This window comes from uncultured Sanguibacteroides sp. (assembly GCF_900543425.1).
In the GTDB taxonomy this organism is placed as follows: Bacteria; Bacteroidota; Bacteroidia; order Bacteroidales; family Marinifilaceae; genus Gabonibacter.
Window position 1 is genome coordinate 1 of record NZ_UQRQ01000016.1, and the last position, 57,671, is coordinate 57,671.

The 57,671-nt window shown below is 41.3% G+C and carries 54 protein-coding genes; 29 read left to right on the plus strand and 25 right to left on the minus strand.

Going from position 1 to position 57,671, the window contains the following annotated elements:
* Positions 1–271: 271 nt before the first annotated feature.
* The 3 genes from QZR76_RS09590 (at position 272) to uvrB (ending at position 4,451) form a co-directional block, all read left to right on the plus strand.
* Positions 272–1,849: a peptide chain release factor 3 gene (locus QZR76_RS09590; protein ID WP_294142599.1), complete on the plus strand. Its 1,578-nt coding sequence runs from the start codon at positions 272–274 to the stop codon at positions 1,847–1,849.
* A 193-nt stretch (positions 1,850–2,042) separates the two neighbouring features.
* Positions 2,043–2,420 carry a thioesterase family protein gene (locus QZR76_RS09595; protein WP_294142600.1) on the plus strand — a complete coding sequence of 126 codons (378 nt, stop codon included), beginning with the start codon at positions 2,043–2,045 and terminating at the stop codon, positions 2,418–2,420.
* Between the two features lie 18 nt (positions 2,421–2,438).
* A complete protein-coding gene (gene uvrB, locus QZR76_RS09600; RefSeq protein WP_294142601.1) occupies positions 2,439–4,451 on the plus strand; it encodes an excinuclease ABC subunit UvrB in 2,013 nt (670 codons plus the stop codon).
* 492 nt (positions 4,452–4,943) lie between these two features.
* Here the strand turns inward: uvrB and QZR76_RS09605 are convergent, their stop codons facing one another.
* From QZR76_RS09605 to abc-f, 4 genes are all read right to left on the minus strand, one after another.
* Positions 4,944–5,384 carry a GNAT family N-acetyltransferase gene (locus QZR76_RS09605; RefSeq protein ID WP_294142602.1) on the minus strand — a complete coding sequence of 147 codons (441 nt, stop codon included), beginning with the start codon at positions 5,382–5,384 and terminating at the stop codon, positions 4,944–4,946.
* 12 nt (positions 5,385–5,396) lie between these two features.
* On the minus strand, positions 5,397–8,138 hold the full coding sequence (locus QZR76_RS09610; RefSeq protein ID WP_294142603.1) for a DEAD/DEAH box helicase family protein: 2,742 nt from the start codon (positions 8,136–8,138) through the stop codon (positions 5,397–5,399).
* A 3-nt stretch (positions 8,139–8,141) separates the two neighbouring features.
* A complete protein-coding gene (locus QZR76_RS09615) occupies positions 8,142–9,947 on the minus strand; it encodes a DNA methyltransferase (protein ID WP_294142604.1) in 1,806 nt (601 codons plus the stop codon).
* Positions 9,948–10,152: 205 nt separating this feature from the next.
* Positions 10,153–11,739, minus strand: coding sequence for a ribosomal protection-like ABC-F family protein (abc-f, locus tag QZR76_RS09620; RefSeq protein ID WP_294142605.1), 1,587 nt, complete (start codon positions 11,737–11,739; stop codon positions 10,153–10,155).
* A gap of 468 nt (positions 11,740–12,207) precedes the next feature.
* Here abc-f and QZR76_RS09625 point away from each other — a divergent pair, with 468 nt between their 5' ends.
* Positions 12,208–14,889 carry a hypothetical protein gene (locus QZR76_RS09625; RefSeq protein ID WP_294142606.1) on the plus strand — a complete coding sequence of 894 codons (2,682 nt, stop codon included), beginning with the start codon at positions 12,208–12,210 and terminating at the stop codon, positions 14,887–14,889.
* Here QZR76_RS09625 and QZR76_RS09630 read toward each other — a convergent pair whose 3' ends face one another.
* The 6 genes from QZR76_RS09630 to QZR76_RS09655 form a co-directional block, all read right to left on the minus strand.
* The gene (locus tag QZR76_RS09630; RefSeq protein WP_294142607.1) at positions 14,890–15,198 is read right to left on the minus strand and encodes a nitrous oxide-stimulated promoter family protein; all 309 of its coding nucleotides are present in this window, start codon (positions 15,196–15,198) and stop codon (positions 14,890–14,892) included. It abuts the gene before it with no gap.
* Between the two features lie 8 nt (positions 15,199–15,206).
* Entirely contained in the window at positions 15,207–15,794 is a 588-nt protein-coding gene (locus QZR76_RS09635; protein ID WP_294142608.1) for a hypothetical protein, read from the minus strand.
* A gap of 18 nt (positions 15,795–15,812) precedes the next feature.
* Entirely contained in the window at positions 15,813–16,862 is a 1,050-nt protein-coding gene (locus tag QZR76_RS09640; RefSeq protein WP_294142661.1) for a winged helix DNA-binding domain-containing protein, read from the minus strand.
* The gene (locus QZR76_RS09645) at positions 16,859–17,278 is read right to left on the minus strand and encodes a hotdog fold thioesterase (RefSeq protein ID WP_294142609.1); all 420 of its coding nucleotides are present in this window, start codon (positions 17,276–17,278) and stop codon (positions 16,859–16,861) included. Before QZR76_RS09645 ends, QZR76_RS09640 begins: the two co-directional genes overlap by 4 nt.
* A gap of 11 nt (positions 17,279–17,289) precedes the next feature.
* Positions 17,290–17,601: a DUF4491 family protein gene (locus tag QZR76_RS09650; protein WP_294142662.1), complete on the minus strand. Its 312-nt coding sequence runs from the start codon at positions 17,599–17,601 to the stop codon at positions 17,290–17,292.
* A gap of 107 nt (positions 17,602–17,708) precedes the next feature.
* Complete coding sequence (locus QZR76_RS09655) at positions 17,709–18,644, minus strand: hypothetical protein (RefSeq protein WP_294142610.1); 936 nt, start codon at positions 18,642–18,644, stop codon at positions 17,709–17,711.
* A 192-nt stretch (positions 18,645–18,836) separates the two neighbouring features.
* Between QZR76_RS09655 and QZR76_RS09660 the strand changes: the two genes are divergently transcribed.
* Positions 18,837–19,517: a response regulator transcription factor gene (locus QZR76_RS09660; RefSeq protein ID WP_294142611.1), complete on the plus strand. Its 681-nt coding sequence runs from the start codon at positions 18,837–18,839 to the stop codon at positions 19,515–19,517.
* On the plus strand, positions 19,517–20,788 hold the full coding sequence (locus QZR76_RS09665) for a HAMP domain-containing sensor histidine kinase (RefSeq protein ID WP_294142612.1): 1,272 nt from the start codon (positions 19,517–19,519) through the stop codon (positions 20,786–20,788). Before QZR76_RS09660 ends, QZR76_RS09665 begins: the two co-directional genes overlap by 1 nt.
* On the opposite strand, the gene QZR76_RS09670 is transcribed toward QZR76_RS09665, so the two are convergent.
* The gene (locus QZR76_RS09670; protein WP_294142613.1) at positions 20,753–21,217 is read right to left on the minus strand and encodes a PepSY-like domain-containing protein; all 465 of its coding nucleotides are present in this window, start codon (positions 21,215–21,217) and stop codon (positions 20,753–20,755) included. The genes QZR76_RS09665 and QZR76_RS09670 overlap by 36 nt on opposite strands.
* Positions 21,218–21,373: 156 nt before the next feature.
* Here QZR76_RS09670 and bcp point away from each other — a divergent pair, with 156 nt between their 5' ends.
* The 4 genes from bcp (at position 21,374) to QZR76_RS09690 (ending at position 25,708) form a co-directional block, all read left to right on the plus strand.
* Complete coding sequence (gene bcp, locus QZR76_RS09675) at positions 21,374–21,844, plus strand: thioredoxin-dependent thiol peroxidase (RefSeq protein WP_294142614.1); 471 nt, start codon at positions 21,374–21,376, stop codon at positions 21,842–21,844.
* Between the two features lie 40 nt (positions 21,845–21,884).
* Positions 21,885–22,904 carry a recombinase RecA gene (recA, locus tag QZR76_RS09680; protein WP_294142615.1) on the plus strand — a complete coding sequence of 340 codons (1,020 nt, stop codon included), beginning with the start codon at positions 21,885–21,887 and terminating at the stop codon, positions 22,902–22,904.
* 64 nt (positions 22,905–22,968) lie between these two features.
* Positions 22,969–25,044 carry a S9 family peptidase gene (locus QZR76_RS09685; protein WP_294142616.1) on the plus strand — a complete coding sequence of 692 codons (2,076 nt, stop codon included), beginning with the start codon at positions 22,969–22,971 and terminating at the stop codon, positions 25,042–25,044.
* Positions 25,045–25,159: 115 nt separating this feature from the next.
* The gene (locus tag QZR76_RS09690; RefSeq protein WP_294142617.1) at positions 25,160–25,708 is read left to right on the plus strand and encodes a DUF308 domain-containing protein; all 549 of its coding nucleotides are present in this window, start codon (positions 25,160–25,162) and stop codon (positions 25,706–25,708) included.
* A 73-nt stretch (positions 25,709–25,781) separates the two neighbouring features.
* Here QZR76_RS09690 and ispE read toward each other — a convergent pair whose 3' ends face one another.
* Entirely contained in the window at positions 25,782–26,609 is an 828-nt protein-coding gene (ispE, locus tag QZR76_RS09695) for a 4-(cytidine 5'-diphospho)-2-C-methyl-D-erythritol kinase (protein ID WP_294142618.1), read from the minus strand.
* A 170-nt stretch (positions 26,610–26,779) separates the two neighbouring features.
* On the opposite strand from ispE, the gene QZR76_RS09700 reads away from it, so the two are divergent.
* Positions 26,780–27,208 carry a thioredoxin domain-containing protein gene (locus QZR76_RS09700; RefSeq protein WP_294142619.1) on the plus strand — a complete coding sequence of 143 codons (429 nt, stop codon included), beginning with the start codon at positions 26,780–26,782 and terminating at the stop codon, positions 27,206–27,208.
* Positions 27,209–27,289: 81 nt separating this feature from the next.
* The gene (locus QZR76_RS09705) at positions 27,290–27,985 is read left to right on the plus strand and encodes a phosphatase PAP2 family protein (RefSeq protein WP_294142620.1); all 696 of its coding nucleotides are present in this window, start codon (positions 27,290–27,292) and stop codon (positions 27,983–27,985) included.
* Here the strand turns inward: QZR76_RS09705 and cas6 are convergent, their stop codons facing one another.
* Positions 27,986–28,765, minus strand: a complete 780-nt coding sequence (gene cas6, locus QZR76_RS09710; protein WP_294142621.1) for a CRISPR-associated endoribonuclease Cas6 — start codon at positions 28,763–28,765, stop codon at positions 27,986–27,988.
* 149 nt (positions 28,766–28,914) lie between these two features.
* On the opposite strand from cas6, the gene QZR76_RS09715 reads away from it, so the two are divergent.
* Positions 28,915–30,183 carry a purine/pyrimidine permease gene (locus QZR76_RS09715; protein ID WP_294142622.1) on the plus strand — a complete coding sequence of 423 codons (1,269 nt, stop codon included), beginning with the start codon at positions 28,915–28,917 and terminating at the stop codon, positions 30,181–30,183.
* Position 30,184: 1 nt separating this feature from the next.
* Here the strand turns inward: QZR76_RS09715 and QZR76_RS09720 are convergent, their stop codons facing one another.
* Positions 30,185–30,757: a flavin reductase family protein gene (locus QZR76_RS09720; protein WP_294142623.1), complete on the minus strand. Its 573-nt coding sequence runs from the start codon at positions 30,755–30,757 to the stop codon at positions 30,185–30,187.
* Between the two features lie 150 nt (positions 30,758–30,907).
* Complete coding sequence (locus QZR76_RS09725; RefSeq protein WP_294142624.1) at positions 30,908–31,975, minus strand: nitronate monooxygenase family protein; 1,068 nt, start codon at positions 31,973–31,975, stop codon at positions 30,908–30,910.
* A gap of 348 nt (positions 31,976–32,323) precedes the next feature.
* Here QZR76_RS09725 and QZR76_RS09730 point away from each other — a divergent pair, with 348 nt between their 5' ends.
* Positions 32,324–33,322: a PCMD domain-containing protein gene (locus QZR76_RS09730; RefSeq protein WP_294142625.1), complete on the plus strand. Its 999-nt coding sequence runs from the start codon at positions 32,324–32,326 to the stop codon at positions 33,320–33,322.
* On the opposite strand, the gene lgt is transcribed toward QZR76_RS09730, so the two are convergent.
* Positions 33,319–34,152: a prolipoprotein diacylglyceryl transferase gene (gene lgt, locus QZR76_RS09735; protein ID WP_294142626.1), complete on the minus strand. Its 834-nt coding sequence runs from the start codon at positions 34,150–34,152 to the stop codon at positions 33,319–33,321. The two genes, QZR76_RS09730 and lgt, sit on opposite strands and share 4 nt — an antisense overlap.
* Before the next feature lie 174 nt (positions 34,153–34,326).
* Here lgt and QZR76_RS09740 point away from each other — a divergent pair, with 174 nt between their 5' ends.
* Positions 34,327–35,823: an IMP dehydrogenase gene (locus QZR76_RS09740; RefSeq protein WP_294142627.1), complete on the plus strand. Its 1,497-nt coding sequence runs from the start codon at positions 34,327–34,329 to the stop codon at positions 35,821–35,823.
* 99 nt (positions 35,824–35,922) lie between these two features.
* Here the strand turns inward: QZR76_RS09740 and QZR76_RS09745 are convergent, their stop codons facing one another.
* Positions 35,923–36,396, minus strand: coding sequence for a hypothetical protein (locus QZR76_RS09745; RefSeq protein WP_294142628.1), 474 nt, complete (start codon positions 36,394–36,396; stop codon positions 35,923–35,925).
* Between the two features lie 228 nt (positions 36,397–36,624).
* On the opposite strand from QZR76_RS09745, the gene QZR76_RS09750 reads away from it, so the two are divergent.
* The 5 genes from QZR76_RS09750 to QZR76_RS09770 all read left to right on the plus strand — a co-directional run bounded on the left by QZR76_RS09750 (position 36,625) and on the right by QZR76_RS09770 (position 39,438).
* Entirely contained in the window at positions 36,625–37,113 is a 489-nt protein-coding gene (locus tag QZR76_RS09750) for a YbhB/YbcL family Raf kinase inhibitor-like protein (protein ID WP_294142629.1), read from the plus strand.
* A 76-nt stretch (positions 37,114–37,189) separates the two neighbouring features.
* Positions 37,190–37,561 carry a hypothetical protein gene (locus QZR76_RS09755; RefSeq protein WP_294142630.1) on the plus strand — a complete coding sequence of 124 codons (372 nt, stop codon included), beginning with the start codon at positions 37,190–37,192 and terminating at the stop codon, positions 37,559–37,561.
* 82 nt (positions 37,562–37,643) lie between these two features.
* On the plus strand, positions 37,644–37,958 hold the full coding sequence (locus tag QZR76_RS09760) for a hypothetical protein (protein ID WP_294142631.1): 315 nt from the start codon (positions 37,644–37,646) through the stop codon (positions 37,956–37,958).
* Positions 37,959–38,147: 189 nt separating this feature from the next.
* On the plus strand, positions 38,148–38,855 hold the full coding sequence (locus tag QZR76_RS09765; RefSeq protein ID WP_294142632.1) for a hemerythrin domain-containing protein: 708 nt from the start codon (positions 38,148–38,150) through the stop codon (positions 38,853–38,855).
* Entirely contained in the window at positions 38,836–39,438 is a 603-nt protein-coding gene (locus QZR76_RS09770) for a response regulator transcription factor (RefSeq protein WP_294142633.1), read from the plus strand. The genes QZR76_RS09765 and QZR76_RS09770 overlap by 20 nt, the downstream gene beginning before the upstream one ends.
* A gap of 185 nt (positions 39,439–39,623) precedes the next feature.
* Here the strand turns inward: QZR76_RS09770 and QZR76_RS09775 are convergent, their stop codons facing one another.
* Positions 39,624–40,979: an MATE family efflux transporter gene (locus QZR76_RS09775; protein ID WP_294142634.1), complete on the minus strand. Its 1,356-nt coding sequence runs from the start codon at positions 40,977–40,979 to the stop codon at positions 39,624–39,626.
* Positions 40,980–41,132: 153 nt separating this feature from the next.
* Between QZR76_RS09775 and QZR76_RS09780 the strand changes: the two genes are divergently transcribed.
* Positions 41,133–44,327, plus strand: coding sequence for a response regulator (locus QZR76_RS09780; protein ID WP_294142635.1), 3,195 nt, complete (start codon positions 41,133–41,135; stop codon positions 44,325–44,327).
* Here QZR76_RS09780 and QZR76_RS09785 read toward each other — a convergent pair.
* The 3 genes from QZR76_RS09785 to QZR76_RS09795 are packed head-to-tail and all read right to left on the minus strand — an operon-like array spanning position 44,324 to position 45,299.
* A complete protein-coding gene (locus QZR76_RS09785) occupies positions 44,324–44,656 on the minus strand; it encodes a hypothetical protein (RefSeq protein WP_294142636.1) in 333 nt (110 codons plus the stop codon). The genes QZR76_RS09780 and QZR76_RS09785 overlap by 4 nt on opposite strands.
* Positions 44,613–45,008 carry a phage holin family protein gene (locus QZR76_RS09790; protein ID WP_294142637.1) on the minus strand — a complete coding sequence of 132 codons (396 nt, stop codon included), beginning with the start codon at positions 45,006–45,008 and terminating at the stop codon, positions 44,613–44,615. Before QZR76_RS09790 ends, QZR76_RS09785 begins: the two co-directional genes overlap by 44 nt.
* 6 nt (positions 45,009–45,014) lie before the next feature.
* A complete protein-coding gene (locus tag QZR76_RS09795; protein WP_294142638.1) occupies positions 45,015–45,299 on the minus strand; it encodes a YtxH domain-containing protein in 285 nt (94 codons plus the stop codon).
* A 181-nt stretch (positions 45,300–45,480) separates the two neighbouring features.
* Between QZR76_RS09795 and QZR76_RS09800 the strand changes: the two genes are divergently transcribed.
* The 8 genes from QZR76_RS09800 to QZR76_RS09835 all read left to right on the plus strand — a co-directional run bounded on the left by QZR76_RS09800 (position 45,481) and on the right by QZR76_RS09835 (position 52,961).
* Positions 45,481–46,167 (plus strand): superoxide dismutase, encoded by a 687-nt coding sequence (locus QZR76_RS09800; RefSeq protein ID WP_294142639.1) that lies wholly within the window; start codon positions 45,481–45,483, stop codon positions 46,165–46,167.
* A gap of 53 nt (positions 46,168–46,220) precedes the next feature.
* Positions 46,221–46,763 (plus strand): HD domain-containing protein, encoded by a 543-nt coding sequence (locus QZR76_RS09805; RefSeq protein ID WP_294142640.1) that lies wholly within the window; start codon positions 46,221–46,223, stop codon positions 46,761–46,763.
* A gap of 93 nt (positions 46,764–46,856) precedes the next feature.
* Complete coding sequence (locus QZR76_RS09810; protein ID WP_294142641.1) at positions 46,857–48,257, plus strand: alanine/glycine:cation symporter family protein; 1,401 nt, start codon at positions 46,857–46,859, stop codon at positions 48,255–48,257.
* 148 nt (positions 48,258–48,405) lie between these two features.
* Positions 48,406–49,677, plus strand: coding sequence for a DEAD/DEAH box helicase (locus QZR76_RS09815; protein ID WP_294142642.1), 1,272 nt, complete (start codon positions 48,406–48,408; stop codon positions 49,675–49,677).
* Positions 49,678–49,688: 11 nt separating this feature from the next.
* The gene (locus tag QZR76_RS09820) at positions 49,689–51,191 is read left to right on the plus strand and encodes a potassium/proton antiporter (RefSeq protein WP_294142643.1); all 1,503 of its coding nucleotides are present in this window, start codon (positions 49,689–49,691) and stop codon (positions 51,189–51,191) included.
* Positions 51,192–51,382: 191 nt separating this feature from the next.
* The gene (gene rbr / locus QZR76_RS09825; RefSeq protein ID WP_294142644.1) at positions 51,383–51,955 is read left to right on the plus strand and encodes a rubrerythrin; all 573 of its coding nucleotides are present in this window, start codon (positions 51,383–51,385) and stop codon (positions 51,953–51,955) included.
* Positions 51,956–52,076: 121 nt separating this feature from the next.
* Positions 52,077–52,454, plus strand: a complete 378-nt coding sequence (locus tag QZR76_RS09830; RefSeq protein WP_294142645.1) for a RidA family protein — start codon at positions 52,077–52,079, stop codon at positions 52,452–52,454.
* Positions 52,455–52,469: 15 nt separating this feature from the next.
* Entirely contained in the window at positions 52,470–52,961 is a 492-nt protein-coding gene (locus tag QZR76_RS09835; protein WP_294142646.1) for a DUF6146 family protein, read from the plus strand.
* Here the strand turns inward: QZR76_RS09835 and QZR76_RS09840 are convergent.
* From QZR76_RS09840 to QZR76_RS09855, 4 genes are read right to left on the minus strand one after another with little or no spacing between them, the layout of a single operon-like run.
* Entirely contained in the window at positions 52,935–53,666 is a 732-nt protein-coding gene (locus tag QZR76_RS09840) for a nucleotidyltransferase family protein (RefSeq protein WP_294142647.1), read from the minus strand. The two genes, QZR76_RS09835 and QZR76_RS09840, sit on opposite strands and share 27 nt — an antisense overlap.
* A 37-nt stretch (positions 53,667–53,703) precedes the next feature.
* Positions 53,704–54,354: a response regulator transcription factor gene (locus tag QZR76_RS09845; RefSeq protein ID WP_294142648.1), complete on the minus strand. Its 651-nt coding sequence runs from the start codon at positions 54,352–54,354 to the stop codon at positions 53,704–53,706.
* 4 nt (positions 54,355–54,358) lie between these two features.
* Positions 54,359–55,306, minus strand: coding sequence for an ATP-binding protein (locus QZR76_RS09850; protein WP_294142649.1), 948 nt, complete (start codon positions 55,304–55,306; stop codon positions 54,359–54,361).
* Positions 55,307–55,338: 32 nt separating this feature from the next.
* Entirely contained in the window at positions 55,339–57,660 is a 2,322-nt protein-coding gene (locus QZR76_RS09855; protein ID WP_294142650.1) for a BamA/TamA family outer membrane protein, read from the minus strand.
* Positions 57,661–57,671 lie beyond the last annotated feature (11 nt).

Genomic DNA, 57,671 nt, shown 5'->3' on the forward strand with positions numbered 1-57,671 from the left:
AATTAAATAATTGAATATTAGATGTGGCTGTAAGGATGTATATAATTACCTTTTTTATTTTATTATTATAACACTTAAATATAAAAACAACACCTTGTATTCTCCCTTTGTTCAAAACAAAAAAAGAAATTAGTCATTACAACGTATCGGGAAACAGATTCATTCTTTTTCTCTTATACGGAATTTTTCTACCTTAAGCTTTAATTTAAACGCTCAAATCATTATCTTTGCAGCCGCAAAAAAATAGTCGTAAATATTCACACGGAGATACATGGGTTTTACAGAAGAGATATTAAGAAGACGGACTTTCGGTATTGTCAGCCACCCGGATGCGGGTAAAACGACCCTAACGGAGAAACTACTCCTGTTCGGGGGAGCCATTCACATTGCCGGAGCGGTAAAATCGAACAAGATAAAGAAAACGGCCACCTCGGACTTTATGGAGATCGAAAGACAAAGAGGTATTTCAGTGGCTACCTCCGTGATGGGTTTCGAATACAAAGACATCAAAATTAACATCTTGGACACCCCCGGTCACCAAGACTTTGCCGAAGATACCTTCCGCGTACTGACGGCCTGCGATAGCGTAATCATCGTGGTCGACGCCGCCAAAGGAGTAGAAACCCAAACCCGCAAACTAATGCAGGTATGCCGGATGCGGAAAACACCCGTTATTGTCTTTATCAACAAACTGGATCGTCCGGCAAACGATCCTTTCGACATCTTGGACGATATCGAAAAGGAGTTGCAAATCAAAGTAAACCCGTTAAGCTGGCCCATCGGTAGCGGCGACACCTTCAAAGGTATCTACAACCTGCACAAACAAAACCTATGTCTCTATTCCGCCAGTGTGCAGACCATACAGGACGGAATCGAACTAAACGATATCAATACTCCGGAACTGGACGAATACATCGGGGAACGGAGTGCCCAACACCTGCGGGACGATCTGGAACTGGTACGGGAAGTATATCCCGGTTTAAACCGTCAGGAGTATCTGAATGCCACGGTAGCTCCCGTATTCTTCGGTTCGGCATTGAATAATTTCGGTATCCGGGAGATGTTGGATTGTTTTATCGAGATAGCTCCTTCACCGCTTCCCCGGGAGACGGAAGAACGGATCGTTCGTCCCGAAGAAGAGAAATTTACCGGATTTATTTTCAAGATACATGCTAACATGGACCCGAATCACCGGGATCGTATTGCTTTCGTAAAAGTCGTTTCCGGTACCTTCAAACGGAACACCAATTACCTGCACGTGGGATTGGGAAAAAACCTGAAATTCTCGACCCCGACAGCCTTTATGGCTTCCAAAAAATCGATTATCGACGAGGCTTACCCGGGCGATATAGTCGGTCTGCATGATACGGGAAATTTTAAAATCGGCGATACCCTGACCGAAGGAGAAAAGCTGCACTTTAAAGGAATTCCCAGTTTCTCGCCTGAACTCTTTAAATACATCGAAAATGCCGATCCGATGAAATCCAAGCAGCTATCCAAGGGAATCGACCAATTGATGGATGAAGGTGTTGCCCAGTTGTTCGTCAATCAATTCAATAACCGGAAGATCATCGGAACAGTAGGGGCTCTACAGTTCGAAGTAATCGAATATCGTCTGTTGCACGAGTACGGTGCTGCCTGTCGCTGGGAAAATATCAATCTCTACAAAGCTTGCTGGATCGAAGCCTTAGACAACAAAGAATTGGAGGATTTCAAACTTCATAAGGCCCAATACTTAGCCAAGGATAAGTGGGGACGGGATGTATTTCTGGCCGAATCGCAATACATGTTGCAAATGGCACAGAACAACTATAAAAACTTGCTGTTCCATTTCACGTCCGAATTCTAATCCGGATCAATAGTTTTTTATAAACTCGCCCAAAGAGAGCTTTACGGTACTGTAAAAAAGAAAAACGACCGGAATAAAACGAAATCTTCTGTTGTCCGCATGATAAAAGCTGGCATCATATATCAAAAATCGTCAAAAACATGGTACGGGCCGGATTATTCAGTAACTTTGTATGTCAAAAACAAATAAAGTTATGGAAATAAAGATAGGATTTTCTTTTACTCAGGAGATTATAGTGAGACACGAAGACACCGCAGCCGTATACGGATCGGGTAAATTAGAGGTATTCGCGACCCCTGCCATGGTCGGTTTAATGGAAAATACCGCCATCAAATGCCTCGAAGGTATGTTGGAAGCCGACAACGATACGGTCGGTATCGAAATTAACGTGAAACACGTAAAAGCCACACCTGTCGGCAAGAAAGTAGGATGTAAAGCAACCGTTACCGAAGTAGACGGACGTCGCATTCGTTTTGAAATCGAGGCATGGGATGAAACAGCAACCATCGGTACGGCCGTTCACGATCGTTTTATCATCGATCCCGTGAAATTCATGAACAAACTCGGTTAATACAATCGCATAAACCCCATGTTCAAACTAACGTCACAATATACACCGACCGGAGACCAACCGGAGGCAATCGAACAACTCGTAAAAGGTATCGAAGAGGGCGATCCCTGTCAAGTTCTACTCGGAGTAACCGGATCGGGAAAAACATTTACCGTCGCCAATGTAATCCAAAAAGTACAACGTCCGACCCTGATTCTAAGCCATAACAAGACGTTAGCCGCTCAATTATACGGGGAATTCAAGGCATTTTTTCCGGAAAATGCCGTAGAATATTTCGTATCCTATTACGATTACTACCAACCGGAAGCCTATCTACCCGTAACCAATACCTATATCGAAAAAGACCTTCAAATCAACGACGAAATCGATAAGCTTCGTCTACGGGCCACCGCTTCCCTACTCTCCGGACGCCGGGACGTCATTGTCGTATCTTCCGTCTCCTGTCTATACGGTATGGCGGATCCTACCGCTTTCGGAGCCAACACGATCAGATTGCGAAGAGGTATGAAGATTTCAAGAAACCAATTACTTCGCAGATTAGTGGATGCCTTATATGCCAATAACGAATTGGATTTCAAAAGAGGCTCATTTCGGGCCAAAGGGGAAACGGTGGATGTATTTCCTTCGATTGAAACCTTTGACGGAATAGCCTATCGGCTGGAATTCTGGGGAGATGAAATCGACCGGATCTCCTCTTTCAGTCCCCAAACCGGAAAAACGATAGACACTTTAGAGACCTTAAATATCTATCCCGCTAATCTTTTTGTAACGGATAAGGCTACTGTTACCAAAGCCATACACGATATAGAAAAAGATCTGACCATACAGGTCGAATTTCTCAAATCCATCGGAAAACATTTTGAAGCCAAACGATTGGAAGAACGGGTAAAGTATGATGTAGAGATGATACGCGAACTGGGATATTGTGCCGGAATAGAAAATTATTCCCGCTATTTTGATGGAAGACCCGCGGGCATGCGTCCGTTCTGTCTGCTGGATTATTTTCCTCAAGATTTTTTACTCGTGGTCGATGAATCCCACGTCACTCTTCCCCAGGTGAGAGCCATGTACGGGGGCGATCACTCCCGCAAACAAACCCTGATAGAATACGGCTTCCGGCTTCCGGCTGCTTTCGACAACCGTCCGCTCACGTTCGAAGAATTCGAGACCAACACGGGACAAACCATATACGTCAGCGCCACACCTGCCGATTACGAATTAGAAAAATGCAATGGAGTCGTCGTGGAGCAGATCATTCGCCCTACAGGTATTTTGGATCCCGAAATAGAGGTTGTACCCAGCAAAAACCAGATAGACCATCTTATAAACGAAATACAGAAGCGAATAGAACTGGATGAGAAAGTATTGGTTACTACCCTCACCAAACGTATGGCAGAGGAGTTAAGTAAATATTTCGATCGTATCAGTATCAAATGCCAATACATCCATTCGGATGTAGACACGCTGGAACGGGTGCAAATCATCGAAAACCTTCGTAAAGGAGTCATTGATGTCATTGTCGGTGTAAACCTGTTACGGGAAGGGTTGGATATGCCCGAAGTCTCTTTAGTTGCTATTTTGGATGCCGATAAAGAGGGATTCCTGCGTTCTACCCGATCTTTGATCCAGACTTCAGGCCGGGCTGCCCGTAACCTAAACGGAAAGGTTATCATGTACGCGGATACCATTACCCGCTCCATGCAGGAAACCATCGATGAAACCAGATACCGACGGGAAAAACAGATGGAATACAATCATCAGCACGGAATCACACCGACACAGATTCATAAAACTACCGAATCGGTTTTAAAAGAAACTTCTCACGCTTATATTGAAGAAGAGCATGTAAATATGGCTGCCGATCCGGTCGTTGCCTACATGAGCAAACCGGAAATAGAAAGAATGTTACAAAAAACCAAAGCCGCCATGCAAAAAGCGGCTAAAGAAACAGATTTTCTGGAAGCCGCCCGTCTACGGGACGAGATGTTTAAATTAGAAGAACATCTGAAAAAGTTGACAATTGACAATTAAAAATGAAGGGACTGAATGATTTGAGGTTTGGAACCCTGATGGAATCCCGTATTTATCATTTACACAAAATATTTTATAGTGCCGAAGAAATTTTAGATCAAAATGTAAACTTTTTTAGGACAAGACAATCCTCCAATTACAGAATCACCTAATCCCTAAAATCCTTTAATCCCCGAATCCCTTGATTCTTTAAATCATAAATCTAAAATCCGAAATCATAAATCTTCCAATCACAGAATCCCTTAATCCCTTCATTTGCAATTGAGAGGACTAAACCCTTCGGGGCGGGACGTTTCCGTCGGTTGGCCATTCCTCAAACCGGACACGACGCTCGCCGTTCACTATTGATGCCCCTTCGTTTTTAGCCCTTCCCTCTTAATCCCCAATCACTCAATCACTGAATCCTTTAATCCCAAAATCCCTTGATTCTTTAAATCGTAAATCTAAAATCCGAAATCGTAAATCTTCCAATCTCTTAATCCTTTATTCCTCTTACATTCTCTTTTGCATGTGTAAAACGGGAAAAGGTTTATTCCAGGCATCCTTTTCATCCCGACCAATCACCTCGAATCCCATTTGTTCGTAAAAATACCTGGCATTTTCATTCTGTTCGTTCACATCGACCTTAGAAACTCCTCTTTGCTGCACGGCATAAAGCAATAACCGCCGTCCCAATCCCATCCTTTGTACCTTGGGGTGCACAAACAACATTTCAAGCATATCCTCCCGTATTCCCATAAAAGCCAGTATCTGTCCCTCGTCTCCCCGGATAACAAAGAGCGATACGGCATCAAGATACTGATTCCGTATCAACGGTTTAAAAAACTGAATATCCTCCTCCTCAAGAAAACCATGAGTAGCCCGAACCGAAGCTTCCCAGAGATCGGTCAACTCATCGTAATCGCAAACTGCAGGTCGTATAATTTCGCTCATATCCAATTTTATTTAAGACAAAAGATACCGGATAAAACAAGATTCCACCTCTTTCTTCGTTTTAACCGAATTATAAAGAGGTAAACCTATCAACCGATACCTCCTGTTCCCTTGTTGCATAAAAGTTTGATCTATATAATTGTGATCCTCTGCCGTTATGGCTTTTAAAAGATCGTCCTTCCATTGATCCGTTTCCAAATGATCGCTCCCTTTAGGTTCGATAAATACCTGAAAGTAGTCATCTCCTTTCCTCAACAACAGCAGGAAATCAGGCATAAACCCTCGTCCTTCACGATCGTATATTTTATATACCTCTTCGTTACGTAACAGGTATACCTCATCGTATCGACCTTTTAAATTACCGATGTATCCTTTCACCAAATCCAAAAGATCCCGTTCCTCATCTGTTCCCACAAACGCATCCAACACATACCAATCATTCGCTACCATGCTCTTTTCGTATTCCTTATCATAGTTTGCCTCAACCAATTTCTCTTTGGGTTTCTCAAATACATCTGCTAAAGCAACCGACTTAAAAAAGGTAGCGGCATAAGGTTGCGAATACTTTCTTATCTCCTGTTCCAACTGCTCGAAAAACCGAATTGCAATCTTCAGGTAATCGTTATGGGTCAATACCCGATTCGTCGTTATAGAGAGAGGGAATCCGGCCAACAACTCACTATCATATAATTCATCGATGGAATTGACCTTTAATTCCTTAGACAAATTTCCTATCCGGTAGACAGAATCTATCTGCCTGGACAACCGATTGATCGCCTTCAAAACAATATGGCGCTCCATATCTCGAATCGTTATCAGCAGAGTCTCGGCTTCGGCGTGATCGACATACTTATCCTCATCATCCCGCGTACCGTCAAAAAGGACCTTAGCCTCTTTCTGTTCTTCTATGATCGTACAGGTAAAGTACCACTCTTTTTCGATCTGGCTTAGATTTTTCTTTTGCCTGAACGGATTGGCTATTCGTTCGTTCTTAAACAGTTTCGCCTTCCGGTAAAAATCGCTGGCCCGAAACTCTTCTTTCAAACCAAACACCTTACGAATCTTTCTCTCCTCTAACAAGTTCTTCCGTTTTAACTCCTGAATCAAGTCTCCGATATAACGTTCGTCATTATCACTATGAAAATAAAATTCTTCCAATACCCTTAATTCGTGCGTCAGATCATTGTCAAATTTCCGTTTTCCCTTCTCCTTATCTCCATAGGTAAACGGATAATATCTTATTCCCCTACCGATAAGCTGTACCTCTTGGGTCGTTGCCCGGCTGGTTACCGACTTCTTCACATTGCTACCTCCCGTGTTCTGTCCCTCATACAATCGTACGATATCGTACAGGTTCAAGACATCCCACCCCTCCGTCAATCGTTGCACGGAAAACACAGCCCGGATGATATTATTTTTATCTTCCAGGTTGTTTAACAAACGGTCCTGACTTTCTGTCGTTTTTTCTTCTCCCTTTCCTTTGCCTTTGGCTGTTTTATCGGAAGAGTTGGTTATAATACAATTTTGAGTTTTAAAATGAGTCTGCAAAAATTCGATTATACTTTGAACCGCAATACGGTTGTCTGCAATATACCGTCTGATATCCATAATCCGGCTTTGCCCTCTCCGGTAAACCTCTTTCGCCTTATACAGTTCCTCTTCGTTCACCGTCCCTATAAAATCAAAATCGGAAATACTCAAATTCTCTATCAACTCTCTAAAAAAGACGTAATCCGCCTGAGAGGCTTCAATGGTTTTACTCCGGAAAAGGATAACCGATTTAAAATCATACAAATGATATTTTATAGCAATTTCCTGTCTATACCAATTAAATAGTAATGCCTGTAATATTCGCAACCGTTTATCGAAAGAAGAGCTGACCAAGTAAATCTCTTTCGTGTATCCGGCCCGCAGGAAATCTTCAATCTGAAATTTGTAAACCGTTTTATCCGCGTATTTTTGCAGCACGCTTCTGACTTCCGGGATGGTAGCCGTAAATTCCAAAAGTATATTTTTATTCGGTTTGTCACCCTTATAACCATATTTATTCAAGAGCAACTGTATGGCCGTGTTTTCCCATCCTCTTTCGATATCCTCCTCCTTCGCGTTTGTTTCCGATATACTCGTGTTGAAATCCGGGTTATACAACATCCCCGTTTCATTCTTCGTGTTGGCATTCAAATGATGGGCTTCATCCGCAATCATGATGATATCCCGCTCCTGTAACTCCTGTAAGGTTGTGGTATTCTCCTTTACATTATAGACATCGTTATGCAGTTTTTGTATGCTGCAAAATTTGATCTCCAACGCATCATCCCGATCCGAAAATACCTCTACCTTCTTTATATTCACGGTTTCATGATCAATCGTAATCGTCGGCTGAAACAGGTATTTGTTATGCCCGGGATTGGAGAGATTATCTTCCGTTTTACCGACAATGTTGTTTTGGTTGACAAAAAAGATCACTTTACGGTATCCCTGTTTATAATAGTAGAGCAATAAAGCTGCCATTAACAAGGTCTTGCCCGTACCGGTGGCCATATTAAACATAAGGTGATTTCCCCTCTCCTTATTCCTCTCACTCAGTAAAAAATTTTCCAGAGCCTCCCGTTGCCAGAAGAACAGGTCAAATTTCAAATTCCGGGTGATATATTCAGGTATAACAACAGGCTTTTCGGCATATTTTTTACTCTTTTCCAGCTCTTCATACAAATAATCGACCTTCGCCGGATTCCCTGAACTCTTTTGGATCATATCTTACTTCTTATAAAATTCATTTGTGGCAAAAACATCTTCCTCTTTCATGGTATACCGGGCATCCTCCAGCTCCGCGTAATTGACATAAAGCTGATTCAGATCGAGCATCTTGCCGAAAATCTCTTTCTGCCTCCAAAGCGGTAAAGCCTTAAAAGCTTCCTCCCGGCTAACTTTTTCTCGAAATTCTTTTATCTTCAGGTTATAATCCAGGAAATAATGCTCGCACATCTGCTCAAAAAAAGCCAGTAATTCATCATAACTTTTACATGCATTGATTATTTCAATGGCTCGTTGGTTATTTCTGGCTAACTCCAAATAGACGTATTCCGTATTTTTCAAGCGAGCTTTGATCTTCTCTTGCGTCTCTTCCAGTTGTTCCACGGCAATATACCGACGGTTAAGATAGTTGGCCACGTAAGCCGTCGTTGCACTTCCGGCAAAGAAATCAAGGATAATATCCTCTTCGTTCGTGGTCATTTTAACCAATCGTTCCATCAACTTATAGGGCTTTTCCGTGAGGTATCCCGTTCTCTTCTCTCCGTCCACTCTTATCCGGGCCGCTACAGCCACCTTCAGCCAATCGGCATCGGGATTCGATTTATATTCGGCAAATATCCGTTTCATCTCGTCCACGAAATCCTCCTCCGTATGGAACAACTCCCACCAATCTTCCGGAATCTTTCCTTTCTCCGTGTATCCCTCGCTCACATCACTACTCATCTCTCCGTTAAATCCTCCCACGTGTACCTCGGACTTCATCCTTACCTCATCCCCGTTAAAAAGCCAGTTGCTGGTTTTACTATACCATAATATATTATCATGTTTCCGATTCAATTGTTTCATTTTGGGTGAACCCGGGCCATTATAACACCAGATGATTTCATTCCGGAAATTCTCCCTCCCGAAAACTTCATCCATCAATACCTTCATGTAATGTACCTCATTCCAATCCAGTTGAACCAAGATGCTTCCGTCGTCGGCCAACAACTCTTTAGCGACCTCCAGTCGGTTACGCATAAAAGCGAGCCAAGTCGAATGATTAAAATTATCATTGTAATTAAAACTGTCGTTACCTGTATTATAGGGAGGATCGATATAAATCAATCTGATTTTTCCCCGGAATCGTTCCTTTAAACTATACAATGCCAACAGATTATTTCCTTTTATAATCAGGTTGTCCTTTATCACCCCCTCTTTATCGTATTGAAATCCGGCAAATTTTTTCTCTCCGTTTCCGGTATTGCATCTTACGTTTTCAAAAGCCTTGGGTTCCAGCAAACGGTCTATCTCCTCACTACCTATAATTGCGTTGAAGAAAACCTCCTTCCTCTTCGCCTTTTTCTCTATATAATCGGATGTTCCGGCATCCGCTTCAAAATAGATATCCACGCCCTCCTCCGTACTTTGTCCCCCTCCAAGCACGCAATCCTTAAACGGGAAATAGAGAACCACATCACCGTAATCTTTCAACAACCTACCTTTCCCCGCCGCAAGCCCTATCCTATTCTCGAACTTCGTATAACTATGGTCGATCATATCCTGTTCCAAGAAAAAAACGAAATCTCTCTGTTTAAACACGTAAATATCACCACTCCGAATAAAAAAACGGTTTCTGCATCTTTCGTTCCCCAATAGGGAAGAGATCAGCCATTCTTCCTGTTCGTTCACCGCCCTTTTAAGTGAATTCATATCCACCTCCCCGCTATCCGTCAGACATTTGTTTTCTGTTTTTAACAGATCAAAAACCACTTCCTTAAGATCGACCAATTTCTCCATTCCGTTACGCGTATTATGATTTACTTTCATTTCCACAACTATTCCCGCATCCACCTATATTTTTCATTATCAACCGGATTAGACGATTTCAAATTCGACATTATCCTTTTACAAATATAAAGAAGATATGGCGACATAAAGAAAAAGAGGGAAATAATTTCCTCTGCTCTTTCTCTTTACTTCGACAAAAGTAAACTTTACGTTTTAAATTCAAAAACGTAATGTATTCCTACCCTCACAACTCTATCGTATAATCTATACCGATTTCTTCGATAAAAGAGGTATCGTGCGATATCAGCAACACGGTTCCCCGGAAATCCTTTACGGTAGCAGTAAGAATTTCAACATTCTGAATATCGATATTATTGGTCGGCTCATCCAGCATAAAAATATCCGGCGTATCGGCACGAACCATCAGGCAACAAAGAGCCAACTTCATCTTCTCTCCTCCGCTCAGCTTTGTACAGCTCTTGTCCCAAGTGGACAAGGGAAACAAGAAACGATTTAAGATCATTTTGATTTCGTGCTCCTGTCGTACGGCAGTAAACTGTCGTACCTGTTCGAATACGGACAGATCATCCCTGATGATTGAATACTCCTGATCCAGATAAACGTATTGAAAATCCGCAATCGTCAATACTCCTTCGGAAGGAGGTATTTCTCCGGTCATCAATCGTAGCAGAGTTGTCTTTCCTGAACCGTTTCTTCCCCGAATGAGTACCCGGTCCCCGCTCTTTATCAAAAAATCCAGGTTTCTTTTCCATAAGGGTGAAGAGGAATAACTAAAATTAATCTGTCGGGCGGTAATCAAAGTCTTTCCCGCATGCAAGGAAGAGTTATTGAAATCCACCTTCATGGATTTTATATCCGGCAGATCGGCACGAATATCCGTCAATTTTTCAGCTATATTCCTTTGTTTCTCTTCATGAACACCTTTCATAGCCGACGTACTCTTTTCCGCCCTGTCCCTCAAAGTATTCATAGCCATACGGCTTACCCTTTTTTTAGCACTTCTTCTTTCTCCGCGGGCATCCAATTTCTGTTTCCGTTCGGCCGTCTCCTGGGCCACCTTGTGCGCCTGGCGCAACTCTTTCTCTTTCTCGTCCAATTGAGAATACAGCGCATGGACACGAACGTCCTTCTGTGCTTTATAAATATCATAATTTCCGTTATAGAAAGTCACCCCTTTTTTATCCAATTCATAGATCGACGACAATAGGTTCAATAACACTCTGTCATGACTTATCACGACAATTGTCGCCTTCGAGTTCCGGATAAATTCATACAGCCGTTCACGGCATTCGCAATCCAGGTGGTTGGTAGGTTCATCCAATAAAATAATCTCAGGCAAATGCAGATGAATTCCCGCGAGTAAAACCCGGGTCTTTTCTCCTCCGCTAAGACTTGCCAGCGGCCGGAAAAGCGAGATTCCCGACAAACCCCAATCCGCTAAGGCGGTTAATGCCCGTTCTTCAATATCCCAATCCTCCCCGAGCTCTGTAAAATTTTCTTCCGAGACATTCCCTTCCGTGATAGCTTGCAAAGCCGTTAATTTTTTGTCGATCCGAAGAGCCTCTGCTACCGTTAAATGATCGTATTGTCCGAAATGTTGCGGTACATAATAAGGAGTCTCTTCACAGATGATTTCTCCGGACGAAGCAATCAATTCACCGCTGATTATCCGCATCAAAGTCGATTTTCCGGTTCCGTTATTCCCGATCAAAGCTACTTTCTGACCTCTCTTTACGGAAAAAGAAAGAGCTTGAAAAAGCGTCTCTTTGTCGACATGATTATAAGTAAGTCGCCGTACAACTATGCTCATTGTTTTTCACAATTACCGATTAATACTCAAATAGATGAAATCACGGGGTAAGAGTAATAGAAAAAATCATATTCACGAATAATCCCATCCGGTTATTCATTAAAACCGTTCATTGACGATGGGTACAACCCCGATTTGAAAAGAAATAATTAAATCTTCATTGGAGTAATGATGTAGTTCGTGACAAAAATAATAAAATCTCCGTTAACTTCAAAAATCAGTAAAACAAGATGAATCTCTCCGATCCGTATTCCCTGTTTTCCTTTTCACATCACAACTCTTTGTAATTCAAAATAAATATTACATTCCCCTCATCCTGATAATATTAGATACAAATTAGAGCAAATATTTCAAAGTCAGATAAATATATTAATAAAATATTAAAAACGACAAATCGTTATTTTTTTTTAATTTAATATTCTAATTTTAAAAACAAATTTCCAAAGTACAATACCTAAAACCTGACTTATGACTTTTTATACAGATAACCAAACCTTAAGCGATCTGAGTATATTCGGAAAAAACAAGAAAAGCAGTATATACGGTCTATTCAACAAAACCTGTACAAATGCGGGAGCCAGATTACTGGAGAGTATATTCAGACAACCGATATCGGATCTGGAAGAAATCCAAAAACGCCTTGCCATAATACGTTATTTTCATGATAAAAAAAGTAATTTTCCTTTTATGGGTAGTTTAATCGATAACGTGGAAAATTATTTGGGGGAACAAAGCGAAAAAAGTAGAATAGACCCGAATAGTACGAACATACGGGGAAATTTAAAACGAAGATCCGGTATGGATTTGGATTACAAGAGAAACCAGGAAGGAATCATGCTGACAATCAGATTGATTAATTCCGTCCGGGACTTCGTATCAGAAGAAGGAGATTCAATAAAAGAAACTCCTTTAAAAGCGATGTGGGAAGAGATGCGAGAAATTGTCAATGACGAACGCCTGGATTGGACTCTAAAAGAAAACGGACAAAAGACATTCGATTATGAAAAAACAGCCGCATGCGATACCATATTTCGTTTCAGGGCCCGGGATATACTATCCCGGTTAATGACTCATCTTTCCATCCTCGATGTCTACATCGCTGTCGCCCAAACCGCCATTGCACGACACTTTACTTTTCCCGTTCCCCTGCCTGAACAGGAGAACCTGATAAATATAAAAGGACTTTATCATCCTTTCGTGGAAAATGCCGTAACGAACGACCTGGTCATTGACCCGTCCAAACAGATCATCTTTTTAACCGGAGCTAATATGGCCGGAAAATCTACTTTTATGAAAGCCTTCGGTGTTATCCTATACTTGGCACATATGGGATTTCCGGTACCTGCCCAATCCATGGAATTTTCTCTCCGGGGAGGACTATATACCACCATTAACCTTCCCGACCAATTAAAACGAGGATACAGCCATTTTTACACGGAGGTTCAACGGGTAAAGAAGGTCGCCGAACTCTTAGACCGTCAGCGCAATTTAGTTATTATTTTCGATGAACTATTCCGGGGAACAAACGTGAAAGACGCCTATGACGGCACTTATGCCGTAACGGAAGCTTTTGCCAAGTACAAAAAAGCGATATTCATGATATCCACCCATATCACGGAATCCGGAGTTGCGTTAAAGGATCATCATAAAAACATCATTTTTACCTATTTTTCCACCTTAATGGACGGAGAAAAACCGGTCTTTCCGCATACCCTGCAACAGGGTATCACGGAAGATCGATTCGGGATGAGAATCATCAACAACGAACAGATCATAGAGACCATTCAAGGCAAGGTAAAGGTTCCTCCTTTTCCACAGGAAGAGGGACGTTTCTTTGTCGATAAACAGACCATAGATGATTTGGAACTCTTCGGCAAATTCAAAGACGAATCCATTTTTAACACGTTCAACCAAACAACGACCCAAGGAGGTAGCCAGACTCTCGAACTTCTGTTTATGAATCCCTCTACCGATGCAAAGGAGATCGAGAAAAGAAGGGAAATCATCCGCTATTTTCAGCGAATCAACAAAAAGCTTCCGGTAGGCAGTTTTATCATGAAGGAGGTTAGTGCCTATTTAAATGTTCCGATTCCCCGTTTCAAACTTCTCTCCATCTACAGGATCATAAAATGGAGAATCTTAAAATTCTTTATGGACGATGCCCAATTCGATTTTGTCAAAGACGGTATTCTCTCCTCCGTAAAACTATTCGACTCCCTGAACAACTTTCTGCAAACGCTTGATGACGACACTCCTGTTTATCAAGAAGAACGATCCACATTCAGAAAGATTCTGGAGAGTAAAAACATATGCTGGTGGAAAAAGGAAAAGGATAAAAAACGTCTCTCCTATTTTAAAATGGCCCATTTGGATTACCGATTACGACGAACCGTCTTTATGGAAATGAAAACATTAGTGCGGATGGTTTATGAGATGGATGCTTACATTTCGGTGGCAAACGTGGCAAACGAAAAACATTTTACTCACGCGGTTCTTCACGAGAAAAAAGAGAATTTTGTCCGAATAGAGGGGCTTTATCACCCTCACATAGAGGCTCCGGTAGCCAATTCCATCAAAATAGATACGGAACAAAACATATTCTTCCTGACCGGAGCCAACATGGCCGGAAAATCCACCTTTATGAAAGCCTTCGGCATTGCCATATACCTGGCCCATTTAGGCTTTCCCGTGCCCGCAAAGGAAATGGAGTTCTCCATCCAGGACGGGATGTATAGCTCCATCAATTTATCCGATAACCTGCTTGTCGGATACAGCCATTTCTTCTCGGAAGTATTACGGGTAAAAACCGTCGCGGAAGAGTTGAACCGGGGAAAAAGACTCGTGCTGATTATGGACGAACTATTCAAAGGAACGAACGTGAAGGACGCCTATGACGCCACGGTTGCCGTATCGAATGCTTTTGCCGAACAAAGGGATAGTCTTTTCCTTATCTCTACTCATATCATTGAAACGGCTTATGAATTAAAAGAGCGTTACCGGAATGTTCAATTCTTCTACTTTCCTACCCGCATAGAGGAATCCCAACCGATCTACCCTTATTTGTTAGAGGAGGGAATCACCACCGATCGTCACGGTATGCGTATCATCAATAACGAACACATTATAGAGACCATCAACAACAGTCATTAGTTAGCTTCGGAACAAATGTTCCAAGGTCGCCCGAGGCGAATAAAACAACATACGAGGTCCGGAAAAACGCATCACGTTCCGGACCCGTTCTCTCATTTTCGGGGAATAACAATGAACGGAACAACGTTTACAGGATGTTTTGTGTTCTCCGAAAGGACAATGCGACAGTCTCGTCCGGGCATATTCCAATAGCTCCGCACATTCCGGGCATAAGGCTTCATTTCCCTCCTTTCTCCTGCAATAGAGACGAATCATTACTTCAATTATCCTTTTTTCCCGTTCGATCCGGGAGATTTTATCCTTACCCATCTGCTCCCTTACAATAAACCGTTATTTATCGCTAACCTGCCTGCTAACAGGCTCATATCATTCAGCTCTTCGATTGTCACATCCCATTTCGCGTAATGAACCGGCTTGCCTCTCAAAATCGTTCCCGGTTTCCTGAAAACGGCTTTTTCCAAAAAATCTTTTTTGGTCATCCAACCCACCAGCATCAGGATTCTTGTGGAATTACGGGTATACAATTTGGAAAACACATAGATATCCGCTGTCCTGCTGATCTGTTCGTCCGTAACCTCACATCTCCAATCGTTCTGAGGCAAATAAAACACTTCCTGCGTCTTCACGTCGATTATCTCCTTGTCGATACCGAGAAAATCCCCGTGATCGGGAGCATTACCGATCTCTTCTCCCAAATAGGTCACCGGGAGATCTTTTATCCGGCACCACTCGTTAAATGCAAATTCTCCGACATACCCGATGGCTATTTTCTCTATCCGCTGCGGAATGCCCAACCTGAGATCCCGCTTATATTCGGATTTGATACGTATGCAGGCTCGACGATTCGCCTCTTCCCAACATTCGGAAGAACAGTGCCATTCAAATGCCTTTTTTACCGAAGCCATAGTTATCGATTTTTACCGTTATGACATAATAAAATTTCTATATCTTTCTTCCGCTGCCTCTATCAATTTTTGATCCAAAGCCACAGATTCAAAGAAAGAAGTTTCAACGGACATTCGCCCCTTCCTGATTTTCTTGCTCCAATTTCCGATAATCTTTCCATTATATAAAATAACCGGATAAAACGTTCCCCATCTGTTAAAGGCCTTAGGATAATGTTTCCGGTCCATAACCGCTTCTCTCTCCTTATAGCTGATCAAATATTCATCATACGCGGGTAAAAAATGCAATACGTTTCTGACAGCAGGCTTTTTACTACAGGAGTTATGTACGTACAAATCACAGGATGCGAAACGCTCCGGAATCAATTCTCCCTTAATCAAGTCCATCGCTTTCCGGGCATCGGTAACGGACAATCCGGACCACCACACAAAATCCTGCAAAGCGGCAGGAGAATGACTTCTGAAATAACTTACGGCCAACCGGGCCAAAGCCTCTTCCCGGTGCAACTCCCTGACGGGCGATACCCGTTCCTCCAACAAGGCATAAGTCACTTTTTTCCCGTCATCGACACCGCTGCAAACAATCCCATCCGCTTCCGCCTGCGCCAGACAATAACGAATCCGGACAGGATCTATCTCAAAACCGATCTTTGCCAACTCTGTTCCGATCTCCTCTTTTGTCAGGCTCTTGTTTCCTTCCAGCACCTTTTCGAACAAATCGTTACATCGGAGATACAAATCTTTCGTTATACCTAAATTTTTACCCTTCACGAACGAATCATTAGCGGATTTCACCCGCGAAGCCGAGAGTTTCAACATCCAGCGAATATCTTCCGCGGCCACGAAATGCCACGTGGGACGCATCACATGGGTACGCAATATCTCTCCCCGTCTTAATGCCTCCTCCACGGTTTGCAGCGTTGCAGATTTTACCCGGAGACCGACAGCCCACTTGGCCATCTGGTAATCCTGGGCCTGCATGGCTCCCATCCAGCGAATAAGCTCCCCGGGGCTATCAAAAACAGTCTCCGACAACTGCTGGCTATGTACGCGAATGTCTGCGATCATGATGACTTGGGGAGAATGACGTTTGTAATCCGACACACGGAAGCCAGGTTCCCGAATTCATCCGTCACGTTGACACCCACCACATGAGTACGCTGTCCCTTATGTATAAATTCGGCCCGACCGATGACATAGTTTCCCTGAGCTTTTCGAATATGATTACCGTTGATCTCTATACCAAACACATGAAAGCCCTCCCGGGGAACCGAAATATAAGTAATACCGCTACCTACCGTCTCTACTAAAGCCATTATAGCTCCACCATGCAACAAATTCCCCGGACGCATCGTTCGTTTGTCTATAGGCATCCGGGCTTCTAACCAGTTTTCCCCTATTCCCGTAAACTCTATTCCCAGGTGTTCCACCAGAGTTTCCCGGCACTCCCGGTTCATCTGTTCCAATATCTCCTTAATTCCCATCTTTGTTCAATCTAAAAATTATAGTTTCGTTTCGGATTCTTAGGAAACCACCCCTTTTTTACCCGTTCTTCCTGTTCGAATACCTCCTTTATTGTCCAGAAAGACGAGAAGGCAAACACCCCTAACAGGGAAGACCACATGATATTTTTAACCCACAGAGCTAAGATCACCCCCACAATCCCCAAAATCAAAAATATCCACCAGCATTTTGTTCCCCAATAGTATTCCGCTTTTATGACAACCGGATGAAACAGGCCGATAATCAGAAATGTACAAATCCCGATAATTAAGCCTGTCAAATTATACGTTTCTATAAATTCCATCATGATTTATTTTATTCACCGCAAAACTACGGATAAAAAGCGTTTTATCAAAGAACAAAAAAGCCGTCCTGCAACAGAACGGCTTTCCTCTAAAATATGCAAAAAAATTAATCCTCAACAATCTCGCCTACTTGCAAATCTCCAGCAAGCTCCTCAATCGTCAATTCATATTCGTTATCTCCTTTTTCAAACTGGACTTCATACACTTTTTTGCCATCCTTCTCCACTTCCATCTCAATTTTATCCAAATCATCGACGGTCAGGCCGAAAGTATTTCCCTCGATTTTATCCTTGATGGCATCCCTTACTTTAACATCTTCAATATCATCGATTTTCTTGTATTCATACTCCTCTTCGATAATTTTCAGGTCTTTATCCAAGGTAAGCTCAATCGTTACGTTGCCCTTTAAAAGATCCAACTCGTATTCCATCGTACCGTCTTCTTCCTCAGCCTCGTAATCCACGATAACCGCATCCTTATAGTTTTTGGTTACCCACTCACTGATTTTTGCCGGAATTTCCAAAGGTCTCTCTTCTTCATCCGATACATCTTTAATCAAAGCTCCCTTATCATTATAATACAAGGCACGCTCTTCATCATTTTTAACCGCCTCTACTTCAATCTTGTAAACCACAACTCCTTCCCGTTCCAGTTTGGCAGCATCGTCTCTTTCCCAAATCGTCTCGTCTTTATAGAAATTACCCTGTGCATCTTTGGTTCTATTAAATTCATCCTGTACGACCTGAGGTAATTTTTTAAAACCGATCTCCTCCTCTGCCAAACGAATAAAAGCTCCTTCGAACCAGACATTAACCGTATCCACGTCGGCAGCACGGCTTACCGGAACATAAAGTTGGGCCACATCGTACTTGCCGTCTTTACGCCATTCGATACGATCCGTACCGTATTTGTCTTTTAAGAGTTGTTCCGCCTTATCTTTGGAAAATCCGTTACCATTACCGTTACCATCGTCATCACTACAACTTGCAAACATTGCTGTCAATGCTACAAATAATCCCAAGATTACTGATTTTGTCTTCATAATTTTTTTCGTTTTAATAATTACTTTCCCGTTTTTATTTTTACGTCCCCATAACGAGAACATCGCAAAATAAAACAGCAATTCTAAAGAAATTCTTAAGATGCATTGAAAAAATCGATTTGATCCAATTTTAATATATTCAAGAATAAATTTTATCTATTTTTGTCATCAGGATAGATAAGACGATACAGCATGAAGATATTGATTATTGAAGACGAAATCGATTTAGCCGATTCGATTGAAAATTACCTGTCCAAGGAGGGACATCTTTGCGAGTCGGCAAATAACTACGAATCGGCCTTAGAAAAAATCCACGTATACGAATACGACTGTATACTGGTAGACATTACTTTACCGGACGGGAACGGATTAAGTATCGTTAAAAAACTGAAGGAGTTACATTCGAATGTCGCCATCATCATTATATCGGCCAAAAATTCCATTCACGACAAGGTAAACGGGTTAGATATCGGAGCAGATGATTACCTTGCCAAACCCTTTCATCTTTCGGAACTTAACTCCCGTATCAAATCCGTTCTGAGAAGAGTGGCTTTTAACGGACAAAATGAATTCGTATACGGGGAAATCAAAATTCAACCCGACGCCCGCTTCGTATATGTCAATGGTAATCATGTCACCCTTACTCCCAAAGAGTACGATCTGTTACTCTACCTCATCATGAATAAAAACCGGGTATTGACAAAAGAGGCCATCGTGGAGCATCTCTGGGGAGATTATCTGGGTATCGGGGCAGACTCTTTGGATTGCGTATACACGCATGTCCGTAATTTACGGAAGAAAATAATGGAACACAGCGACACGGACTATATTAAAACGATATATGCCGTAGGCTACAAATTTACCTTGTCCTGATGAAGCTATCCAAAATATATAAAAGGACCAATCTCTATACGCTGCTTGCAGTATTGATTATAGGGAGTATATCCCATTATCTCATTTTTACCTCTTCCGTACATCGCTCTTCGGACGAGATATTAACGGAGTACAAAAATAATATAGAGAAATACGTTGTCGAACACGACACGTTGATTCATTTCAGCAACCTGGAACTTCACCATAATCGATTTACATTCAAAGAGATCCCAACAAATATTATCATCTACCCTATTTTTAAAGACTCGTTATTATTCAACGAATACGAAGGGCAATTCAATGATTTTCGGGTCTTACAGTTCTCTCTCCAGAACAAGGGTAAGAATTACCTCATCACCCTCTGTCAACCCACACTGGATGCGGAGGATCTTTTTTTTGCCGTACTGACCTCCCTCGTCGTACTTTTCCTTATATTTCTACTCCTTTCCGTGTTCTCCACCCAATGGTTTATCAACATCATATGGAAACCGTTTTCCAAAACGCTGGAACAATTGCGAGAGTACGATATCACTTGCACGACACATTTTCAATACAAGAAAAGCGATGTCGACGAATTTAACGAATTAAACCAAATCATAGACCGCATGGTCTCTAAAATCCACGAAGACTATACCTCCCTGAAGATATTGACAGAGAATACTTCTCATGAAATCCAAACTCCTTTAGCCATCATAAAGACCAAAATCGAACTGTTGCAACAGACGGAAATATACAATGAAAAAAACCTTCACATCATACAGGCGATCGATAGTGCCGTTAACCGGGCCTCCCGGATCAACCGCCTGATGCTATTAATCGCCAAAATCAATAATGATCAATACATTGCCAAAACCCACGTGGACATTAATCTTGTTATAGATCACCTGCTGGAATCCTGCGAAGATCTCATACAAAATAAAAATATCTCTATCCGGAAAAACTACTTGTCGCATTTTACCCCCTTTTTGCATGAGGTACTGGCGGAGAATTTGGTACAGAATCTGCTTACAAACGCTATTCGTTATAACACGCAAAACGGGGAAATGGAGATATACACGGATTCCGACACTCTCCGAATAAGCAATACCCACAACAATACGCTTCCTGCCGGCAATCTGTTCGACCGGTTTATCAAATCCGGAACACAAAAGGAAGCCACGGGATTGGGACTGTCCATCGTAAAAAGCATATGTGTGAAAAACCGCATGGAAGTGACGGCCCATTACGATGAGCGATTATTCCATATCACTGTCCGTTTGATTCGCCTTTAAGGATCTCTCGTAAGAGCCGTCTTTATTGAAATACATAATTATCCGGTTGGTCAGTTCCAGCCGATAACCGTCACGGTTACGGGTAATACTCAATATTCCCCGTCGGGGATATACCTTAGCAGCATAGCGGGGAATAGCGACCGGAATTAATTTTATAATCTTCTCCGGCAAAGGATTCAGTTCCCCGTCTACTTTCCTCCACTCCCCGTTCATGGCAAAACGCACCTCCACGGCATTTTTCAGATAGACCTTGTAGACCGTATCTTTTGCTATGTAATCACACCTGATGACGGGAATATCTTTAAAATATTTCTTCAAAAACACGATAGCCGAATCCGGAAAATTTTCCGGAAATTTCACCTCTCCTTTACTCTCCGGTAAAGAACAAAAAGTAAACAAAAGCAATATACAGTAATACTTTATCTTCAATCGATCTGTATTTAGGCACAAAAATAAAAAAACTTTTTCGCCGTAGCAATTCTGTTTTCGGAATCTTCAATTTCTTCAAACTTTATCTTTCGACTTCCTCTGAAATCTCCAAAATATTCCTACTTTTGTAGAAATATCCATAGTATTCGAAAAACAATGACACAATTAAAAGAAGGAGAAAAAGCCCCCTATTTCAAAGGGCTGAATCAGGACGGCAAGGAGATAACCCTTGATGATTTCAAAGGAAAAAGACTCATACTTTATTTTTATCCGAAGGACAACACATCCGGTTGTACGGCAGAGGCATGTAGCCTGAACGAAGGATACTCTTCGCTTACTTCTCAGGGTTTCGAAGTAGTCGGCGTAAGCCCGGACCCCGTATCCTCCCACCAGAAATTTATCGCAAAATACAATTTATCGTTTAACCTCATCGCCGATACGGACAAAACAATCATGGAAGCCTATGGCGTGTGGGGCGAGAAAAAAATGTACGGAAGGAGTTACATGGGAGTTATCCGTACCACCTTTGTTATCGACCCGAACGGAATTATGGAGAAAATAATTACCAAGGTAAACACGAAGGACCATGCCAACCAGATATTGAAAGAGTTGGATATAAAAAATTAACAAAATACAGTATCGAAAATTCAAATTTTAAATTAATCATATGGCAACAAATGAAACCAACCAAGACAAGTTAAAAGCGCTTCAACTTACCCTCGACAAGATCGAGAAAAATTTCGGTAAGGGAAGTGTCATGAAACTTGGCGAAAATGTCGTGGAAAATATCCCGGCTATTCCGACCGGCTCTATTGCCTTAGACAAAGCTTTAGGTGTCGGGGGATATCCCAGAGGAAGGGTTATTGAAATCTTCGGACCGGAATCTTCCGGTAAGACCACTTTGGCCATCCACGCTATTGCTGAAGCACAGAAATTAGGAGGTATTGCGGCTATCATTGACGCCGAGCACGCCTTCGACCGCACCTATGCCGAAAAATTGGGTGTAGATGTAAATAATTTATTTATATCTCAACCGGATAACGGAGAACAGGCCCTGGAAATCGCCGAGCAATTGATCCGCTCTGCAGCTATCGATATCATTGTTATCGACTCCGTCGCCGCCCTTACTCCCAAAGCCGAAATCGAGGGAGAGATGGGTGATAGCGTGATGGGATTACAGGCCCGGCTTATGTCACAAGCTTTGCGAAAGCTAACCGGAACAATCAGCAAGACCAATACCTGCTGCATATTTATCAACCAATTACGGGACAAAATAGGTATCATGTTCGGTAATCCGGAGACAACAACGGGTGGTAACGCTCTAAAATTTTATGCTTCCGTACGTCTGGATATCCGTCGTATCGGACAAATTAAAGACGGAGAAGAGGTATTCGGAAATCATACCCGCGTGAAAGTAGTAAAGAACAAAGTCGCCCCACCGTTTAAAAAAGCTGAATTCGACATCATGTACGGAGAAGGTATCTCTCAATCGGGCGAGATCGTGGATTTAGGTGTGGAATACAACGTAATTAAAAAAAGCGGTAGCTGGTTCTCTTACGGAGAAAGTAAACTCGGTCAAGGACGAGAAACCGTAAAACAATTGGTAATGGATAATCCCGAATTAGCTGAAGAGCTAAAACAAAAGATTGTCTTAGCCATGGATGAAATTGAAAATAAACAGGCATAAAAGCCGATGAAAGGGATTGTGTGCGCATCCCTTTCTTTCATTTAATAACATAACAGCTAAAAGAATGAAAAGGTATTTTTATTCTACGTTAATTTTGTTGTCTGTTATCGCATGTGACAGCAAAAAAGAAATCGTAAAAACCAGTTATAAAACTCCGGATATGAAGCTTACATCCGACGTTATGACCCCGGAAATATTATGGTCCTTCGGAAGACTCGGAAGTTTCCAAGTCTCTCCGGATCAAAAATCCGTCGTTTATGACGTGACCTATTTCAACAAGGAAGAAGATCGTTCCTATTCCGATTTGTATCTGCTGAATCTGGCAGATGGAAAAAGTACGCAATTAACCGATACCGATTACAAGGAATTCGGTGAGACATGGACCCCGGACGGGAAGATTGCTTTTATGTCAAGTAAATCAGGTTCCGTTCAATTATGGGAAATGGATGCGGACGGCAGTAATTTGAAACAAATTACCGATGTAGAAGGCGGCATCGGAGGTTATATCTATTCCCCGGATAAATCGAAATTGCTCTTTTTAAAAGAGGTGAAATTAGAACAGGACGTACACGATCTGCATCCGGACCTACCCAAAGCCAATGCCCGATTGATCAACAACCAGATGTACCGTCATTGGAATCAATGGGTAGAGACTTATACCCACCCGTTCGTGGCAGAGTATACCCCGGGAAAGACGATCACCACCGGAAAAGACATCATGGAAGGAGAAAAATGGGAATCTCCCGTTCGTCCCTGGGGAGGTACAGAACAAATCACGTGGACCAAAGACAACAAAGGCATCATTTACACGGCTCGTAAAAAAGAGGGTGTTGCTTACGCCTCATCCACGAATACGGATTTATACCTTTATGATTTGAGTAGCGGTAAAACACGCAACTTAACCGAAGGCATGATGGGATACGATAATAATCCGGTGATTTCCCCGGACGGCACGTTAATGGCCTGGGAGAGCATGGAACGTGACGGCTACGAAGCCGATAAGATTCGCCTTTTCGTCATGAACCTGCAAACGGGAGAGAAAAAAGAGTATACGCAAAACTTCGATCAGAACGTGGGAGGACTGAATTGGGCCGATAACAATACCATCTATTTTATCTCCGACTACCACGCTACCGACGAAATCTATAAACTGACCCTTAACGATGGAGTTATCACTAAATTAACCGAAGGTGTACATAACTATACCTCCGTAACTCCGGTAGGTAACTTTTTATTAGCCGGTAAGGTTTCCATGAGTAAACCGGCAGAAATATATAAGGTAGATCCGGTAAGCGGTAAAGACGAAGAACTTACCTTTATCAATAAAAAAATACTGGATCAATTGACCATGGGTAAGGTAGAAGCCCGTTGGATCAAAACGACGGATAACAAGCAGATGTTAACCTGGATTATCTATCCTCCTCATTTCGATCCGAATAAAAAATATCCGACCATCCTCTATTGCGAAGGAGGACCACAAAGTACGGTCAGCCAATTCTGGAGCTACCGCTGGAATTTCCAGATGATGGCCGCCAACGGTTATATCATCGTGGCACCGAACCGCCGGGGACTGCCCGGCTTCGGACAGGAGTGGCTGGAACAAATCAGCGGAGACTACACGGGGCAAAACATGAAAGATTATCTGTCTGCCATCGACGAGATGAAGAAAGAACCCTATATCGATGAAAATCGTCTGGGATGTGTCGGAGCCTCTTATGGCGGTTTCTCGGTATATTACCTGGCAGGACACCATAACAAACGTTTTAAAGCGTTTATTGCCCATTGCGGTATTTTCAATATGGAGATGCAGTACTATAACACCGAAGAGATGTGGTTTGCCAATTGGGACATGGGTGGAGCACCTTGGGAAAAAAACAACAAGATAGCTCAACGTACATTCGACAATTCACCGCATAAGTTTGTCGGAGAATGGGATACTCCTATTCTGGTAATCCACGGTCAACAGGATTTCCGTATAGATGCCTCACAGGGTATGGGAGCATTCAACGCCGCACGCATGCGGGGTATTCCGGCCCAATACCTCTACTTCCCGGAAGAGTGTCACTGGGTTTTAGGTTGTCAGAACGGCATTCTATGGCAACGCACGTTTGCCGCCTGGTTAGACAAATGGTTGAAATAACAAATTAAAAAGTCGTCCGGCCGGACGACTTTTTTTAATTACATTTTTCACTTAAAAGTCATAACTTTTTCGTTCTACACCGTATATAAAACAAAATATTAATACGAAAACAGTTATGACAACATCTACAATTTCAACTTCAACACGTTCCGGCGGATTCCGATGGTTATACATCATTTTAGGAATCGTATTATTTGTCTTCGGAATCGGTATTTTACGTCATCCGGTAATTTCTTACCTGGGGCTTGCCCTCTATTTCAGTATCATTATCATGATTATCGGTATCGGAGAAATTCTGAATGCTTTCTCCGGTAAACACGCCAGACATTGGGGATGGGGTTTCACGCTCGGTATCATCGATTTAATCATCGGTTTCATATTACTTACCAACCCCGGTATAACGGAAGACATTTTACCTTACATCGTGGGATTCATTCTATTGTTTAAAAGCATTGACTTTATCAGCGATTCGCTTCAAATGTCTTCGCTGAAAATCGGAGGATGGGGTTGGATATTAACCGGAGGAATACTCACGCTGATTTTCTCCTTCATGATTATTTTCTACCCGGTTTGGGGAGCATTGAATATCATTATCTGGACGGGACTTTGTTTTATTTTCGCGGGGATTTCATCGTTCATCTATGCTTTTATAGATAAACGATAAGGTTCATCTTCGACCGTATTTTAATTATCAAAGATCGAACAGGCATAGCTGCTTCTTCGATCTTTTTCATTGTCTATTTACCGACCTGCTCGCTTTGCCAGGTAAAACAGTCCGGAAAATACTCCTTTATCTCTATTTTTCGATTAAATAAAGCATATACGGCGGAACCGCTTCCCGTCATCGAGGCATACAAAGCACCGGCCTCTTCCAACCTTTCTTTGATCCTGTTTACCTCGGGCAGTTTCTTACCTACCGTGTTCTCAAAGTCATTACGTATCCGTTCTTTCCAACCCGTTACCGGACAAAGAGGTAACTCCCGCAAATCGAAGGTAGCGGCACGCGGCGAGATTCCAGCATAAGCTTCCGGTGTAGACACTCCGCCATCCGGCTTTACCACCACGATGGAATAACCGCTTAAATCCAGCCCTATCGGACTCATTATTTCTCCTTTCCCCCGAGCATAGACAGGCCTGTTTCGAATAAAAAAAGCACAATCGCTCCCCAGACGACTGGCATAATCTTCCAGACAAGAGTCAGACAGCCCCAAAACAAAAAGTTCGTTTATTCCTTTCAACATATAAGCAGCATCGGCAGATCCTCCCCCCAAACCGGCACCGAAAGGAATCATTTTGTGCAAATGCACCCATACCGAAGGCAGATCGAACTCTTTTGCCAACAAGCGATAGGCTTTTATGACCAGATTCTTCTCCGGTTCGCAATCGATCGGAATACCCGAGGTATGAAAAACACACTCTCCCGCTCCGATCTCTCCTTTATGTAATTCCAATATATCACATAAACCTATCGGATAAAAGATCGTCTCCAGATTATGAAAACCATCCGGTCGCTTTTCCGTGATAAAAAGCCCTATATTTATTTTTGCATTTGGAAACAGTACCATAATCGACTATTTATTGGCTCAAAATTAATCAATTTACGGGGAATCCCTTTATATTTCTCCGATATCCGTAAAATAAATTACCGGTAAACAGAAAAACACGATCAGAATTTTCATCCGATAAGATAAACGATCTCGTATAAAACAAGTACATTTACAAAAACAACTAAGACATGAAAACGCTATTTTTCTTCTCGATCATCGGGCTTCTTTTAACCACAAGTTCGACACCTAAGGAACCCAAGGTAAAGTCCATCACCACGAAAGAGTTCAAGGAGTTAATATGGGACTACACGAAGGATAAAGAATGGCATTACAAAGGGAATAAACCGGTTATTGTGGATTTTTATGCCGACTGGTGTCCTCCTTGCCGCCGATTGTCTCCGATTCTGACAAGAATTCAAAAAGAGTACGGTGATTCGTTACAAATCTATAAAGTAAACATAGAAAAAGAGAAAGAGCTGGCAAAATTACTGGAAGTTAAAAATATTCCGTTGATGCTGTTTATTCCGAAAAAGGAAAACCCGGTAAAGGTATTAGGTCTCCATTCCAAAAAAGACTTAGAAAAAATTATTTGGGAAGTTCTCAAAGTAAATAAATAAGTATTCATCGTGAAATATAATTTGTAAATTATAAATTTGCTTCTTTATAACTCCGAAGTTTACGGAATTAAATTTATAATTATGCTGGAAGCGCTTCAGGAACTGGATAAAGAGTTGTTTTTAAATCTCAACTCCATACATTCTCCCTATTGGGATACCTTTATGTCCATATACACGGGAAAATTAATATGGATACCCATGTATGCCTCCATTCTTTACGTTTTATGCAGGAATTTCAGTTGGCGAATAGTCCTTTTGACCACAATAGCCTTTGCCTTGGTCATCACGTTGGCGGACCAAACTTGTAGTTCCGTCCTCCGCCCTATATTCGAACGTCCCCGTCCCTCTCATAATCAGGAGATAGCGGACATTGTCCACCTGATAAACGGAAGAAGGGGAGGAATGTACGGTTTTCCCTCCTGCCACGCTTCCAATACCTTTGCCTTAACCTTTTTTATCCTGTGGTTTTTCAGGAATAAAGCCCTCTCTGTTTTTTTCATTTTATGGGCCGTTGTTACCTGTTACTCCAGAATATACGTGGGCGTACATTACCCCGGAGACCTTCTTTTCGGTATGGTCGTAGGCGTAACAGCGGGTAGTATTGTTTACCTGCTCTACCGATTCGCTTTACATTGCCTACCCATAAGGGAATTTGTTCGAAACGAACACGACTGCTACAAGATAGAAAATCCGGCCGGCATAAAATACACGAATACCATCATTTACACGGGTCTTGTTACAATTCTTGCTTTCGGGATATACGGTCTTTTTGTTTGATCATTTCCAGACCTCTATACAACCGAATCCCTGGCTCCCCAGCCTCCCGGCTCCGCTGTTGTACATCATTTTCAATAACTCCGGATTTCCCGTGATTTCAAACCCGAACATATAACTTTTCAATTGGGTTCTCTGGGGAGTACCCTCTTTTATGGCTATGGTCTTCGCCTTAAGGGGTGACAATATCCGTAAACGGTCCAAATGCCATTCGGGTGAAGGTTCCTGACGATAGAATGCACGATATTTTTCAAGCAGGTTGTATTCCAGTAGTTTCAAAAAAACAGGTTCGTCGGGAGATACATGGCGGGTAGCACCCCCTCCTTCTCTTTTCTCATCTATAAAAACAGGAGAGATTGTCCGGAATCTCATTGTTTCACTAAAAGGAGGTTCCGGCAAACGTTCGACGGAAATCACATCGAAAGAGACCCGCGTTTGCTTATCCCCGATTACGATGCGACGATTATTAAATAATCCGACAATAAAAGCCTCTATAGCATCGATCGGATAAAAAGAGACGATCAAGTATACCTCTTCCGACAGGATGTTCATTCGATCGCCGAAAATCTGAAAACGGGGCATATATAAGTTCGAAAAGGTAAAAAGCTTAAACTGTTTACGCTCTCCCGTTATATATCCGTGATCATGCAACCAACCGGCAAATTCGGAATTACCTTCGTTCAATATTTTATAAATGGTGGAACTCAAAGGATATAAATAGTTACAAGGCAATATCGTACCCCACTCATTTTTATTGACTTTCAAAATTAATTTAAACCTCATTCTTCTTATTTTAATAAGTTTTAAAGATAAAAATAATTTTACACATTACCAGTCGTATCCCGGTTTTACCGACATTTTAATAAACTTTCCATACTGTTTGCTCGACCCGCTTTTATATCGTAAGTTTGCTTTTCAAAAAACAAAGAGCTATGAAATACGAATTAAACGATAAGCCTTCCCTATTACCTTTACTCATGTACGGACTTCAATGGTTTGTTGTATCTATCCCTTCCATCATCATTCTGGGAATCATCGTATCTCAGATTCATTATAGCGACGTAGCAGCCCAAACATTCTACATGCAAAAGATATTCGGGATAATGGGTATTGCCCTGGTTATCCAGGTATTATGGGGACATCGTTTACCTCTTATCATAGGACCGGCTTCCGTCTTGCTCATCGGAGTTCTAACCTCCGCATCGGCATCCGTTTCCGCCGTGTACACGGCTATTTTAATCGGAGGTATCTTTCTATCTTTGCTTGCTTATAGTGGATTACTCTCTAAATTACAATTTATATTCACCCCCAGAATCATCACGGTTATTCTTATCCTGATAGCGATTACGCTCTCTCCGGTTATTTTAAAACTCCTGTTCGGCAACGCCGAATACACCTTGTTTCACCTCTCGTTTGCCATCTTGCTCACCCTTGCCATGATTGTAGGGAACCAGGTATTTCGAGGAATATGGAAATCCACCGTTGTTCTTTGGGCTCTTCTTATAGGCAGTTTACTATACTATGGCATACAGGGTTTCCCTAAATCCTCGCTTCTTCCCTCCTCCTTTCCAACAGAAGAACTCTCTTTTTTCAACTTTCCTTTAGAATTCGATGCGGGAGTCATTCTCTCTTTTATTTTTTGTTTTATAGCACTTATCGTAAACGAATTAGGTTCTATTCAGGCCGTGGGAAAACTTATCGGTGCTGACAAGATGGAAAAACGAACGACCCAAGGAGTCGGAGTTGTAGGCATCACCAACATACTTTCCGGTCTGGTCGGTATCGTAGGCCCTATCGACTACTCCATGAGTCCGGGTATCATATCGGCTACCGGATGTGCTTCCCGTTATACCCTGATCCCGGCAGGTATAGGCCTCGTGATATGTGCTTTTTTCCCCGAATTAATAATCGTACTGGGACATATTCCCCATGTCGTAATGGGAGCGGTTTTACTCTATCTGATGGCGGCACAACTTTCTGCCGGCTTACAAATGACAGTCCGCGAGACTGCCGTAAAAAACTTTAATAACGGCATTGTGATCGGTTTTCCGCTCATGGTTGCACTACTACTCTCTTTTGCTCCGGAGAACGCCCTAAACTCCATTCCCTCCCTTATCCGTCCCATCATCGGTAACGGGTTTGTCATGGGAGTTATTTCAGTTTTAATATTGGAACATCTCGTTTTCAGAAAAGAAAGATAGGTCATTTCTTCTTTTTTTTCCGAACCGACCAACCGAAATGTCCGATCTTATTACCGAGATCAAAATATTCTCCATGTACATAAACCAATGGGCTGGCTTCCGATAATTCAAACTTACCGGTCTCTTTATTCAGGTAATTATCGTCTGCCAACACGTTAACCACCTCGGCCATAAACATATCATGGGAGCCTAAAGGTATAATCTCTTTCACCCTACACTCTATACAAACGGGAGACTCTTCCACGGTGGGAGCCTGAACGACAGTCGCCTGTCCGGGTGTCAACTTCATCTCCTCAAACTTGTTGTAATCTTTGCCGGAACGTACACCGCACCAATCGGTCGCATAGGCCATATCCGCCGTCGTTAAATTAATGACAAACTCCCGGTTCTTTTTCAAAATGGGGTACGAATGGCGCTCCGGGCGTACGGAAATATAACACATGGGGGGATTCGTACAAAGGGTACCCGTCCAGGCAACCGTAAAAATATTGTACTCTTCCGGCGTATTTCCGCAACTCACCAGTACGGCCGGTAACGGGTATATCATCGTTCCCGGTTTCCAATTATGTTTCATATTTACTGACTTTTACTATTTTCCCCGCAAAGATAGAGAAAGATTACGCGGCATAAAAACAGGCATTACTACCGATATAACGAAGGAATTTCCTTGAAAGAAGAGAGGATAGGTATGACTACACCCTATCCTCTTCTATTTTCAAATCTTCTATTTAGTCTTATTAAACTCTTCCAGCAAAGCTTTAAAAGTCTCTTTTACCGAGGTAATACAAGTAGCCCGAAAAGCATTGGCTCCCGCAAAAGCATAACCGTTATCCATATTTCCGCGAAAAGCGTTATACAAAGCCGAAATAATACAATAAGGACTCTTACTGATATCACAGGTCTTGATACATTTACACATACAGGTCTTGGGTTGCTTCTGTCCCTCTTTCACCTTTTGAATAAATTTACTGAAAATTGCCCTTCCCGGCATACCGACAGGACTTTTTATAATCTGAATATCATCCTGTTTCGCATCAATATAAGTTTGCTTAAAAGCATCCGAAGCATCGCATTCATCCGTGGTTACAAAACGGGTTCCCATCTGCACCCCGGAGGCTCCCAAATCCATAAAATGCCGAATATCTTCTCCGGTATATATTCCTCCGGCAACAATTACCGGAATCTCCTGATGATAACGCTCTTCAATCTCCTTTACTTCTCCGATCACTTCCGGAAGAATGTGTTCCAAATCGTAATGCTCGTCGTTAATCTGCTCGTCCTTAAATCCCAAATGCCCTCCCGCTTTCGGGCCTTCCACCACAAAAGCATCCGGCAAATAGTCATATAAACTCTTCCATTTTTCGGCAATTACCCGGGCTGCCCGAGCCGAAGAAACAATAGGAACCAACTTCGTGGTACTTCCCTTCGGTAAAAAACTCGGCAAATTCAAAGGCAAACCTGCCCCGGAGAAAATGATATCTGCTTTCTCGGCAATAGCCGTTTTCACCATATCCGCAAAATTAGACATGGCTACCATCACGTTTACCCCGATTACTCCTTTTGTTTTTTCCCTTGCCTTACGCAATTCTTCTTTTAATCCCAATATGCTTGCTTCAATATAATCCCTCGATAAATTCCGATACAACAACCCTAATCCGGCACTCGAAATAACTCCTACCCCTCCTTCATTTGCAACAGCAGACGCCAATCCAGAAAGCGAAATTCCAACCCCCATTCCACCTTGAATAATAGGTATTGAAATGGATAAATTTCCAATTTTTAATGTTCGCATTTTACTAAAAAATTAAATAATATTTGACGAAAGTACAATAAAATCTTACTTAATAGCATTTCCACACTCATTTATAACATATTATTAACTATGTTTATACTCTCTTGCATTTCTCCTCCTTCCGAAACATAGCTTACTCGAACCGAAACCGCAATATAACCATTTATAAATCAAATTGTTATCATCCATTCTGTTTATACAATCAGGATAAACTCGATAAAATAAACGAACTATTAAAAATAAAATGAACATTATTGTTTACTTGTGTTAATACGGCACGAATATTGCTAAAGTAACAAGTAATTTCATTTTTTCGTAAACCAAAGGAGATATTAATCAGGGATAATTATGAGAAGACTTAAAGGTTATTCTATAGACCGTGTACTAAAAGGTATTTTGTGTTTAAATTTTATTTTTTGGGGGAGTGTTATCGGAAAAGCCCAAGATAGTTCAAACGTAAAATTAATTCCGTTCGGAGATATGGATAATTGGCTGGTGAGGGTTATCGGAGAATCATTTGTTATCGGAGGACAAACCAAAACCCTTCATGAGATAGCTCCTGCCGATACGCTTCGAGGGGCCACCGCCTATCGTCGTTCTTCACAATCTCCGTGGAGGACATCCAATGTTATGGCCCACGTGAGCGGGATCACCAAATGCAGTAATACCGTTTTTCCCGAAGAACGAGGAGAAGGTCAATGCGCCCGATTGGAGACCCGTATGGAAAATTGTAAGGTACTCGGAATCGTAAACATTACGGTATTGGCTTCAGGAACCATTTTCTTAGGTGAAATGCTGGAACCCATAAAAGACACGAAGAACCCCCAGGCCAAATTAAACATGGGTATCCCCTTTACCGAACGTCCTTCGGCTCTGGTTCTGGACTACAAGATGAAAACCAACGGCGATCCGGACCGGATAAAAGCTCCCGGTTTCGGGAGAACGACAAAAGTTCCGGGAAAAGATTGTGCCGAAGTATTTATCATCTTGCAAAAGCGATGGGAAGACGAAAAAGGAAACGTGTATGCCAAACGGATAGCCACGGGAGTAGAACGTTTCTCCGAAACGACTCCGGACTGGGTCAACAATCACTCGATCAAGTTAATTTACGGAGACGCCTCCAAAGTTTCCGGATTCCAACCTTATATGGATTTAATTCCGGCAAACAATTACCAATACTGTGTAAACAGTAAAGGTAAATCGGTTCCCATCATAGAAGAAGGTTGGGGAGATAAGGATGACATCCCCACCCACCTCATATTAAAGATCTCTTCCAGCCACGGGGAAGCCTACGTGGGTTCCCTGGGAAATACGTTCTGGGTAGATAACGTCGGATTCACTTATTAAGCAGTCTGGCCGGAAAGCCCTTTTTTCTTAAAAGCATAGATCAAAAAAACGATCCCGATAAGGATAAAAGGAATACTCAGTATTTGTCCGAGATCCAGAATCATACCCTCTTCAAGCGGTATCTGCTTCTCTTTTACGAACTCGATACCAAAACGGGCCACAAACACCAGAAGCAGCATGATTCCCCAGTATAATCCGGGATATTTTCCCATACCTGTTTTCCGGTAAAGCCCTATATTCAGGAAAAAGACAGCCAAATAAGCCATTGCCTCATATAACTGGGCCGGATGACGAGGTATGGCATCTACCCGTTCAAACACAAAGGCCCCCGCCATTGCCGTCGGGATTCCGATCATTTCGGAATTCATCAAATTTCCAATCCGAATAAAAGCCGCCGCCAAAGGCAACACGATAGCGATGTAATCTAAAGTAAGAATGACCGGTTGATGACGACACCTGGAATAAAAAATCAAAGCCACAATCAACCCCAAAGCTCCCCCATGACTGGCCATACCCTGATACCCGGTAAACAGGTATCCACCTCCTGCCTTCGCCGTTATCGGTAAAAAAATCTCCAACGGATGGGCCAAGAAATAATCCGGTTCGTAAAACAGACAATGCCCCAAACGGGCTCCGATAAAAAGACTGACCGTACTCCACACGACCAATAACTGTAAATTTACCCACGGAATACCATTTTCCCGGAATAACCTCTTCAATATCCACACGGACAAGACGGTTCCCCCTATAAACAACAAACTATAATAATAGATAGGAAAACCTCCGATACGAACAAAAACCGGATCTACATCCCAGTGTATGTAACTCATCCCCTTTAAAATTTAATTCTATTTCAAAAATCGAATATAAGAAATTTCCGCTCTATTCTCTTATTTCTCAAAGAAATCCCCGATAACAAAAAAACATTTCACGCAAAATGCTAAAAATTCCCGCGCTTTGACTATCTTTGCACAATTTTTAATCATTTCGTAAAAGAGAATCATATGGCAATCTATTTAGACGATGTATCAAGAACTTTTGGAGAGTATTTACTTATTCCCGGTCTAACCACGAAACAGTGTATTCCCACTAATGTTTCCTTGAGAACACCTTTGGTGAAATTCAAAAAAGGCGAAAAGTCAGCAATCGAACTAAACATCCCCTTTGTTTCTGCCATCATGCAGGCTGTTTCCGATTCGGGATTAGCCATTGCATTAGCACGCAACGGAGGTCTATCGTTTATCTTCGGTTCTCAGAGCATAGAGTCTCAGGCGGAAATGGTTAGAAGAGTAAAAAAATTCAAAGCCGGATTCGTTACCAGCGATTCCAACCTAACCCCGGAAAACACCTTAGCCGATGTCATTGCGATGACCAGAAAAACGGGACATACCACCATTGGCGTTACCGACGACGGTACACCTAACGGAAAGTTGTTAGGTATAGTCACCAGTCGGGATTACAGAGCGGAAAAAGATCCTGCCGATAGGAAAGTAAAAGAGTTTATGACTCCTTTTTCCAAATTAACGGTAGGAGAAGTAGGCATGACGCTTTCCGAAGCGAATCAAATTATTTGGGAACATAAACTAAATACGTTGCCGATCATCGATAAGGATCAGCATCTGGCCTATTTTGTCTTCCGGAAAGACTACGACAGCCACAAGGACAATCCGAACGAACTCTTAAACACCCGGGATAAAAAATTACTGGTAGGTGCCGGAATCAATACCCGAGATTACATGGACCGGGTTCCTGCCTTGATTGAAGCTGGAGTAGACGTATTATGCATCGACTCCTCAGACGGTTTTTCCGAATGGCAGTCGGATACCATCAAATGGATCAAGGAAAAATACAACGGAGAAGTACTGGTAGGAGCCGGAAACGTGGTTGACGAAGAGGGATTCCGTTACCTCGTCGATGCCGGAGCCGATTTTATAAAAGTAGGTATCGGAGGGGGCTCTATCTGTATCACCCGCGAACAAAAAGGTATCGGCCGCGGACAAGCGACAGCTATTATCGATGTCGCCACGGCACGGGATCGTTATTTCCAGGAGACAGGTATATATGTTCCCATATGCAGCGACGGGGGATTGGTACACGACTACCATATGGTACTCGCATTGGCCATGGGGGCCGACTTCCTCATGATGGGACGTTATTTTGCCCGCTTCGACGAATCCCCTACCAAAAAATTAAAAATCGGTAATAATTACGTGAAAGAGTATTGGGGAGAAGGTTCTAACCGTGCCCACAACTGGCAACGTTACGATATGGGAGGCAGCGAATCACTGAAATTCGAAGAGGGAGTAGACAGCTACGTTCCCTATGCCGGTAAAATGAAAGACAACCTGGATGTAACGTTAGGAAAAATCAAAGCCACCATGTGCAGCTGCGGCTCCATCACGATCCCGGAACTGCAACGGACAGCCAAAATAACCCTGGTCTCTTCCACCAGTATCGTGGAAGGCGGAGCCCACGACGTGATCCTGAAAGAACACAATTAAAAAATACAACGATTCACCCCATCGGGTTTTATCTTAAACATGAAACCGGGGCCCATTTTAATGAGCCCCGGTTTTTTATTGTAATTGCAAAGACAGATATTACCCCGCTACACTAAAAATGCCACAAATAGCTAATATTAAACCTACCAGAAAAATAAGTACCGCAGCTAAAGGAATCCAGATTCCTACAATATGATTTACAGGAAGAGAGAATAGGTTATTTTGAGATTTTACCTCTTTATCTATTACACAAAAAACATGCTTGTCACCGAGCCTATATATAATCTTGAGAACAATTATCAACTTAATAAATGCCCTGTATATAACAAAAGACATAAGCGTAATAAATATGAATCCTATCGTTAAGATGATAATAAGATTTTGTTGCGAACTTGCAGATAAAGCGCCCCCCATGAAAAGGCCGTTCATCACCAAGAAATAATTAAACCGGGTACAAAAAAGTTGCTCGAGAAAAGCTCGTTCATTATAGAAATTCCAAATATTATGATCTTTTTGATATTCAAAAGATGCTTGGATCTCTTCACTACTCAAATTCAGATTGCTATTTGACATAAGACTTTCTATTTGTATTCGATATTTTTTATAAAGATAATGTATTTATATTTATGTTCAAATCGCATATAATAAACATATCGACCTTATTTTGAAGGATCCGTTACTTTTTCCGGCTACCAATTATCCCCCAATACATTTCATCTTATTTTTCATTATATGCCCCGGTCAAACGTAACATTTTCTCTTCCAGTAAGTATCTATATACAGAATCATTAAAAAAATCATATGAAAAACCAAACATTTACCCTGCAAAGTAACGAACTGGGAGGAGTCGGTACTCTGGAACAAGCCCATCCCCGATGCGGAGGAGAGAACAAATCCCCCCAATTGTATTGGATTAATCCCCCGAAAGGGACCAAAAGTTTTGCCGTTACCATGTACGACAAAGATGCTCCCAGCGGAAGCGGATTCTGGCATTGGATCGTATTCAACCTTCCTTTTTCCACGCATGAACTACTCTCCGATGCAGGTGACATATCCAAACATATCGCACCCGGAGATGCCATACAAAGTCTTAACGATACCGGGAATTACGGTTACACCGGACCATGCCCTCCTCCGGGAGATAACTGGCATAGTTATATGATTACGGTATACGCTCTCGACATCATGAAACTCCAATTGGATAAAGAGGCTCTTCCGGCACAGGTCGGCCTGGAATTATGGAAACATACGTTGGAGAAGGCGTCTGTTGTATTTTACTACAAGATTTAACACACAATAACATAAAATTGATCTAAATCATTGGCTTTGTGTCATTTATTTATTATATTTGAGACAAATACAAATTATGGTCAGATTTATCTTACATACGATTCTGATCCTGGTGGTTTCCCAATTAACCAACGTAGCCATGGGATTAGTGATGACTGAATCCGAGCAAGAGCATTTCCAGCAAATACTCGTTCAGGCAGAAAAATCCGTTCATGACCAAGAACTCTATCAAAACTATTATAGCGACTGCATACTTCCGCAACAAAACGGAATATCCTTACGTCGTTCACAATTGCCGTCCCACGTTCGTATCCTCCTGGAAGGAATTCGTTTGGAGTACGCGTGTATAAACAACAACGATCATTATTCCTCTCACAATTACATTAAAACATCACAAGACCGTGATTACAAACATCATTTTCACGAATTGTGCAAACTACTGATTTAACGGTTTTTATTCTGTTTGTTTTACTCTTTTTCTTTCGAGAGAAAAAGACCCATTTTATTAACAACACATTATAAAAGCCGTTATGAAAACAAATCTATTTTCAAAAAACCGGAAAGAACAAAATTATGCATTGTTCTTTGAGCCGGACGAATTGCCTCGTTTGCAATACCTTCTGGAGACCAAACAATTTCTCAATCTTTCCAGATTGGATCAATACGCGGAAGATAACACGGGAATAAAACTTGAAATATCTCTGACGAATAGAGGAAAACGCGCTACCGTACAACTTTTCGAGTACATCGTATTCTCGTATGTAGCCGTTTCACCTGTCATGACTTTCCATAACAAGGAAGCTATGGCTCTCTCCGGAGCCGTTATTCCGGAAACAGGTGAATAAATGGAATACGGAAAGGTCTGAAAGATTTCACCCATAACTTTCGACAGGGTCTAAACAGGACAGCCCATAAGACATTTTCAGACCTTTCCCGTCCATAAAATAAAATCGACTCTCATTTTGACTGCAATTAAACATCTTTCTTTTTATTTATTCTAAATAAATACTTATATTTGCCTCAAATTTTAAAATATGAAACATTTATTATTTTCTGAAAAGCAGAAACTGGCTGATTTGATCCATATCAATTTCAAGTTGTTGTTAGTCTTGCCCAGATTCAACATAAAATTAGGCTTCGGAGATAAAAATGTGGCGGAAGTATGCGAACAGTACGGAGCATCGACCGAACTATTCTTATTGGTATGCAACATCTATACTTTCGATGAATATTTTCCGGACAAAAGGGAGCTAAGTCAGATTCATATCGATGATCTTACCTGTTATCTGCAGAAATCACACGACTATTACATAAAAGACCAGATCCCCGCTATCCAGGTACAACTCGCTAATCTTGTTCGTTGTTACGATCAAAAACAGGGAGCCTTGTTGACTCGTTTTTTCGAAGATTACCGGACCGAAGTAGCCAATCACCTGAGCTACGAGGAAAACACGGTCTTTCCTTATATATTGGATCTATTAAAAGGTAAATCCTCGGGAAATTATTCCATCGAACAATTTGAAGCCAATCACAGTAATATCGAAGATAAACTGAACGACTTAAAAAATATTATCATCAAATACCTACCGGATAATTGTCAGTCCGACCTCCGGAATAAAATTCTTTTCAATCTTTTTCTATTGGAAGAAGATTTGAACAAGCATTCGTTATTTGAAGATAAAATATTGGTTCCGTTTGTCCAACGATTAGAAAACCACAACGATGAACAGGAAAAAATATAAAATAACCCTTATAGAGCCCTCACCTATCGTTACGGAAGGTCTAAAAAAGATTTTTCAAACTTTTCCGGAATTTGAAATTACCCATTGCTCTGAAGATTTATTTCATTTTTCCGAACACCCGACAGCTTCTCTACCCGACATTGTTTTACTCAACCCGGTCGTAATCGATTTTCATCGTCAACACGCTATAAGGTCCATATTCTCTCAATATTCGCAAACCTTATTCATTGCTCTTTTATATCACTACGTATATGCCGATAATTTAAAACAATACGACGGCACGATCTCCATATATGACAATGGAGCGAAGATCAACAAAAAATTACAGCAAGCGATAGAGAATCAGGAAACTACTCCCGGGGGTAGCGATAATTACGAACTATCCGACCGGGAGACGGAAATACTGATTTCTGTCGTCAAAGGTTTACAAAACAAAGAGATCGCCGACCAGCATCATATTTCGATTCACACGGTTATTTCTCATCGAAAAAATATCTCTCGCAAAACGGGTATAAAATCCATTGCCGGTCTTACGGTCTATGCTCTTCTACACAACCTTTTGGATCAAAACGAGATTGAATAATCCCCACAAATGGGGATAGCCTCAAGAAATTTTCCCCACAAATAGGGATAGCAGATCAAGAAAAATTCACCCATCTTTGTCAATAGAAAATAACACAATATGTTGAATTTTAGTAAGCCCTCTATATTTTGGAAGAGATAACACTCTTAAACGAACCGGTTTAGCTCATTTCCGGTTCGTTCCTTTTATATCCCTTTTAAAAAAATTGCATGCCTCTTAAAATAAATCAATGTTCCCACAGCGGTCACGAAAGCGACAAAATCAGAGATAGGCATACTCCCCCACACTCCGGTAATCCCCCAGTAGCGAGGTAAGATCAACAAACAGGGTAACAGATACAATAATTGACGGGAAAGAGAGAGGAAGATAGAAACCTTAGCCTTTCCGATAGACTGGAAAAAATTCGTAATGACGATCTGAGCTCCCACGAAAGGAAACATAAGGCAGGTAATTCTCAATCCCGTGTTGGCCAATTCGATCAACTGTTCATGACCGGTAAACATACCCACGATCGCGTGAGGAAAAATCTCGCTCATCAGGAACCCGAAGGTCATAATAGAAACTCCGGCAAACAAAGCGATTCTTAATGTCTTTTTTACCCGATCTCCACGTTTAGCACCATAGTTATACCCCACGATAGGTTGCATTCCCTGTGTCAACCCCAATTCAATCATCACAAAAAGAGTCAGCACCCGGTTTACGATACCGTAAGCCCCGATTGCCAGATCTCCCCCGTATGTTTTAAAACTATTATTCAAAATGATAACCACAGTACTTGCACAAACATTCATCAAAAAAGGTGACATTCCGATAGAGAAAATACTCATAACAATCCGTTTTTGTAACTTAAAATAACCGGACTTGAAATGAATAAAACTCGACCTCCTCAGAAAATGGTTTAAAATCCAGACCAGCCCCAGGCATTGCGAAAGAATCGTGGCAGTAGCCGCTCCGCGAATTCCCCAATCGAAATGAAATATAAATATAGGTGCCAGGATGATATTGGCAAATACCGTCACAAGAGACGACAGCATGGCTTTTTTAGGATATCCCGTCGCCCGCATGATATTATTCAAACCGATAAAAACAAACGATATCGGGTTTCCAAGCAAAATTACCTGCATGAAATCCCGCGCATAGGGAAGTGTATCCTGACTCGCCCCAAAAAAATGCAAAATAGGCTCCAAAAACCACAAGGTAATTCCCCCGAAGCAAAATCCGTTAATGATACAAAGTAATAAAACATTGGTCAATACATGAGTCGCTTTATCTGCATCTTTTTGTCCCAAATAGATCGAAGTGATCGTAGCCCCTCCGACCCCGACCAAGGTAGAAAAAGCAATAACAAGATTCATCAACGGAAAGGTAATTGCCAATCCGGAAATAGCCAAAGGACCGACCCCATGCCCGATGAATATACTGTCTATTATATTATATAAAGAAGTAACAGTCATTCCGATAATGGCCGGAATTGAATATTGTAATAGTAACTTACCAATCGGTTTGGTCTCCAATATATGAGGAGTACTTGTCATTGACATAGGTATATTTTTATATTTCGAATCCGAAAAGTATTTGGATATCCAAGAAACGACCATCCAAAAAAGCATGCAAAGATAACGAAAATAATAGAAAAACTGAATCATTATTTCATGAATATTATCTAATTTAGTCGGGAAATTAATAGAAGCGATATGAAAGAAAATGAAATTGTACCGGATAAGCTTAAAGCTCTTTTAAATATGGCCAAATGGGGATGGTGGAAAGCCGATTTTCATGACAAGACATATACTTGTTCCAATTTCATTATAGATCTATTGGACCTAAAGTCCGATATCCTCCCTTTCTACGATTTTAAAGAATTTATACGCGAAGATTATCAAGCACGTATTACCAATGAATTTGCTTTCATATTAGCACAAGACGTATACGAGCAAACATTTCCCATTCATACCAAATACGGCGTACGATGGGTTCACTCCCAAATGGGCTTAAAAGAGAAAGACGAAAAGGGACATCTTATCGCCTGGGGTTTCCTACAATGTATTGAAGACCAAGAAAAGGACACCAACAGGAAAGCATTGAACAAGGTCAATCACCTATTATACCAACAAAACAGTATTTCCCGTTCTTTACTCACATTTTTACAAACCGAAGAGATTTCAAGTGTCATTTTAAAAATATTACACGATATACAGGAGCAATTTAACGGAGGCCGGGTATATATTATCGAATACGACACCAAAAATATGACTCAATATTGTTTATATGAAGTCTTAAACGATCAATCATTACAAAACCAACAGGCCAACCTGCCTTTGCGTATTGACGAAACTCCCTGGAAGAATCGGCAATTGATGAACTCCATACCCATTATATTATCCAACCTGGATGAGATTCCACAACAGGGGTTAAAAGAGAAAACACGTTGGGAAGCTCAACATATAAAATCCATGATGGCGGTTCCCATGCTGTCCAAGGACGGGGTTTGGGGCTATCTGGGCATCAATATCATGAAAGAGTATCGTTCCTGGAGCAATGAAGATTATCAATGGTTCGCTTCCATGGGAAACATCATCAGTATTTGCATACAATTACATAATTCCGAACAAATTGCACATAAGGAAAGAGAGTATTTTGAAAACCTCTACCAATACATGCCGATAGGCTATATACGTATGAAATTGATATCCGACGGGGAGGGAACACCTGTAGATTACGTTTATCTTGACGCCAATCCGGCTTTTGAGGAGATCACGGGGAGAGATCGTCACCATATTATCGGTAAGAACGCCAGTTCTTTAAACTTTCCGATAACTCCCGGCCCCTCTTTAAAAGAAATAACCGATATCCTGTCCGTAAAAAATTATTACGAAGCCAATTATTCGTTGAATAACGGCAATAAATATTGCAGATCTATTATCTATTCTCCTGGTAAAGACGAAATTGTTGCACTTTTCTCTGATATCACAGAAACCGTTAAGGCTCACGAAGCATTGGATCGAAGCGAAAAAATGCTACGAAATATATATAAAAACATTCCCGTGGGCATAGAGATCTATGACAAAAACGGAATCGCTATCGATATCAACAACAAAGGTCTGGAAATATTCGGACTAACACGAAAAGAGGATCTCCTGGGAGTCAATTTTCTTGATAATCCGAACTTCTCGGAAGAGATTAAAGCACAGGTACAGGCCAAACAAGAAGTGAATTATGTTGTCAGGTATGATTTCTCCAAAATTAACGTTCATCAATATTACAAAACCTCCTATCGAGATACGATAAAAGATTTGTTGATCAAAATAACTCCTCTATACGATAACAACAATCATTTTCAAAATTATCTTTTTATCATTATCGATAATACGGAGATATTGACGGCCCACAACAAAATTAAAGAGTTTGAAAACTTCTTTTCCATTATCGCCGACTACGCGAAAATCGGTTACTGCCGATGGAATCAAGAGCAGCAAAAAGGATTTGCCATCAGCCAATGGTTCAAAAACTGGGGAGCCTCCGAAGATTCTCAATTTGAAAATATCATCGGGATATACCCGAATGTCCATCCCGAGGACAGACCGGAAATAAAAAAATTATACCAAGACCTTCTGAAAGGAAAAATCAATCGGATGCACAAAGAGGTTCGGGTAAAAGATGAAAACGGCCAATGGAAATGGATAAGAAGTGACATTGCTTCCAGACCGTTGGAAAACAACCGTTACCTTGAATTGACCGGCATTAACTTTGACATCACCGAGATGAAAGAGATTGAAGCCAAATTGACGGAAGCCAAAATTAAGGCAGAGACATTAGACAAGCTAAAATCCGCCTTTCTAGCCAATATGAGTCATGAGATCCGTACGCCTCTAAATGCCATTGTCGGCTTTTCCAATCTCCTTCTGGAAGCCTCAGAACAAGCTGAAAAACAACAATATATAAATATCATACAAGAAAATACGGAGCTTTTATTACAACTGATCTCGGACATTCTCGATCTCTCAAAGATAGAAGCCGGCACATTTGAATTCGTAAACGGAGATGTAGACGTGAACCTGATGTGTCAGGAAATTATTCGTGCGGCACGGCTGAAAACACCGGAAAACATTCAACTCATTTTCGGTGACCATCAGCCAGAGTGTCGATTATTCAGTGATAAAAACCGTTTAAATCAAGTCATATTCAACTTTATCAATAATGCCATAAAATTCACCTCTAAAGGAAGTATTACATTAGGTTATCGACTTGCTCACGGCCAGATTGAATTTTACGTACAAGATACAGGCATCGGTATCGACCAAGAGCATGTCCACTCTATTTTTGATCGTTTTGTGAAACTAAACACGTTCGTTCATGGAACCGGACTGGGATTAGCCATATGCAAAAGTATCGTGGAACAAATGGGAGGAACCATCGGCGTAGACTCCGTGAAAGGAGCCGGATCTCGCTTCTGGTTTGCCATACCCTATGTTTTCTCCCAGACATCCGAACCGGAAGTTCTGCTTGCAAATACAACGATACAGGAAAAGAGTTTGAACAAATCCACTATTTTAATAGCAGAAGATACGGATAGTAATTATATATTGATCTCTACCATCCTCAAAAAAGAATATACCGTAGTCAGGGCATTTAACGGTTCAGAAGCAATAAAGATGGTGGAAGAGGTTCATCCTGACTTGGTTCTTATGGACATAAAAATGCCTGAAATGGACGGATTGACGGCAACTCAGCAAATCCGGAAAAAACACATTCAAGTACCGATTATTGCTTTAACAGCTTTCGCTTACGACAAAGATCGGATAAAAGCTTTAGAGGCCGGATGTAATGAATACATCACCAAACCTATACAAGCTCCCCTCTTAAAAGAGATGATAAAAAGGTTTATTTAGGAAGAGACATCGGATTTTTTCCGAAAGAGAGAAGTTACCTTTTTTATAAACCAACGGATCAATATCGGTACTGCCGCTTCCCAAACAAAAGGCATGACGGCTTTAAAAACAGAAAAATAGCTGCCGGAAGAAGAATCGTTCTTTTCCGTATCTTCGGATGAAGAAGGAAAAAACAGCAGGGAAAGTCCGGAAAGGAACAAACTTCCGGCATGTTGCCGGACGTAAGAGAAATCGTCATTTAATTTCTCTTCCTGCACCCGAAGCCGGGAACGTAATTCTCTTTTCTCAGCGATCAATTCCTCCAGAGGGGTCAACTTCGTTATCTTCATCTTTATCGTCTTTAGCCATCATCGAAATTAATATTTCATTCACCACTTTCATTCGAATCTTTTCTTTAAAAAAGGCAATGATCACAAAAAAGATCAGGTATATCCCCGCCACCACAACAAATCCAAGGGCCGTATTATCCAGAAGTTCTCCCAAATAAAAACCTAATCCTAAGAATAAGAACAAAACGGTAAAAAAAGCAAGCAAAATCAAAACAATACCATACGAAAGAATCGCTATCACTTTAGAGACTCTCTCGTAGGTATGTAATTTCAAAAGTTCCAGCTTCAACTCCGCGTAAGTTGAAAGATCTTCCTTCAACTTCACGAATATCTTTTCAGCAGCTTTTTCCATGGATGACTACTGTTTTTTAGCCGTCCCCTCTTCCCTCACGTTTTCTGCCTTGTCTGCTACCTTTTGTGAAACTTCATCAGCCTTATCCGTCATCTCTTCACGGATGTTTTCAGCTTTTGTTCGAACTTTCGAATAAGCGGATTTTACCCCCTCTTTCACTTCATCCACCGCATGACGAACCTCTTCCTTTATTTTACTCTTATTATCCGATGCCATATAGTATCCTATGGCAGCTCCGACTGCGGCTCCAATACCCAGACCCAACAGTAATTTTGCATGTTCGTGTTTCATCTCTTTTCTTTTTATATTTTATTTGTAAGAAACGAATTGACTCATTAAAAAGTTTAGTTTTTTAACAACATTTCACAACATATTTCAGTCAACGTAAACCATCTTACTCCGGTAACCCATTTAGACCTTCATCCGTAAACAAACTAAAAAAAGATTTAATCCACAACTAAACTTTTACAAGATGAAAACTACACATTATTATCGCATTATCCTTTTTCTGGTTTTTATTCTATTTATAAACGAAAATCCATATCTACGGGCACAAATACAGAAAAAAGAGACAACAGAACGTTTTACACTACCCCCACTTCCCTACAAAGCAAACGCCTTAGCTCCCGTCATTAGTGAAAAGACCATGAACCTTCACCACGGAAAGCATTTGAAGGGGTATATTACGAATCTGAATAAATTAATTATCGGAACTCCTTTTGAAAATAGCGATCTGGAAACCATTGTCAAAAACTCGAACGGAGCCATTTTTAACAATGCGGCACAAACGCTGAATCACATTATCTATTTCAATACCTTTTCTCCGCATGCAACCCTATATCCTTCCGGAGCCCTTTTAACTGCCATTGAAAAAGAGTGGGGATCTTTTGATAATTTTAAAAAGGAATTTTCAACAGCAGCAACATCTTTGTTCGGCTCCGGCTGGGTTTGGTTAGCCAAAGATAAAAACGGGAAACTGGTTATTCTTCAGGAGAATAATGCCGGAAACCCGATCACCAAAGGGTATACTCCGTTATTAGGCATCGACGTATGGGAACACGCCTACTATCTCGATTACCAAAACAAACGGGCAGACCATATCGAAAAGCTCTGGACCATTATAGATTGGGATACCGTTAAAAGCAGATATGATAAATAATCCGTAACAATTATCGATGGATTTTATATTTTTGTCAAAACAAAAAATAAATCATGAATCCTATCGAGTTACTCCATAAATATTACGATCCGAATTCCAAGGCTTACCATATTTTATACACTCATAGTAAAGCCGTGATGGAAAAAGCCTTGGAACTCGCCGGACTCCATCCCGAAATGAAATTGGATATTCCATTTATCAAAGAAGCCGCCCTGTTGCACGATATCGGCATTTTTCTCACAAGGGCTCCGGAAATCGATTGCCACGGAGATAAACCCTATATATGTCACGGTTATTTAGGGGCCGACCTTTTACGCCAAGAAGGACTTCCCCGGCATGCTTTAGTGTGTGAACGCCATACCGGATCGGGAATCAGCGCAGGAATGATCCGGGAACGCCATCTTCCGCTTCCGGAAAGAGATATGATACCCCTAAGTAATGAAGAAAAACTGATATGTCTGGCGGATAAATTCTTTTCCAAAAGTAAAGATTTAACCCGGGAAAAAACCGTTCAGCAAATCGACAAGGAGATGCAGGCTTACGGAACGGAAGCAACTTCCCGTTTGAAGGAGTTATACGATCTTTTCTTAAAATAAGCCCGTATAAAAACATAAAATACATAAAAAATAAGATTCCTTTACAACCGATCTGCATTTAGTTACGTATATCCGTAAGCAAAAACAATGATTATGGATAAACTTAACAATTGGATTATCTTCTCGAACGATTTTATCTGGACCTATTTTCTGATTGTTCCTTTGATTGTCGTCGGGCTCTATTTCACATTTCGCAGTCGATTCGTACAATTCCGGAACTTCCGGGAGATGTTCAGACTTTTAGGCGAAGGCATAACAAGTGGAAACAGTAAAAATTCAGTCTCTTCGTTTCAAGCATTCTGTATCGCCACCGCATCCCGGGTTGGGACCGGGAATTTAGCGGGCGTTGCGACAGCTTTGGCTTTAGGAGGACCGGGTGCCGTTTTCTGGATGTGGTTAATAGCCCTCATCGGTTCCGCTTCGGCATTTATAGAATCGACCTTGGCTCAGATATACAAAACCAAAGGAGAGCGTACCTTCATCGGGGGACCTGCCTTTTATATGGAGAAAGGATTGAAAAAAAGAGGTATGGGTATTTTATTTGCCATTATTATTTCCATTACATTCGGTCTCGTGTTTAATTCCGTACAAGCCAATACGGTTACACTTGCCTTCCACGAAGTCTTTGGCCTGGACCGCACCTGGTTAGGTATTTTATTAACGATCTTCACCCTATTGGTCATTTTCGGAGGAATCCATCGGATTGCCGTCATTTCAGGCATCCTCGTTCCCCTAATGGCTATAGCTTACATATTGGTAGCACTTTTTATCCTGTTCATGAACGCAGGGGCTATACCTCATCTTATTGCCACCATCTTCGCCGATGCCTTCGGTCTCGAACAATTCGCAGGAGGAGGTTTGGGAGTCGTAATCATGCAGGGAATCCGGCGCGGTCTGTTTTCCAACGAGGCCGGCATGGGTTCCGCTCCTAACGCGGCAGCCACCGCCGACGTTTCCCATCCGGTCAAACAAGGCTTAATCCAGTCCTTAAGCGTATTCACGGATACCATCATCATCTGTAGCTGCACGGCTTTTATCATTCTCCTTTCGGACATACCCCTGGACGGTAAAACAAAGGGTATCCAGTTGACACAACTCGCCCTCTCCCATCAAATAGGTCCCGTGGGAGGACAATTCATCGCCGTCAGTATTCTATTATTTGCTTTCAGCTCCATCGTCGGTAACTACTCCTACTGTGAAACAAACATGATATTTATCTCCCCCAAACGAATCTACCTGCAACTGTATCGCGTAGCCGTCGGACTCATGGTACTCTTCGGTTCCTGGGCTGCTTTGGATCTTGTCTGGAATATTGCAGACTTGGCGATGGCCGTTATGACAATCATCAACCTGATAGCCATAGTATTACTCGGAAAAATAGCCCTTAAAGCTTTAAAAGATTATCATCGACAAAAGAAATCCGGTATCCATAGTCCCACCTTCAAATCAAAGAGCATTCCGGAATTAAAAGATTCTACGAGTGAATGGCAATGATATTACTTTGGCAAATGATCAAAAAAAATAATTTTTTTATTAACTTTGCTTAGGAATTTAAGGTGTTTAATATTAACTATTAACCGATTATCGGTTAACACTTTATTTGAATGCAAGAAAGCATAAAAACAAAAGAAACTATTGGAAGATGAGATTTGATGAGCTCGAATTGGCCGCCCCTATTTTAGAGGGACTTGATGCAATGAATTTTCAAGAAACAACGCCTATACAAGAATTAACCATACCCGTCATACTGGAAGGGAAAGACCTGATTGCCTGTGCACAAACCGGAACCGGAAAAACAGCAGCCTATATTCTCCCGATATTAAACCGACTGGCCCAAAAAGATCACCCCGAGGATGTAGTGAAAGCACTGATTATGGCTCCCACGAGAGAGTTAGCACAACAAATAGACATTCAATTTGAAGGATTCTCCTATTTTCTGCCCGTATCTACAGTCGTCGTCTACGGCGGGGGAGACGGGGCTTTGTGGGAACAACAGAAGAAAGGACTTCGATTAGGGGCGGATATCGCCATCGCAACTCCCGGACGTTTGATCTCACACATTCAACATAGTGATATAGACCTCTCCAAAGTAGAATATTTCGTATTAGACGAGGCCGACCGGATGTTGGATATGGGATTTTTTGACGACATCATGCAAATTGTCGAAAAACTCCCCAAAGAAAGACAAACGGTTCTGTTTTCGGCAACCATGCCTCCGAAGATCAGACAATTAGCTCAAAAAGTATTACGGAATCCGGAAGAGATCAATGTCGCCATATCGAAACCGAACGAAGCCATCATACAGGCCGCTTATATTTGCCACGAAGGACAAAAAATGGGTATTATCGAAGAATTATTCAATAAATCCATAAAAAACAAAACAATCATCTTCGCTTCTTCCAAGCAAAAAGTAAAAGATTTGGCTTATACCCTAAAACGCAAACGATTTAACGTGGCAGCCATGCATTCGGACTTAGAGCAGCCTGAACGGGAATCGGTCATGTTGAACTTCAAAAACGGTAAAACAGACGTGTTGGTTGCCACCGACATCGTCGCCAGAGGTATCGATATCGAAGAAATCAGTCTGGTCATCAATTTTGACGTACCTCACGACCCGGAAGATTATATCCATCGAATAGGTCGTACGGCAAGGGCCAGTGCCGACGGAGTGGCGATCACTTTTGTATCAGACGCCGAACAAGGTAAATTCCACCGAATCGAAGAATTTATAGGAGAAGAAGTATACAAAATTCCGCTTCCCCCCGAATTAGGAGAAGCTCCTACTTACAATCCTCAGGCATTTGAAGGTAAACCCAAAAGACGATTCAATCATAAATCCCAGAAACCTTCTTTCGTGAAGAAGAAAAATTTCTCTAAACGCAAAGATAACCCGAACTCAACCATCAATCCTTAAAACATTACATTATGATTCTCAATGCAGGAAATATCTTACTGATCGGATCCATTCTATTATTTACAAGTATCATTGCCGGGAAAGCCGGATTCAAATTCGGAGTACCTGCATTGTTGCTATTCTTAGGAGTCGGAATGTTATTCGGTAGCGATGGACTCGGTATCCAGTTTAACAATCCGGAAATCGCCCAATTCATCGGAGTTATTGCTTTGAGTATTATTCTATTTTCAGGCGGTATGGACACCAAAATGTCCGAAATAAAACCCGTGATGGGACAAGGTGTAGTACTGGCCACTTTGGGGGTAATGATAACAGCACTCGTAACTGGTTATTTCATATACCAGATAACAGGACTAACGAACGATTTTATCTCTTTGTCATTTGCCGAATCTCTTTTATTGGCCGCTGTTATGTCCTCTACCGATTCGGCATCCGTTTTCTCGATTTTAAGATCCAAACGGCAAGGATTAAAGGAAAACCTTCGTCCTCTTTTAGAGTTGGAGAGTGGTAGTAACGACCCGATGGCCTATATGCTCACCATATTATTGATACAGGTCATTCAATCCGGAGAATCCAGTATAAGCGGTACCATCCTGCAATTTATCATGCAAATGAGTATCGGGGCCGTCTCCGGTTATCTATTAGGACATTTGGCCCGCTTCACGATCAACAAAATCAACATCAATCAGTCGTTATATTCCGTACTGCTGCTGGCATTTGTATTTTTTATATTCTCATTTACCGATTTATTAAAAGGAAACGGCTACTTGGCCGTATACATTGCCGGATTAATGGTCGGAAATCACAAGATGGTACATAAAAAGAGTCTTATGACCTTTTTCGACGGTTTTACCTGGCTCTTCCAGATTGTGATGTTCCTCACGTTAGGTCTATTGGTCAATCCTGCCGATTTGATTCCTGTAGCCAGTTTAGGTATATTGGTCGGCATTTTCATGATCATCGTGGCCCGCCCTTTAACCGTATTTCTTTGCCTACTCCCCTTTCGAAAAATGAGCACCAAATCCAGAGTATATGTTTCATGGGTAGGCTTAAGAGGAGCCGTTCCCATTATTTTTGCAACTTATCCGCTAATCGCTAATATTCAACATGCTTCTTTAATATTCAATGTCGTGTTCTTTATCACCATTCTCTCTTTAATCATTCAGGGAACGACCGTTAGTTATATGGCAAAATTCTTAGGACTATCGACTCCCGAGCCGCAACAAACGGCATTTAATTTAGAGCTTCCGGAAGATATTAAAACGGCTATGTCTGAAATTGAAGTTACCCCTTCGATGCTTGCCAAAGGAGAATTTCTCATGGACCTTGTCCTACCGGATAACACGTTGATCGTGATGGTTAAACGAGTAGAAGGATCCTTCTGTGTTCCCAAGGGTAAAACGAAACTCCATGAAGGAGATAAATTACTCGTGATCACGGACAATGACGAGGAGCTAAAAAAGACCTATGAAAGTCTGGGTATAGAAAACTATTCCATGCAAAAAAATAGTTGACGAATATTCCTGATATTCTTCATATATCCGAAGAGAGACTGCCTCTTCGGATATATTTTTATATCCAATAAATTTTCACACTTATAGATTTTATTTATTCATTTATAAAAAATAAAGATTTGTTTTTCATTGTATTTTATTGTACAATTGTATCATCAAAATAGAACCAAAAACACTAAAACATAAAATATATGAGTATCAAAGGAACTAAAACAGAACAAAACCTATTAAAATCATTTGCAGGAGAATCACAAGCGAGAAATCGTTATACTTTTTTTGCAAGCGTAGCCAAAAAAGAGGGTTTTGAACAGATTGCAGCTGTATTTACCGAAACTGCAGAACAGGAAAAAGAACATGCAAAACGTTTCTTTAAATTTTTAGAAGGCGGAATGCTCGAAATCACGGCTTCTTATCCTGCCGGAAAAATCGGAACGACGGCAGAAAATCTGAAAGCTGCCGCTGAAGGAGAAAACGAAGAGTGGGCCGAGTTATATCCTGAATTCGCAAAAGTGGCCGAAGAAGAAGGATTCAATGCTATCGCCGCTGTTTTCCGTAATATCGCAACCGTAGAGGCCGAACACGAAGCCCGATACCGGAAACTGTTAGAAAGAGTTGAGGCAGGAAAAGTATTTGAAAGAGAGGAAGAAATTTTGTGGCAATGCCGGAATTGCGGTTATGTCTATAAAGGCAAAACAGCTCCTAAGGCTTGTCCCGCTTGTGCTCATCCCCAAGCCTATTTCGAAGAAAAAAAGAATAACTATTGATATTTCTTTATCACTAAAAAACGAAGCTGCCGGAAAACCCTTCGGCAGCTTCGTTTTCTTTTAAACAAATTATGTATATTCGCGTATATTACCGTAATTTATAAACATTGATATGACAATTATGAAAAAAGTAATTAATTCGGCAAAAGCACCCAAAGCTATTGGTCCATACAGTCAGGCTATAGAAGCAAACGGAACACTTTACATCAGCGGTCAACTTCCCATTGATGTAAACACGGGAAAGTTCGTGGAAGGAGGAGTTAAGGAACAAACAGAACAATGTTTAAAAAACATCGGCTACATTCTCGAAGAGGCCGGATATACTTTTGAAAACGTGGTCAAGTCTACTTGTTTATTAGGAGATATGTCTTATTTTGCGGATATGAATGAAATATACGCTAAATATTACAAGACTGATTGTCCCGCACGGGCCGCATTTGCCGTGAAAGCCCTTCCGATGGGAGCCATGGTTGAAATTGAAACCATCGCGGTAAAATAATTCTATCCTGAATAGATGAAAAAAGGAACAAAAAATTTTGTTCCTTTTTTTATGGCTATATTACATAAAATTCGTAACTTGGGAGATAATAATAATTATAAATTAAATCTTTATCCGATGAAAGCGTTAGGCATTCTTGTATTAACCGCACTCTTTTTCTCCTGTGCATCACAGCAGAATATGACCAATAAAACAGGACGTCTCGGAATCAAAGATTCTACGCATTACGAACTTATTGTATTTGATCCCGGCTTCGATTATTGGATGGCCACCCACAAAAGCATCGTAAATCAACACAATAACGAATACTACCAATTTACCAACTACCGATACGCCCAGGAGTGGAATCGCAGATACGCAAGCGGAGATCCTCGCGTAAACAGTTATATCGATTATAGTATGAGGATAGATTACGGCTTCGATTTCAATTACAAGCTTTATATGTATTTCAAATTCTTTGAAGATACCAATAAAGTCAAATTAATACCGGGAAGCGGCAGGCTCTGACAGAGAAGCCTGCCGGATAGCCTCCGGAGTCCCCAGATCCAGGCATTGCCCCTCGTTTAAAAACATTTCGAGCGAGTGACTTTTTGCTTGTTCCAAATGTTCGTCAATAATAGAAAACACGCCCGAATGAATCATATGATTCAAATACTCCGAACTCAATATTTGTATACCGCAATAATTATACTCCTGGGAACGATAGAAATCACCATCGACAATCTTTTGTTCTCCGGTCTTCTTGTTTTCCCATCCTTTTAAAATTCCGTTCCGATTAAATTTCAATACCCGATCAGCCTGGCTTCTTTGTACGACTAAGGATGCATACGCTTTTCGATCCTCATGCCGAGCGATCAACTGCAAAAGATCCACATCCGTCTGAATATCCACGTTATGAATCAATACCGATTTTTCCGGAATAAACAGTTCACGGGCTTTCCGAACTCCTCCTCCCGTATCCAACAATAACTCCCGTTCGTCTGACAAACGGATATCCATGCCAAAACAATTATGTTCCCTCAGATAAGCTTCAATCTGATCCGCGTAATGATGAATATTAACGACCAAACGTTCGATTCCCACGGCTTTCATCTTCTCAATAACTCGCTCCAATAGAGTCCTGCCGTTAATCTCTACCAACGCTTTAGGCCGATCATTGGTTAAGGGTCGTAAACGAGTTCCCAAACCTGCCGCAAATATCATTCCATTCATTGTAATCGTTCTTGAATAACAATCATCCGTCCTATTTTTATATCTGAATCAATTTGTTTTTAATCGCGTACATGACTAAAGCCGCCGTATTCCGGCATCCTGTTTTACTTAATAAATTAGCCCTATGTTTATCCACCGTTCGTTTGCTGATAAACAGCTCGTCCGCAATCTCCTGATTAGATAATCCCCGGCATACCTGACAAAGAATTTCCAATTCCCGTTCGGATATGTCATTATCGACCACGTCATGATTCTCCGCTTTACTATCCCGCATATTATTCAGAATATTTACGAGAAGTTCCTCGGAAAAGAAACTTTCCCCTTCGGAAACTTTTTGAATAGCGGTTACGACCTTATCAATACCGGAGTTCTTAAGCATAAACCCCTTCGCTCCGGCATCAATCATTTCATAGTAATATTGTTCGTCTCCGTACATGGAGAGTACAATGATTTTCAACTCCGGCTTCATCTTCATGGCTTGGATAGTGGCTTCGATCCCATTCATCTCCGGCATTTCAATATCCATTAATACCACATCGCAATCCACAAACGACAAATTTTCTATAAACTCTCTGCCATTAGAAGCTTCATAAATATGATGCACAAAATCTTGGTTGGAAAGCAATAACTTCAACCCTTCCCGAAATAGTTTATGATCATCGACCAAATATATTCTCAATTTATCCATAATCTTATACATTACATTTAATAAAAGCAGTAGCCTTCATTCCTTTTCCCTCGCAGCTGAATATCTTTATATCCCCATTTCCCGAATTCAGGCGATAACGCATATTGCTCAATCCCATTCCTCCTTCACTCTCGACCTGTTGCATATCAAATCCCAAACCATTATCCTCGTATTCCAAATAAAGCATATCATTTTTATATTGAAGATCGATCCGTACCTTGGTAGCTTCCGCATGACGTAAGGTATTAGTTATCAACTCACAAATCACCCTATACATGATCACTTCCACATTATAGGTAAACCGCCTCCCGGCAATATTCGTCCTAAATTTGATATCGATCCCTTCGGCCGGACGCAATTTACGAATAAAAGAGTCCGTTGCATCTTTCAATCCGAAATTATTCAATATATGAGGACTGATATTGGCCGATATTTCCCTGACACTCACGATAGCCTCGTCAACAGCCTGTTTCAAGTTATTTTTTATCCGCTCGTTTACCTCCTCCTTGTTTTGAGTATTAAAACCGGACAACAACATTTTAATGACACTCAACAAAGGCCCCAATCCATCATGCAACTCCTTGGCAAAACGTTGCCTCTCCTGTTCCTCCGTACGAATGATAGCCGAAACCACCCGCTTTTCAGACTCGTCCCGGATCTCGTCCAAACGACGTAAAAACTGAAAAACTTTACGGATATAAAATACACCAATAGCAAAAGCTAAAGAGATTATAAACGACAACCATACTTTCGTCAAATAAAGCTCCTCATATTCTCCTCGTCTCATGGAAGGAAACAATTCGATCACCCGATAAATCGTCATCAGGAAAAAACCGGTAGAAATAAGAATCCAGGCAGCATTGAATTTTGTCCGTTTGAACAAACTAATGGCAAACCCCATGGCCACAACCTGAAACAATAAAGAGAGATAAACGACAATTTGAGAAACCATACCTTTATACTTTTAATATTCTATACTTTCTATCAGAAAGGATAACCGATAGCAATATTAAACACGGAACGCCGGAACCCTCCTTTTGAATTAAACATCACAAAACGATTTCCGGCAGGCAATGTCGGATCCTTCACCTTAATACCCAAATCAAAACGCAAAAGGAAAAAATTAGCATTGATTCTCAATCCTGCCCCCGTACCTATGGCTATCTGATTAAAAAACTCCGTGTTTAATTGTGCTCCGGGCCTGTCTTCCTTCGGATTTATATTCCAGATATTTCCCGCATCCACAAACAATGCCCCTTCCAACAACCAAATTAACTTAAAGCGATACTCTATATTGGCCTCCAATTTAAAATCTCCCACACTATTGGGATATTTATTCCCCAAGTCATAAGAACCCGGTCCCAGCGTCCGGGTCTGCCACGCCCGGATATCACTTGCTCCCCCGCAATAATAGGACTCTTCGAAAGGCAATACCTTCATATTCCCATACGGATAACCACAACCTATAAAGAGCCGTGTCACAAACGAGTTAGCCTGATTAATATACCAGTTGTAGCGATATTCGGCATCTGCCTTTATGAACTGGGCATAACGCACACCCAACCATTTGTAGTACTTATCGTCCGGATTCTCTCCCTTTCTCCTCTCCCCGAACAATCGGTCGATACCCCACAACACATTACCCGAAGACTCCAAATTGGCCCGGAAATAATTATAACTCATCTCCTTTGTATTGACGATCTGATCCGTGTAGGTTGCTGAAAAAACAGCCGAAAAAATCATATGATCGGTATACGTATTTTTAATGTATTCGTTTTTCAAACTATCGACAAAATTCCGGTCTACGTTTTTCATCAACACGTAATTCAAATCGATTAAATCGAAATTATATCTCCATCGTTTATTAGAAAGCCTCCAAAGATAACCAAAACGAGCATTCACAATGGAACGGGTATAATAGGGTGTATATTCATACCCGTATGAAAAAGAGATAGAAGTTTTCGGTGCGAAGTTACGCCTAAAATCCTTCATTTTGAAAACAGGCATCCAAAACTGAGGAGTAACAAACTTGATCTCGGCCCCGATCTCCTTCGTATTAAAAATCTTTCCTTTTTCATCAATTTGTTCCTTCTTCAATGTTCCCCACACGCTCACGGAAAAATTTTCTCCCGCCTTGAAAAGATTGCGATGATTGTAAGTAAAATTTCCCCCGATACCCAAATTACCGGAACTATTGGTTCCCTCCAAAAAAACATTATAGGATTGTCGTTTGACCGGTGACAGCTGAATATAACAATCCAAGGCTTTTACCTCATCATCCGTCTCGACTTCCTTAAAATCAATATTAATAAATTTGAACAGATTCAACGCCTGTAAACGAGAATAAGTCTCTAACACCCGTTGCACGTTATACAACTCCATACGTTCCATCTGAATAGTCTCCGTAATGACCTTAGGTTTTATCTTCAGCCGATCCCGGTAAGTAATTTTGTATCCGTCGTATTCCATATGCCTGAGAGAGGAGTCTCTTCCACTTACATTCAGCAAAGGATCGTAATCAAAATCCAAATGAATATCCCTCAGGAAATAACGTTGAAATGCGGTACTATCCGCAGCCGTCTGAATGATACGGACAAATAACTTTGCCATCTCGGCCCGATTGACCGAAGAGGTATCGGCAAAAAATTGAATAAAATTTTTAGAGAAATTGAAATATCCCTTTTCTCTCAACATTCGCGTTATTCGCTCCCTTTCACTATCCAGCACATCCATATCCAATGGCATCTCTCTATGTAATAAGGTTTTTACCGTATCCTGATAATACATTCCCAATAGACCACTCTCCCCCGTCAGTTCCGTACTCTTCTTTTTCTCTTTTTGCAAAAACAAAACATCGTCTATTTTCGTCTGCGGCCCCGTATTAATCCGATATTCGACAATCGCTTTTTTCTTTTTATAGTACACGGTATCCATCACCTGATTCTTATAGAAACCTTTATTACGAAGATACAAACTAATTTGTTCGTTACTTCTGGTAGTTAAAAAAGGATTATAAATCACAGGAGCCTCTCCGATACGACGCAACAGTCTATTAAGCCACCTTTTCTCATTTCGTCCGCTTAAATTATATAAACCCAGATGAAAACGACTTGCCCCTAATATACGGGTGTTCGGTTTCTGGCGTATATTTCGTTTTATATCACTCCTATTCACTTGGTGACTGCTCACCTTTACCCGTACCCGATCCAGCAGATACTCGTCTTTTCCAACATACTTGGTTGGAGAACAAGAATAGAAAAAACAAAATATAGACAAAATAATACCTATCTTACACGCCGCACCCATGCTCAAATCTC

Bases quoted from the DNA above. Each gene is read 5' to 3' on its own strand.
- QZR76_RS09660 (WP_294142611.1), top strand. From the start codon at position 18,837: ATGAAGATATTGATTATTGAAGACGAAATCGATTTAGCCGATTCGATT.
- QZR76_RS09810 (WP_294142641.1), top strand. From the start codon at position 46,857: ATGGATAAACTTAACAATTGGATTATCTTCTCGAACGATTTTATCTGG.
- QZR76_RS09745 (WP_294142628.1), bottom strand. From the start codon at position 36,396: ATGTCAAATAGCAATCTGAATTTGAGTAGTGAAGAGATCCAAGCATCT.
- QZR76_RS09715 (WP_294142622.1), top strand. From the start codon at position 28,915: ATGAAATACGAATTAAACGATAAGCCTTCCCTATTACCTTTACTCATG.
- QZR76_RS09720 (WP_294142623.1), bottom strand. From the start codon at position 30,757: ATGAAACATAATTGGAAACCGGGAACGATGATATACCCGTTACCGGCC.
- QZR76_RS09830 (WP_294142645.1), top strand. From the start codon at position 52,077: ATGAAAAAAGTAATTAATTCGGCAAAAGCACCCAAAGCTATTGGTCCA.
- QZR76_RS09765 (WP_294142632.1), top strand. From the start codon at position 38,148: ATGAAACATTTATTATTTTCTGAAAAGCAGAAACTGGCTGATTTGATC.
- QZR76_RS09635 (WP_294142608.1), bottom strand. From the start codon at position 15,794: ATGGCTTCGGTAAAAAAGGCATTTGAATGGCACTGTTCTTCCGAATGT.
- QZR76_RS09640 (WP_294142661.1), bottom strand. From the start codon at position 16,862: ATGATCGCAGACATTCGCGTACATAGCCAGCAGTTGTCGGAGACTGTT.
- QZR76_RS09800 (WP_294142639.1), top strand. From the start codon at position 45,481: ATGAAAACTACACATTATTATCGCATTATCCTTTTTCTGGTTTTTATT.
- QZR76_RS09725 (WP_294142624.1), bottom strand. From the start codon at position 31,975: ATGCGAACATTAAAAATTGGAAATTTATCCATTTCAATACCTATTATT.
- QZR76_RS09605 (WP_294142602.1), bottom strand. From the start codon at position 5,384: ATGAGCGAAATTATACGACCTGCAGTTTGCGATTACGATGAGTTGACC.
- QZR76_RS09665 (WP_294142612.1), top strand. From the start codon at position 19,517: ATGAAGCTATCCAAAATATATAAAAGGACCAATCTCTATACGCTGCTT.
- QZR76_RS09615 (WP_294142604.1), bottom strand. From the start codon at position 9,947: ATGAAAGTAAATCATAATACGCGTAACGGAATGGAGAAATTGGTCGAT.
- QZR76_RS09730 (WP_294142625.1), top strand. From the start codon at position 32,324: ATGAGAAGACTTAAAGGTTATTCTATAGACCGTGTACTAAAAGGTATT.
- QZR76_RS09685 (WP_294142616.1), top strand. From the start codon at position 22,969: ATGAAAAGGTATTTTTATTCTACGTTAATTTTGTTGTCTGTTATCGCA.
- lgt (WP_294142626.1), bottom strand. From the start codon at position 34,152: ATGAGTTACATACACTGGGATGTAGATCCGGTTTTTGTTCGTATCGGA.
- QZR76_RS09740 (WP_294142627.1), top strand. From the start codon at position 34,327: ATGGCAATCTATTTAGACGATGTATCAAGAACTTTTGGAGAGTATTTA.
- QZR76_RS09645 (WP_294142609.1), bottom strand. From the start codon at position 17,278: ATGGGAATTAAGGAGATATTGGAACAGATGAACCGGGAGTGCCGGGAA.
- QZR76_RS09595 (WP_294142600.1), top strand. From the start codon at position 2,043: ATGGAAATAAAGATAGGATTTTCTTTTACTCAGGAGATTATAGTGAGA.
- QZR76_RS09705 (WP_294142620.1), top strand. From the start codon at position 27,290: ATGCTGGAAGCGCTTCAGGAACTGGATAAAGAGTTGTTTTTAAATCTC.
- abc-f (WP_294142605.1), bottom strand. From the start codon at position 11,739: ATGAGCATAGTTGTACGGCGACTTACTTATAATCATGTCGACAAAGAG.
- QZR76_RS09835 (WP_294142646.1), top strand. From the start codon at position 52,470: ATGAAAAAAGGAACAAAAAATTTTGTTCCTTTTTTTATGGCTATATTA.
- QZR76_RS09850 (WP_294142649.1), bottom strand. From the start codon at position 55,306: ATGGTTTCTCAAATTGTCGTTTATCTCTCTTTATTGTTTCAGGTTGTG.
- QZR76_RS09855 (WP_294142650.1), bottom strand. From the start codon at position 57,660: ATGGGTGCGGCGTGTAAGATAGGTATTATTTTGTCTATATTTTGTTTT.
- QZR76_RS09625 (WP_294142606.1), top strand. From the start codon at position 12,208: ATGACTTTTTATACAGATAACCAAACCTTAAGCGATCTGAGTATATTC.
- QZR76_RS09775 (WP_294142634.1), bottom strand. From the start codon at position 40,979: ATGTCAATGACAAGTACTCCTCATATATTGGAGACCAAACCGATTGGT.
- rbr (WP_294142644.1), top strand. From the start codon at position 51,383: ATGAGTATCAAAGGAACTAAAACAGAACAAAACCTATTAAAATCATTT.
- QZR76_RS09815 (WP_294142642.1), top strand. From the start codon at position 48,406: ATGAGATTTGATGAGCTCGAATTGGCCGCCCCTATTTTAGAGGGACTT.
- uvrB (WP_294142601.1), top strand. From the start codon at position 2,439: ATGTTCAAACTAACGTCACAATATACACCGACCGGAGACCAACCGGAG.
- QZR76_RS09785 (WP_294142636.1), bottom strand. From the start codon at position 44,656: ATGAAGATAACGAAGTTGACCCCTCTGGAGGAATTGATCGCTGAGAAA.
- QZR76_RS09610 (WP_294142603.1), bottom strand. From the start codon at position 8,138: ATGATCCAAAAGAGTTCAGGGAATCCGGCGAAGGTCGATTATTTGTAT.
- QZR76_RS09750 (WP_294142629.1), top strand. From the start codon at position 36,625: ATGAAAAACCAAACATTTACCCTGCAAAGTAACGAACTGGGAGGAGTC.
- QZR76_RS09700 (WP_294142619.1), top strand. From the start codon at position 26,780: ATGAAAACGCTATTTTTCTTCTCGATCATCGGGCTTCTTTTAACCACA.
- QZR76_RS09795 (WP_294142638.1), bottom strand. From the start codon at position 45,299: ATGAAACACGAACATGCAAAATTACTGTTGGGTCTGGGTATTGGAGCC.
- QZR76_RS09820 (WP_294142643.1), top strand. From the start codon at position 49,689: ATGATTCTCAATGCAGGAAATATCTTACTGATCGGATCCATTCTATTA.
- QZR76_RS09770 (WP_294142633.1), top strand. From the start codon at position 38,836: ATGAACAGGAAAAAATATAAAATAACCCTTATAGAGCCCTCACCTATC.
- recA (WP_294142615.1), top strand. From the start codon at position 21,885: ATGGCAACAAATGAAACCAACCAAGACAAGTTAAAAGCGCTTCAACTT.
- QZR76_RS09690 (WP_294142617.1), top strand. From the start codon at position 25,160: ATGACAACATCTACAATTTCAACTTCAACACGTTCCGGCGGATTCCGA.
- QZR76_RS09755 (WP_294142630.1), top strand. From the start codon at position 37,190: ATGGTCAGATTTATCTTACATACGATTCTGATCCTGGTGGTTTCCCAA.
- cas6 (WP_294142621.1), bottom strand. From the start codon at position 28,765: ATGAGGTTTAAATTAATTTTGAAAGTCAATAAAAATGAGTGGGGTACG.
- ispE (WP_294142618.1), bottom strand. From the start codon at position 26,609: ATGGTACTGTTTCCAAATGCAAAAATAAATATAGGGCTTTTTATCACG.
- QZR76_RS09655 (WP_294142610.1), bottom strand. From the start codon at position 18,644: ATGAAGACAAAATCAGTAATCTTGGGATTATTTGTAGCATTGACAGCA.
- QZR76_RS09805 (WP_294142640.1), top strand. From the start codon at position 46,221: ATGAATCCTATCGAGTTACTCCATAAATATTACGATCCGAATTCCAAG.
- QZR76_RS09780 (WP_294142635.1), top strand. From the start codon at position 41,133: ATGAAAGAAAATGAAATTGTACCGGATAAGCTTAAAGCTCTTTTAAAT.
- QZR76_RS09630 (WP_294142607.1), bottom strand. From the start codon at position 15,198: ATGGGTAAGGATAAAATCTCCCGGATCGAACGGGAAAAAAGGATAATT.
- QZR76_RS09790 (WP_294142637.1), bottom strand. From the start codon at position 45,008: ATGGAAAAAGCTGCTGAAAAGATATTCGTGAAGTTGAAGGAAGATCTT.
- QZR76_RS09590 (WP_294142599.1), top strand. From the start codon at position 272: ATGGGTTTTACAGAAGAGATATTAAGAAGACGGACTTTCGGTATTGTC.
- QZR76_RS09650 (WP_294142662.1), bottom strand. From the start codon at position 17,601: ATGGAATTTATAGAAACGTATAATTTGACAGGCTTAATTATCGGGATT.
- QZR76_RS09840 (WP_294142647.1), bottom strand. From the start codon at position 53,666: ATGAATGGAATGATATTTGCGGCAGGTTTGGGAACTCGTTTACGACCC.
- QZR76_RS09845 (WP_294142648.1), bottom strand. From the start codon at position 54,354: ATGGATAAATTGAGAATATATTTGGTCGATGATCATAAACTATTTCGG.
- QZR76_RS09760 (WP_294142631.1), top strand. From the start codon at position 37,644: ATGAAAACAAATCTATTTTCAAAAAACCGGAAAGAACAAAATTATGCA.
- bcp (WP_294142614.1), top strand. From the start codon at position 21,374: ATGACACAATTAAAAGAAGGAGAAAAAGCCCCCTATTTCAAAGGGCTG.